This window comes from Pseudomonas vranovensis DSM 16006 (assembly GCF_000425805.1).
Taxonomy (GTDB): domain Bacteria; phylum Pseudomonadota; class Gammaproteobacteria; order Pseudomonadales; family Pseudomonadaceae; genus Aquipseudomonas; species Aquipseudomonas vranovensis.
On record NZ_AUED01000012.1, the window covers coordinates 113,262 to 168,588 of the forward strand.

A 55,327-nucleotide genomic window follows, 5' to 3' on the forward strand; every position below is an offset into this window, starting at 1 on the left:
TGCTCATGCGGCCAATGCCTTCCTGATAGAGGCTGGCATAGGCCTGGTCTTCGAGCAGGTGGAAGTCGCTGCTGGTCTTGAGCGGGCCTTCTTCGATCAACAATACCTTGAAGCCGGCGGCACTGAGCAGCTCGGCGCTGGTGGCGCCGCCGGCACCGCTGCCGATAATGGCGACATCGGCTTCCAGGGTCAGGTCGTGGTCCAGGCGCGAGGCGTCACGGGTTTTCCAGCCGCGGGCAAGGCCTTCGCGAAACAGGTCGAGTACGGGCATCTTCAGCCTCTTGTCGTTATGGGGGGGTCAGACCTTGGGTGGGCCTGGGTAGCCGCAGTGCGCCCAGGATTCAGGCATCTCGTACCAGGCCATCTGCAACAGTTGCAGCAGCGAGGCATGGCCCATGCGCAGCAGGTTCAGCGAGCTGTTTTCCCAGCGCCGCAGGAAGGCCACGATCTGCTCGCTGCTGGCGTTTTCCCAACTGCCCCAGATGCCAGTCAATGGTCCGCGCGTCACTGGCAGGGCCAGCACATCGAGCAACTGCAGGGTCAGCTTGAGCATCGCCGGGGACAGGCTCGCGAGCTTGGTGTCCAGGCGATGCAGCAGCGCTTCGCGAGTGTCGGGGGCCGCGGTGCCAGCGAGGATCACCGGGATCACGGCGTATAAAATGGGCAGGTCGCCCTGGCGCAGGGTGATGAAACCGCTGGCGGGCGCCTGTGCCGAACAACCGCTGAGGCTGGCGCCCAGCCCGGCGGTGGCCAGAAAGGCCGTGGCGCCGAGGCTGAACTTGAGCAGGCCGCGACGGCTCAGGGTGGGTGATGCGGGCAGGCTTGTGGTCATTGTTGTTGTGCCTGTTGGGTGTTGTTAGCGAATGAACAGTTTGTACACCAGCTTGATCAACGACTTGCCGTAGGGCGGGTAGATGAGCCGGGCGGCATTGACGCGCTGCTTGGCGAAGACCGCCTTGGCCTTGCTGAAGGTCAGGAAGCCCTCATGGCCGTGGTAGTGACCCATGCCCGAAGGGCCGACGCCGCCGAAGGGCAGGTCATCCTGGGCCACGTGCAGCAAAGTGTCGTTGAGGCAGGCACCGCCGGAATGGGTGTTATCGAGCACTTTCTGTTGCTCGGCGCGGTCGTAGCCGAAGTAATAGAGCGCCAGCGGGCGCGGGCGCTGGTTGATGTACTGCAGCGCCTCATCGAGGTTGTCGTAGGGCACCAGCGGCAGCAGCGGCCCGAAGATCTCATCTTGCATCACACGCATGTCGTCGCTGACCTGCAGCAACAGGTGAGGTGGCAAACGGCGGCCCTGGCGGGGTTCCTGGGGGTACAGGTCGACGATTTTTGCGCCCTTGTCGCGGGCATCGCTCAGGTAGCTGTCCAGGCGCGCCAGATGGCGTGGGTTGATGATCGCGCTGTAATCCGGGTTGTCGGCCACGGTCGGGTAAAAGCGGTGGACGACACTGCGATAAGCGCTGGCAAAGTCATCCAGGCGTTCGCGTGGCACCAGCACGTAGTCCGGGGCCACACAGGTCTGTCCGGCGTTTAGGGTCTTGCCGAAGGCGATGCGTTCGGCGGCGTCTTTCAGGGGCACGGTAGCCGAAACGATGGCCGGGGATTTACCGCCCAGCTCCAGGGTGACCGGGGTCAGGTTCTGCGCCGCTGCCAGCATCACATGGCGACCGATGCTGGTCGCGCCGGTGAACAAAAGGTGGTCGAAGGGCAGGCGTGAAAAGGCTTCGCCGACTTCCGCCTCGCCCAGCACGACGCTGACCAGGTCCGTGGGGAAGATCGATTCCAGCAGCTGCTTGAGCAGCAGACCGGTCGCTGGCGTGGCTTCGCTGAGCTTGAGCATGACCCGGTTGCCTGCGGCCAGGGCGCCGGTCAGCGGCCCGATGGCGAGGAACAGCGGGTAGTTCCACGGCACGATGATCCCGACCACACCCAGTGGTTGGTACAGCACCTTGGCGCTGGCGGGCTGGAAGGCCAGGCCGACCTTGCGCGGCGAGTCTTTCATCCATTGCTTGGTGTGGCGCTCGGCATGGTGCAGCCCCTGGATGCTCGGCATCAACTCGGCCAGCCGGGTTTCGTCGGCGCTGCGGCCGCTGAAGTCTTCGCTGATGGCCTGGATCAGGGCGTCCTGTTGGCTGAGCAGCAATTGGCGCAAGCTCTTGAGCCATTGTCGGCGCTGGGCCAGTGGCGGCATGGGGTTGCCGGCAAACGCCTGGCGTTGGGCGCTGAACTGCGCGGTGAGTTCTTCAAGGGCGGTCGAAGGCAAAAGACGAGCAGCATTGGCGGTCATGCGAAACTCCACGGCAGCGTTTTTTCTAGAGCTTATACTCTAATCTGATTCTTTTGCGACCCCTTTTTGACGACAGGCAGGTACATCCGCATCGGGATAAACCGTAAGATGGACCCATTCATTCACGCCCGGTATCTGGAACTGATCATGGCCCCGCGCATCAAGACCCGCGAGCGCATCGTGCAAAACAGCCTGGAGCTGTTCAACCAGCAAGGCGAACGCAGTGTCAGTACCAACCACATTGCCGCTCACATGGAGATTTCCCCGGGCAACCTCTACTACCACTTCGCCAACAAGCAGGAAATCATTGCCGTGCTCTTCACCCAGTATGAAGAGCTGGTGGAGAGCTTCCTGCGCCCGCCCCAGGGGCGGCCTTCGACGGTCGATGACAAGCGCTTCTACCTCAAGGAGTTGCTGGCGGCGATGTGGAACTACCGATTTCTGCACCGTGACCTCGAACACTTGCTCGACAGCGACAAGGAGCTGGCAGCCCGCTACCGGCGTTTCTCCCAGCGTTGCCTGATCCAGGGGCAAGCCATCTATCGCGGTTTTGTCGAAGCTGAAATCGTCCAGATGGACGCCGTGCAGATCGAGTCGCTGACCCTCAACGCCTGGATCGTGCTGACCTCCTGGGTGCGGTTTTTGTGTACCACCCGGGAGAATTCGACCCACCTGAGCGAGGACGCCTTCAAGCGCGGGATCTATCAGGTGTTGGTACTCGAGCTCGGTTTTGTCACCGCCAAGGCCCGTCCGGCGGTGGATGCGTTGTGCCAGGAATTCTACGTTTCGCTCAATCAGGCACTGGAGCAATAAAGCCCGGGCCCTACTCGTTCAATCGTTCAGGAGACTGTCATGCCCCTCGCGCAACTGATCACCGCCCAGCAATTGGCCGAACGCCTGGAGGCGCCGGCGCTGGTGATTCTCGATTGTCGTTTTGCTCTGGAGGATATTGATTATGGTCAGCGCAGCTACGCCGAAGGACATATCGCCGGGGCGCATTTTGCCGACCTTGAACGTGACCTCAGCGGACCGATCGTCAAGGGTGTGACCGGGCGACATCCGCTGCCTGACCCCCTGCGCCTGGTCGAGCGCCTGCGCAGCTGGGGCATCGACAACGACAGTGAGATCGTCCTGTATGACGATGGTCCAGGTGCCTTTGCCGCCCGCGCCTGGTGGCTGCTGGCCTGGCTGGGCAAGCGTAGCGGGGTGTCCATTCTCGATGGCGGCTTGAAGGCCTGGCATGCGGCCGGTTTGCCCTTGAGCCTCGATCCGCCGGCCAGGCGTGAGGGCAGTTTCAGCGGTGAACCCGACATGAACCTGGTGATTGCCGCCGATCAGTTGGTCGAGCGCCTGGGGCAACCCGAGATGACCCTGATCGATGCCCGAGGCTTGCCGCGTTTTCGTGGTGAAGTGGAGCCGATCGATCCGGTGGCCGGGCATATTCCCGGGGCGCAGTGCGCGGCGTTTACAGATAACCTCGGCGCCGATGGTCGCTTCTTGCCGGCCGACCAGCTCAAGCAGCGCTTTGCCAAAAAAATCGGCAAGCGCTCACCGGAACAGTTGGTGGCGTATTGCGGCTCGGGCGTAACGGCGTGCCACAACCTGTTCGCCCTGGCGTTGGCGGGGTATCCGCTGGGCAAGCTGTATGCCGGGTCGTGGAGCGAGTGGATCACCAACCCGCAACGGCGGGTGGCTACGGGCGACTGAAAAATGGGGGCAAGCCCGCTCCCACTATAAGTTTCCCGCCAACCACTGCGGAATCCGCCGTTCCAGGTAATACCCGGGATTTCGCAGGCTCCCATCGACAAACCCCACATGACCACCGCGCGCGTGCAGCTCGAAGGTGGTCTGTGGCGGCAATTCATTGGTCGAAGGCAGGCTGTGGCTGAACACGAACGGATCATCGCTGGAATGGATGATCAGCGTCGGCGTACGGTTTTCACCGAGAAAGTAGCGACTCGATGCTCGGCGGTAATAGTCCTTGGCATCGACAAAACCATTGAGGGGCGCCGTCACCCGGCCATCGAAATCCCAGAACGTGCGCAGGTTCTCCAGCGAGCCCAGGCGCTCCAGGGCGGCCAGGCCTTCCTGGTGGTCGTGATGTCGGAAGTGGCGTTGTTTATCTTTCACGTAGGCCAGCATGGCGCGCATGAAATGTGCCTGATATACCTTGGAAAAGCCGAGACCGATGCGGTCGGCACAATGGTCCAGGCGGAAGGGTACCGATACCGCCACCGCCGCCTCCAACTGGCTCGCCGAGCCCACTTCCCCCAGGTGCTTGAGCAACACGTTGCCCCCCAGCGAATACCCCACGGCATACAGCGGTGCTTGCGGGCGGCTGGCGCGGATGTGATCGATGGCCTCGGCAAGATCCTCACTGGCGCCGGAGTGGTAGCTGCGCGCAAGCAGGTTCGGCTCGCCCGAGCAGCCGCGCCAGTTCAGCGCCACGCTGGCCCAGCCACGGCCAGCCAGGGCCTGTTGCAAGCCGATGACATAGGGAGAGCTGGATGAGCCGGTCAGCCCATGCAGCACCAGCACCAGCGGCGTGGAGGTTTCGTGCGGGCCGTGCCAGTCGAGATCAAGAAAGTCGCCATCGGTGAGCCACAGCCGTTCGCGTAGACGGCTCAACGCAGCAGATTTGCGCCACAGCGGCCCCCATAGCGTCTGCATATGCGGGTTACCCAGTCCCAGGGCGGGTTTGAAGGGGCTGGACGGAGAAGGGGACATCGAAGGTATCTCGGCAAAAAAAAGGCGCAACGGTTGGTTACAAGTGTAACGTCCGTTGCGCCTTTCTGCGTTCAATCAGCCGCGTTGCCAGAGCGCGTAGTACACCTGGCCGGCTTTCTTTTCCCGGTGCAGGCGCCAGTTGCCAGGCAGTTGCAGGGTCGAGGGCGGGGTTTCGCTTTCGGTGTAGATCCAGGCATTGGCAGCCAGCCAGTTGCGCTCTTCGAGCAGGGCGCAGGTGGTGGGCAGCAGTTCCTGGTGGAACGGTGGATCCAGGAACACCAGGTCGAAGGCCATTTTCGGCTCGCCCTGGAGGTAACGCTGGGCGTCGCTCTGGATCAACTGGCCACGCGGGCAGCGCAACAGCTCCAGGTTCTGCCGCAGGCTGGCGATGGCAGCCGGGTTGCTGTCCAGTGCTACCGCCTCGGATGCACCACGGGACAGCGCCTCAAGGTACAGGGCGCCGCTGCCGGCAAAGGCATCGAGCACTTTGGCGCCTTCGATATGCGGCGCGAGCCAGTTGAACAGCGTCTCGCGCACCCGGTCCGGCGTTGGGCGCAGGCCGGGGGCGTCGGGGAAGCTCAGGCGACGGCTGCGCCATTCGCCAGCGATGATGCGCAGTTGGCCGGTGCCGTGGTGTGGCTTGGCCGATTTTGCAGATGGACTGGCCATTAATGCTCCGGTACGCCAAGCGGCTGCTCGGCGGGTTTGTCAGTGGGCGGCGGCAAAGGCTTTTGCGGCACGCTTGGGCCAGCGGTGACGATGACCATCTTGTCCGCAGCCAGGTGTTTGTTCAGGGCAGCCTTGACCTGTTCGGTGGTCAGGGCCTGGGATTGTTGCATGTAGTCTTCCAGCCAGGTCAGCGGCAGGTTGTAGAAACCGATGGCGCCCAGTTGACCGACGATGCTGGCGTTGCTGGCATTGGACAGCGGGAAGCTGCCGGCCAGCTCACGCTTGGCGTCGTCCAGCTCCTGCTGGCTCGGGCCGGTCTTGAGGTAATCGCCGAGGATGTCCTGGACCAGCTTGAGCGTGCCTTCGCTGAGTTCGGCACGGGTCTGCAGGTTGATCATGAACGGGCCACGGACCTGCATCGGGCTGAATACCGAGTATACGCCGTAGGTCAGGCCGCGTTTTTCGCGCACTTCGCTCATCAAGCGGGTACCGAAGGTGCCGCCGCCGAGGATCTGGTTGCCCAGCGACAGCGCGGCATAGTCCGGATCGTTGCGGTCGATGCCCAGCTGGGCCAGCATCAGGTGGGTCTGCTTGGACGGGAAGTCGATGTGCGTGGTGCCAGGTTTGGGCTCGGTGGGTTGCGCCAGCTTGGCCAGCGCCGGGCCCTTGGGCAGGGCTGAAGAGACCTGTGCGGCAATGGCTTCGGCTTCGCTGCGGCTCAGGTCGCCGACCAGGGCAATGACCGCGTTGCCTGCGGTGTAGGCCTTGGCGTGGAAGGCGCGCAGTTGCTCCAGGGTGATCGGCGGGATGCTCTTGGCAGTGCCGTCGCTGGGGTGGGCGTAAGGGTGGTTGCCGTACAGGCGCTCGAACAGCGCGATGCTGGCCAGCTTGCCCGGGTTCTGCTTCTGGTACTCGAAGCCTGCCTGCATCTGGTTCTTGATGCGTTCGAGGGCATCCTGCGGGAAGGTCGGTTTGCCGACGACCTCGGCGAACAGCTTCAGCGCCGGTTCGCGTTTGTCTGTCGCGCTCAGGCTGCGCAGGGTGGCCACGGCCATGTCGCGGTATGCGCCGTTGCCAAAGTCTGCGCCCAGGCCCTCGAAGCCTTCGGCAATGGCAGTCACGTCTTTACCGGCAACCCCCTCGTTGAGCATGGCGTTGGTCAGGGTCGCCAGGCCTGGGGCGTCGCCATCCTGGCTGCTGCCGGCGGCGAAGGTCAGGCGCAGGTCGAACATCGGCAGCTCGCGGGCTTCGACGAACAGTACCTTGGCGCCTTCGGTGGTGTTCCAGGTCTGGATGTTCAACTGACGGCGGCTGGGAGCCTTGCCGTCCAGTTCGGCCAGGGTCTGCAGGGTGTTGGCCGGCTTGGCGGCGGTGCTGCCCGCAGGTTGCGCGGCGTTGTCCGACTGGGCGGGCTTGGCCAGGAAGAACGCCACGGCGCCAACCAGCACCAGGACGCCGAGGCCGATCAGGGTGTAGCGGGGTGCGCTGCGATCACTCATGAGCGGTCTCCTCGGGCAGTACGTGTGCAACGCTCAGGCGTTCACGGGTGAAGTAGGTGCGCGCAGCGTTCTGGATGTCGGCCGGGGTCACGCTTTTGAGTTCGTCGAGTTCACTGTCGATCAGCTTCCACGACAGGCCGACGGTTTCCAGCATGCCGATGGCCGTGGCCTGGCTGCTGATGGAGTCGCGGTCGTAGACCAGCCCCGCGATCACTTGGGCGCGCACGCGTTCAAGTTCTTCAGCGGTTGGTGGGGTAGTCTTGAGTTCGTCGAGCAGTTTCCAGATACCGGTTTCAACCTCGGCCAGGGTCTTGTTCTTCTGCTGGTTCGGCGTGGCCGAGATCAGGAACAGGCTGTCGCCGCGGGTGAACGGGTTGTAATTGGACGAGGCGCCGGAGACCAGCTCCTGGCCGCGTTCCAGCCGGCTCGGCAGGCGAGCGCTGTAGCCGCCGTCCAGCAGGGCCGAGATCAGGCGCAGGGCATGCACGGTGCGCGGTTCCTTGGCGGTGGCCAGGCCCGGGACGTTGAAACCGTAGATAAGGCTCGGCAGTTGGGTGCGTACATGCAGGGTGGTTTCGCGCAGACCCGGCTCGGCCAGTTCCAATGGCAGCTTGGCTGGTGGGATCGCACGCTTGGCAATCGGACCGAAGAAGCGCTGGGCAAGGCCCTTGACCTCGTCGGCGGTGACGTCACCAACGACCACCAGCGTAGCGTTGTTCGGTGCATACCAGGATTCGTACCAGTGACGCAGCTCCTCGACCTTCATGCGGTCCAGGTCGGCCATCCAGCCGATGGTCGGGGTGCGGTAGCTGCTGGCGGGGAAGGCCATGGCGCTGAACAGTTCGAACGCCTTGGCGCTGGGCTGGTCATCGGTGCGCAGGCGGCGCTCCTCCTTGATGACCTCGATTTCGCGGCTGAACTCGTCGGCCGGCAGGCGCAGGCTGGCCATGCGGTCTGCTTCTAGCTCGAGGGCGACGGGCAGGCGGTCGCGGGCCAGCACCTGGTAGTAGGCGGTGTAGTCGTCGCTGGTGAATGCGTTCTCTTCAGCGCCCAGGTCACGCAGGATGCGCGAGGCTTCGCCGGGGCCGAGCTTCTCGCTGCCCTTGAACATCATGTGTTCCAGGGCATGGGAAAGACCGGTCTGGCCCGGGGATTCGTAGGTGGAGCCGACCTTGTACCAGATTTGCGAAACCACCACCGGCGCTCGGTGGTCCTCGCGCACGACCACTTTCAGGCCGTTGTCGAGAATGAACTCATGAGTAGGTTGCGGATCGGCGGCAAAGGCGGCGAGCGGCAGAAAAACTGTGCTGAGCAACAGGCCAGCGGCGCGGCGGGCTAGAGCATTCATACGTTGTTTAACCTGTAGGGCTACCCGCGTGGTCTTAGCGTCAGCGGGCTAGGAGGTGCTAGGATACTGATCCGGTTGCCTGACGACCATGCCTGTCGTGGATCTGACCCACAGGCCTCAAGACAAAATGTTGCGCATGAACGAGCCGGAATAAAAGTAGTCTGTTCTGCGTTAAAAGTATTTTCGAGGCGCCGCAGTGGCGCATCGCTACCCTGAGATAGCCGTCTTCCATGTTTGGTTCCAACGACGACAAAAAGACGCCGGCCGCGGCCGGTGAAAAGAAAGGCCTGTTCGGCTGGCTGCGCAGAAAGCCGCAGCAACCCGTTGCCGAGCAGCCACAAGCCCCTGAGCCGACCGAACCGGAGCAGCCTGCAGCGCTGACCGCCGAGGTGCCGGCTGCGGATGTTCCGGCAGCGGTTACGCCGGCACCGGCACCAGCGCCTGTTGCAGCTGCGGAGCCTGCGCCAGAGCCAGCTCCCGCCGTGCCGCCGGTTGTTGCCTTCGAGGCCCCGCCCACGCCGCCCGCCGGCCTGGTTCTGCCGGTGCCTGAAGAGCCGGTTGCATTGGTGGCCGATCTTGAGCCTCACTCGCCTCCGCCCATCCCGGAACGCCCGGCACCTGTCGCGGCTGTTGTAACCGAGCCTGCGCCGGTTGTCGTTGCCCAGGCTGAACCCGTTGCCACTCCGGTCATTACCCCCGAGCCTGTAGCGCCTGTAGCGCCTGTAGCGCCTGTAGCGCCTGTAGCGCCTGTAGCGCCTGTAGCGCCTGTAGCGCCTGTTGTCCCGGTTGCTACCGTTGTGCCGGTGGTAGAGGCCGAGCCGGTCGAGGTGCCTGAGCCTGCCCGCAATGAAGAGAGCAAGGGCGGTTTCTTCGCCCGCCTCAAGCAGGGCCTTTCAAAGACCAGCGCCAGTATCGGCGAGGGCATGGCAAGCCTGTTCCTGGGCAAGAAAGCCATTGATGACGACCTGCTCGACGAAATCGAAACCCGCCTGCTGACCGCCGATGTGGGCGTCGAGGCCACCTCGGTGATCGTCCAGAGCCTGACCCAGAAGGTCGCGCGCAAGCAGCTCGCCGACAGCGATGCCCTGTACAAGTCCTTGCAAGGTGAACTGGCCGATCTGCTCAAGCCGGTCGAGCAGCCCTTGCGCATCCAGGCCCAGGCCAAGCCTTTCGTGATCCTGGTGGTCGGCGTCAACGGCGCCGGCAAGACCACCACCATCGGCAAGCTGGCGAAAAAGCTCCAGCTCGAAGGCAAGAAGGTCATGCTGGCCGCCGGTGACACCTTCCGTGCCGCCGCGGTCGAGCAGTTGCAGGTGTGGGGCGAGCGCAACCAGATCCCGGTGATCGCCCAGCACACCGGTGCCGATTCCGCCTCGGTGATCTTCGACGCCGTCCAGGCGGCCAAGGCCCGCGGTATTGATGTGCTGATCGCCGATACCGCCGGTCGCCTGCACACCAAAGACAACCTGATGGAAGAGCTGAAGAAAGTCCGTCGCGTCATCGGCAAGCTCGATGCCGACGCACCGCACGAAGTCCTGCTGGTGCTGGACGCCGGCACTGGCCAGAACGCCATCAACCAGGCCAAGCACTTCAACCAGAGCGTCGAGCTGACAGGCCTTGCCCTGACCAAGCTCGATGGCACTGCCAAGGGCGGGGTGATCTTCGCCCTGGCCAAGCAGTTCGGCCTGCCGATCCGCTATATTGGCGTGGGCGAAGGCATCGACGATCTGCGCACCTTCGAAGCCGAACCCTTCGTGAAAGCACTGTTTGCCGAGCGGGAGCATCCATGATTCGATTCGAACAGGTCGCCAAGCGCTACCCCAATGGCCACGTAGGCCTGCATGAGTTGAGTTTTCGGGTGCGTCGGGGCGAATTCCTGTTCGTCACCGGCCATTCCGGCGCGGGCAAGAGCACCTTGCTGCGCCTGTTGCTGGCCATGGAGCGACCGACCAGCGGCAAGCTGCTGTTGGCCGGGCAGGACCTGGGGCAGATCAGCACCGCGCAGATCCCCTTCCTGCGCCGCCAGATCGGCGTCGTGTTCCAGAACCACCAGTTGTTATTCGACCGCACCGTATTCAACAACGTCGCCCTGCCACTGCAGATCCTTGGCCTGTCCAAGGTCGAAATTGCCAAGCGGGTCGATTCGGCGCTGGAGCGCGTGGCCTTGTCGGACAAGGCCGAGCTGTTCCCGGGCGACCTGTCCACAGGCCAGCAACAGCGTGTCGGTATCGCCCGCGCCATCGTCCACCGCCCGGCTCTGCTGTTGGCGGACGAACCCACCGGTAACCTCGACCCGCGCCTGGCCGCGGAAATCATGGGTGTATTCGAAGATATCAACCGCCTGGGCACCAGCGTGCTGATCGCCAGTCATGACCTGGCACTGATCGCGCGCATGCGCCATCGCATGCTGACCTTGCAGCGCGGCCGCTTGATCGGCGACGGGGAGGCCGGGCAATGAGTGCAACACGTAGTCCCAAGGTTTCCGAGCGGGTAGCGCCCAAGGCCGCTGATCCACAGCCGGAAAAGAAAAAGCGCGACAGCCATGACGATGATGGTCCTGACTTTCGCACCCTGCTGCACGCCTGGCTGGAAAGCCACCGCTCAAGCCTGATGGACAGCCTGCGCCGCCTGGGCAAGCAGCCCATCGGCAGCTTCTTTACCTGCCTGGTGATGGCCGTGGCCCTGAGCCTGCCCATGGGCTTGTCGCTGCTGTTGAGCAACGTCGAACGGCTGGGCGGTTCCTGGCAGCGCGCGGCGCAGATATCCCTCTATCTCAAGCTTGACGCCAGCACCGCTGATGGCGAGGCCCTGCGTGAGCAGATCAAGGGCCTGCCCGGCGTGGCCGAGGCCGAGTACGTCAGCCGCGAGAAAGCACTGGAAGAGTTCCAGCAGCAGTCCGGCCTGGGCGATGCGCTGCGGGAACTGCCTGAAAACCCGTTGCCCGGTGTGGTCGTGGTGACCCCGGCCGAAGTCGACAAACCTGCCCTTGAAGCCTTGCGCCAGCGCCTTGCGGAACTGCCCAAGGTCGATGTGGCGCAACTGGACCTGCTCTGGGTCGAACGCCTGGCGGCCATCCTCAAACTGGGCGACCGCTTTGTCTTCGGTCTGACGGTCTTGCTGGTTTCGGCACTGCTTTTGGTAATTGGTAACACAATTCGCCTGCACATCGAGAACCGCCGTACCGAGATCGAGGTGATCAAGCTTGTAGGCGGCACAGACAGCTATGTTCGCCGACCTTTCCTGTACATGGGTGCCTTGTATGGCCTGGGTGCGGGGGTATTGGCCTGGGGAGTACTCGCGTTTGGCCTTGACTGGCTCAACGACGCGGTTATCGGGCTTTCCGACCTGTATGGCAGTGATTTTTCCCTGGCCGGTGTGCCATCTGCCGATGGTCTGTCGCTCTTGCTTGGTGCGGTACTGTTAGGGTATATCGGTGCTTGGATTGCGGTCGCCCGCCACCTGAGCGAGCTTGCACCGCGATAGTGTCTTTTTGCTGCTATTGACTCTTTTCATTTTTAGGGAACTTGTTTCGCGGTTTCCGGTCAATGTTGGCAGTGCCTGAGGGCACGAGTTTAGTGAGTCGGAGGTTTTTTCGTATGACCACTTCGTTGCAACCTGCCTATGCCCTGGTTCCCGGCGCAAACCTGGAAGCCTATGTGCACACGGTCAACAGCATTCCATTGCTGACGCCGGAGCAGGAGCGTGAACTGGCCGAGAGTCTCTACTATGAGCAGAATCTTGAGGCGGCTCGGCAAATGGTGCTCGCCCACCTGCGGTTTGTCGTACATATCGCTCGCAGCTATTCCGGCTACGGGCTGGCCCAGGCTGACCTGATCCAGGAAGGCAATGTCGGGCTGATGAAAGCGGTCAAGCGTTTCAACCCTGAGATGGGTGTACGCCTGGTGTCCTTTGCGGTGCACTGGATCAAGGCCGAGATTCACGAGTTCATCCTGCGTAACTGGCGCATCGTCAAAGTGGCCACCACCAAGGCCCAGCGCAAGCTGTTCTTCAACCTGCGCAGCCAGAAAAAACGCCTGGCCTGGCTGAACAACGATGAAGTTCATCGTGTTGCCGAAAGCCTGGGTGTCGAGCCGCGTGAAGTGCGTGAGATGGAGAGCCGCCTGACCGGTCAGGACATGGCCTTCGACCCGGCCAGTGAAGCCGACGACGACAGTGCATTCCAGTCGCCGGCCAACTACCTGGAAGACCACCGTTACGACCCGGCGCGTCAACTGGAGGATGCCGACTGGAGTGACAACTCCACCAGCAACCTGCACGAAGCCCTGCAGGGCCTGGATGATCGCAGCCGTGACATCCTCTACCAGCGCTGGCTAGCCGAGGAAAAGGCCACCTTGCATGACCTGGCCGAGAAATACAGCGTGTCTGCCGAGCGGATTCGCCAGCTGGAAAAGAATGCGATGAACAAGGTCAAAGCCTTGATCGCAGTCTGATTCGCGATACGGCAATAACCAAAAAGCCCCGACGTGTCGGGGCTTTTTCATGATTCTCCGCCACCCCTGTCGAGACTGTTATGACCATTTCCTTGTACGCCGCTTCTGTTCCTGTTTTCAAGCAAATGCTCAACGCCTTGAGTGATGTTCTGAACAAGGCCGAAGCTCACGCCACGGCGAAAAACATTGATCCGAGCGTCTTCCTCCAGGCTCGCCTGTATCCGGATATGTTTCCACTGGTTCGCCAGGTGCAGATCGCTGTTGATTTCGCCAAGGGTGTATCGGCGCGCCTGGCTGAGGTCGAGTTGCCGAAATACGATGACAGCGAAACCACCTTTGCTGAACTGCAAGCGCTGATCAGTAAGGTTCTGGCTTTCCTGGATGGCGTTGCGCCGGCGCAGATCGACGGCAAGGAAGGCATCGAAATCGTGACCCGTCCGGGCACGCCGAAAGAGAAGCGCTTCAGTGGCCAGGCTTATTTGCTGACCTACGGCCTGCCACAGTTCTTCTTCCACGTCACCACCACTTACGCAATCCTGCGTCACAACGGTGTCGAAGTGGGCAAACGTGACTATATGGGCGCGTTCTAAGGCGGTTACCCAGTAATCAGCCAATAAAAAACCCGGCAAAGTGTGCGCTTTGCCGGGTTTTTTATTGGCTCCAGGGCGCCCGGCGCGGGCTGTCCAGTTGCGCCAGATAACCACTACCGCCCAGCTGGCGCATCTGCTGGCGAATCCAGCCGGCACGTCGCGCCACATAAGTGCTTGGCCGGCTGGCACTCCAGTTCAACGGGCTGGGCAGCACCGCAGCCAGCAGGCTGGCCTGTTGGCGCGATAGTTGACGGGCATCGACGCCAAAGTGGTGCCGCGCTGCGGCCTGCGCGCCAAACACGCCTTCACCCCATTCAGCGCTGTTGAGATAGACCTCAAGAATCCGCTCTTTCGACCACAGCAGCTCGATCAACGCGGTGAACCAGGCTTCCAGGCCCTTGCGCAGCCAGCTACGGCCAGCCCAGAGGAACTGGTTCTTGGCCACTTGCTGGCTCAGGGTGCTGGCGCCGCGGATACTGCCACCGCGTTCGTTATGGGCCAGCGCCGCCTGGATGGCATTGAAGTCAAAGCCCCAGTGGTAGGCGAACTTCTGGTCTTCGCCGGCGATCACCGCCAGCTTGAGCTCATCGGAGATGTTCTCCCACGGCTCCCAGTCCCGTTGCAGGTCGATCGGCTGGCCGTTGAACCAGGACTCGACCTTGCGTTCGACCATCAGCGCCGTGCCGGGTGGCGGGACCCAGCGAAATACCAGTACCAGCAGGACACTGCCAGCGGCAAACCAGAGCAGGGCGCGGGTAAGGCGACGGAAAAGGGAAGACAACATAGGTGATGGCTTGGCCGAACCGATGGAGCGGGCCATTATACAGACCCTGTGCTGACTAGGAGTCATCCCATGCTTCGTAGCTTTCTGCTGCTTGCGGCGTTTTTCGGATTCACCGGCGTGGCCCTGGGCGCCTTTGCTGCTCATGGCCTCAAGGGGCGCCTGAGCAGCGAATACCTGGCCATTTTTCACACCGGTGTGACCTATCAGCTGGTCCATGCCCTGGCCCTGCTCGGGGTTGCCGTCCTGGCTACCCAGTTGCCGGGACGCCTGGTGGGGTGGGCCGGTGGTCTGTTCGCCCTGGGGATCGTGCTGTTCTCCGGTAGCCTGTACTTGCTGACCCTGAGCGGCATCGGCAAGTTGGGTATCGTCACACCCATCGGCGGCCTGGCATTCCTCGGTGGCTGGCTGTGCCTGGGCCTGGCTGCCTGGCGCCTGGGTTGACCCAGCGGTCCAAATCGAGACGAATGGCGATGCTTGGCCTTGGTCGCAGCACCTGATCGGGGCTAGAATGCGGGCCCCTAAAAATAATGGTGGCCGTGCGCATGCGCATTCAATTGAACGGTGAACCCTTCGAGTTGCCCGATGGCGAAAGCGTCGAGGCCCTGCTGACCCGCCTGGACCTTGTCGGGCGCCGCGTCGCGGTAGAGCTCAACCTGGATATCGTGCCACGTAGCCAGCACGCCGCCACGGCGTTGCGTGATGGCGACCAGGTCGAAGTCGTGCATGCCATCGGCGGCGGCTAGGACCCCAGGATTACCTTGCAAGTCCCTCAACCTTTCAGAGGATTTCCGATGAGCAACCTCCGCAGCGACAAGCCCTTCACTCTGGCCGGCCGTACCTTCCAGTCGCGCCTGCTGGTCGGCACCGGCAAATACCGTGACCTTGAAGAAACCCGCCTGGCCATCGAGGCCTCGGGAGCCGAGATCGTCACCGTGGCCGTGCGTCGTACCAACATCGGCCAGAACCCGGGCGAGCCGAATCTGCTCGATGTGCTGCCGCCGGACCGCTACACCATCCTGCCGAACACCGCCGGTTGCTACGACGCGGTCGAAGCTGTACGCACCTGCCGCCTGGCCCGTGAGCTGCTCGACGGCCACAACCTGGTCAAGCTGGAAGTACTGGCCGACCAGAAAACCCTGTTCCCCAACGTGATCGAAACCCTCAAGGCCGCCGAAGTGCTGGTCAAGGACGGCTTCGACGTGATGGTCTACACCAGCGACGACCCGATCATTGCCCGTCAACTGGCCGAAGCCGGTTGTATCGCCGTGATGCCGCTGGCCGGCCTGATCGGTACTGGCCTGGGTATCTGCAACCCGTACAACTTGCAGATCATCCTCGAAGAATCGAAAGTGCCTGTGCTGGTCGACGCCGGTGTTGGCACTGCATCCGATGCCACCATCGCCATGGAAATGGGCTGCGAGGCGGTGCTGATGAACTCGGCAATCGCCAATGCCCAACAGCCGATCATGATGGCCGAAGCCATGAAACACGCCATCGTTGCCGGCCGTATGGCCTACCTCGCCGGGCGTATGCCGAAAAAACTCTATGCCAGCGCCTCGTCGCCGCTGGATGGTCTGATCAAGTAAGAGCCCCTGATGACTGAATCGCAAGAAACGCCGATCTCCCCTGAAGGCGAAGAGCGCCAACACCGCCGCATCAAGAGTTTCGTGATGCGCGCCGGGCGCATGACCGAAGGCCAGCAACGTGGCCTGGAGCAGGGTGGGCCGTTGTTCATCCTGCCGCTGGCCGAGAGCCCGGTGGACTACGACCAGGTATTTGGCCGTTCGGCGCCACGTACCCTGGAGATCGGTTTCGGCATGGGCCATTCCCTGCTGGAAATGGCTGCTGCCGCGCCTGAGCAAGACTTCATCGGTGTCGAAGTACACCGTCCGGGTGTGGGGGCGCTGCTCAACGGCGTACTGACCCAGGGCCTGAAGAACCTGCGGGTGTATGACTGCGATGCCATCGAAGTGCTGAACAAGTGCGTAGCCGACAACAGCCTTGATCGCCTGATGCTGTTCTTCCCCGACCCGTGGCACAAGAGCCGTCACCACAAGCGTCGTATCGTACAACCGGAGTTCGCTGAGCTGGTGCGCAGCAAGCTGAAGGTAGGCGGTGTATTCCATATGGCTACCGACTGGGAGCCCTATGCCGAATACATGCTGGAGGTGATGAATGTCGCCCCGGGTTATCGCAACCTGGCCGCCGACGGTAAGTGCGTCGAGCGCCCGGCCGAGCGCCCGATCACCAAGTTCGAGCGCCGTGGCGAGCGACTTGGGCATGGGGTGTGGGATTTGAAGTTCGAAAAACTGGCTTGAAGGATGTTGATCGCGGGGCAAATCGAGACGTCTCGACTTGCCCCGCGGTGCATTCAGCGCCGATCGGCTACAACGCCAATCAACACCAGCACAATCAGCAGCACCGGCGCCAACGCATAGTTGTTGAACTGCGCCAGGCCGCGCACCACCCAGGGCGTGGCATAGATCAACGCGGCGCCACTGCCGATCATCACCAGCACCGCCATGAACGGCACACGCAAGGCGCCTGCCAGGCCGCCCAGGCGCTGTTCTACCCAGCCTTTGATGTCGGTGCCAAACAGCACCAGCAGGCAGCCCACAAGGGCCAGCGAGATCTCCGACAAGTTGCTGCGACTCCAGCGGGAAACGGTCGAGAGCAGGTCGAGTACCAGGTCCATTCGCAATCCTTAGGTCAAGAAATACTGCAGCAGGTCGTTGAGGAACAACTGGCCTTGCGGGGTAGCGACCAGTCGCGTCGTTTCGACCTGCAATAAGCCTTTTTGTTCGGCCTCGCGCCGTGCGGCCGTCAGTTGCTCCAGCGCCAGGCCCGTGCGCTGGCTGAACAGCTCGGCGTCCACGCCCTGGGTCAGGCGCAGGGCATTCATCAGGAACTCGAACGGCAGTTCGTCCACCGGCAACAGCTTCTCGCCAGCCTTGAAGGCCTTGGCCGGGTTGAGATAGTCCTTGGGCAGGCGGGTTTTCCAGGTGCGCAGGATGCGCCCGTCGGGGTGGCTGAGCTTGCCGTGGGCGCCGGCACCGATGCCGATGAAATCACCGAAACTCCAGTAATTGAGGTTGTGCCGAGCCGCCCGGCCTGGCTGGGCGTAGGCCGACACTTCGTACTGGCTGTAGCCGTGGCTGGCCAGCAGGGCCTGGCCGGCTTCCTGGATGTCCCAGAGGATGTCGTCCTCGGGCAGCAATGGTGGTTGGTTCCAGAACACCGTGTTCGGTTCCAGGGTCAGCTGGTACCAGGACAGGTGCGTGGGGGCCAGGGCAATGGCCTGGCGCAGGTCGCCCAGGGCGTCGTCCAGGGTTTGATCGGGCAGGCCGTGCATCAGGTCCAGATTGAAGTTGTCGAACCCGGCGTTGCGCGCCATGTCGGCAGCACGAATGGCCTCGTCACCATTGTGGATGCGCCCCAGTGCTTCGAGCTTGGCCTGCTGGAAGCTCTGGATGCCGATCGACAACCTGTTGATGCCCAGCTGCCGGTAGGCCTTGAACTTCTCCTGCTCGAACGTCCCGGGGTTGGCCTCCAGGGTGATTTCGATATCGCTGGCGAAGGGAATGCGCTGTTCCACGCCTGCCAGCAGGCGGCCCAGGGCACGGGCGCTGAACAGGCTGGGTGTACCGCCACCGAAGAAGATCGAGCTGATCGGCCGGCCATACACTGCGCCCAATTCCTGGTCGAGGTCGGCCAGCAAGGCATCGACGTAGGCCTCTTCAGGTAGTTCGGGCGTCGCGGCGTGGGAGTTGAAGTCGCAGTACGGGCATTTGCGCACGCACCACGGGATATGGATATACAGCGCCAGGGGCGGCAGCTGCGGCAAGGCCGCCCGTGGTGCTTGAGAAGTGAAGCCAGCCTCGCCCAGGTGCAGTGGCTGTGCCGGCGAACGATCGGTCATGCCAGGCCCAGACGTTGACGCAGCAGGCTCATGGCGCGGGCACGGTGGCTGATCTGGTTCTTGTCGGCAGGGCTGAGTTCGGCGCTGGAGCAGTTGCGCTCCGGTACCCAGAACAAGGGATCGTAGCCGAAGCCGTGTTCGCCACTGGCCTGGGTCAGGATACGGCCATGCCACAGCCCTTCGCAGAGAATCGGCAGCGGGTCGTCGGCGTGGCGCACCAGGGCCAGGACGCAGACGAACTGGGCGCCTCGCTCGGACTCGGGCACCTCCTTGAGGGCTTCGAGCAGCTTGGCGTTGTTGGCTGCGTCGCCCTGGCCATCGGCGTAGCGCGCCGAGTAGATACCGGGTGCGCCGCCGAGGAAGTCCACCGCCAGGCCCGAATCGTCGGCCAGCGCCGGCAGGCCGGAGATGCGCGCAGCGTTGCGCGCCTTGAGGATGGCGTTCTCGACGAACGACAGGCCGGTTTCTTCCGGCTCTACGCTGCTGAACTCACCGATGGAGCGCAGTTGCACGGTGTCACCGAGCATGGCCTGCAGTTCCTTGAGTTTGCCAGCGTTGTGGCTGGCCAATACGAGTTGCTGGAAAGTCATCATTCGCCTGGGAAAAGCTCTTGGTTGAAACTGATGGTCTCGGTCTTGCCATCAATGCCAACGTTAATGGTGAAGGTACGGGTTTCCTGTTGTTCGACAGGGAACTGGGCGATGTAATAGATCGCACCTTGCTCGGTGATCTGCTTGAACTTCAGCGGGACCGAAGCGCTGGTCAGGTCCTTGACTGTGCCATTGACCTGGGTGACCACGGGTTTGCCGGCCTTGATCACCGAGACGTTGATCACGCCCTGGTTCTTGCTGCGGATCAGTTCGGCGGCCTTGGCGGTGTCCGGTTGCAGGAAGGTGGAGATGAAGGTGCTGTAGTGCACCGTCGTATCCCCGAAGACTTCCTTGCGTTCACCCTTGATGGCATCGGCAGCGACTGCCGACGCACTCAGGCAGGCAACCAGTAAAAAGCTCAACAAGCGGCGCATGTTCGTTCTCCTCAGCTGATGGTCAGACCGCGACCTTGTGTTCCAGAAGGCCGGGGCTGCTGACACGGTAAATGCCGATCTCCCCTAGAAGATTAGGCCATAGCCTGCTCGCCCACCCGTGGCGGTGCAAGTGGTCGACTGCCAGGCGGTCGAGGACCTGGGCGCGACGCTCGCTGCACAGTGCCTCGAAGTCTTCAAAGGTGCAGAAGTGGATGTTCGGCGTGTTGTACCAGGTATACGGCATGAAGTCGGAAACCGGCATGCGACCCTTGGTCGCCAGGTACCAGCGGCACCGCCAGTGGCCGAAGTTGGGGAAGGTAATGATGCACTGGCGGCCCACGCGCAGCATTTCGTCGAGGATCCGGTCAGGGTACTCCACGGCCTGCAGGGCCTGGGTCATGACCACTACGTCGAAGCTGTTGCTGGCGAAATTGCCCAGCCCCTTGTCCAGGTCCTGCTCGATGACGTTGACGCCCTTGGCCACGCACTGGGCGATATTGTCGGGGTCGATCTCCAGGCCATAGCCCGCGACTTGCTTGTTGTCGCGCAGCGATGCCAGCAGCTCGCCGGTACCGCAACCGAGGTCGAGTACCCGGCTACCGGCGGGGATCCAGTCTTGGATGATTTCCAGGTCGGCTCTCATAGGGTCCTCAGCAGACGATGCGGTTCATGTAGTTCGTGAAACCCGTGATGTAGCGCGGGGTCGGGATCAGGAAGGCATCGTGGCCATAGGGCGAGTCGATATCCAGGTAGCAGACGTTCTTGCGCGCGGCGATCAGGGCGTCGACGATCTCCCGCGAGCGTGCCGGCGAAAAACGCCAGTCGGTGGTGAACGACATCACGCAATAGTCCGCCGTGACGTTGGCCAGGGTTGCGGCCAGGTCGCCACCGTGGGCGGCGGCCGGGTCGAAGTAGTCCAGGGCCTTGGTCATCAGCAGGTAGGTGTTGGCGTCGAAACGCCCGGAGAACTCCTCGCCCTGGTAGCGCAGGTAGCTTTCGACCTGGAATTCGACGCTGTGGAAGTCGTAGTTGAGCTTGTCGCTCTTGAGCTCACGGCCGAATTTCTCGCCCATGGAGTCATCGGACAGATAGGTGATGTGCCCGACCATGCGCGCCAGCATCAGGCCGCGCTTGGGGATCACGCCGCGGTCCTGGAACGAGCCGCCATGAAATTCCGGGTCGGTGAGGATGGCTTGGCGGGCCACCTCGTTGAAGGCGATGTTCTGTGCCGAGAGCTTGGGTGCCGAGGCGATGTCCAGGCAGTGGCGCACGCGATCGGGGTAGGTGATGGTCCACTGCAGCGCCTGCATGCCACCCAGGCTGCCGCCGACCACGGCGGCCCACTGCTGGATCCCCAGGCGATCGGCCAGGCGGGCCTGGCTGTGTACCCAGTCTTCGACCGTCAGCACCGGGAAATCGGCGCCATAGGGCTTGCCGGTGACCGGGTTGACGCTGCTGGGGCCGGTGCTGCCATTGCAGCCGCCGAGATTGTTCAGGCTGACGACGAAGAAGCGATTGGTGTCGATCGGCTTGCCCGGGCCGATGCAGCTGTCCCACCAACCGGGCTTGCGGTCGTTGGGGCTGTGGTAGCCCGCCGCATGGTGGTGGCCCGATAGTGCATGGCAGATCAGCACGGCGTTGCTGGCCGAGCTGTTGAGCGTACCGTAGGTTTCGTAGATCAGTTCATAGGAGGCCAGCGAGCGGCCACAGGCCAGCGCCAGGGGCTCGTTGAACTGCGCCAGTTGCGGTGTTACCAGACCGACCGAATCTTCGGGAAAGACAGTGGACATCGACCCTGCTCACGCTTAAATGAGGCGTAAGTCTAAAGACCGCAGATGAGTGCGGCAAGGAAAGCATCGCGGGGCAAGCCCGCACCTACAAACCCTGTAGGAGCGGGCTTGCCCGCGAAGGATGAACATCAAACCAGTAGGCGCAGTACCTCCGGCATACCGGTCATGGCCGCCAGGTTGTTGATCACCAGCATGTCGATCAGCTTGAGCGCCATGAACGCCAGGATCGGCGAAATATCCAGGCCGCCCAGGTTCGGCAGAATGCGGCGGAACGGGGCCAGGAATGGATCGCAGATCTGGTTGATCAGCTCGGCGCCCGGGTTGTGGCTTCCTGGTGCGACCCAGGACAGGATCACGCTGATGATCAGGGCGAAGAAGAAAATCTTCAGGAACAGCGCGGTTACGCCGATGATCGACCAGATCAGCAACTGCAGCGGGTTGCCGGTGGTGCCGTAGGCCAGCAGCAGCGTCAGGCCCATGATCAGCATCTGCACGATGATCGCCAACAGCAGCGAGGACATGTCCAGGCCGAACAGGCTGGGGATGATCCGGCGCATGGGCTTGAGCAGTGGTTGGGTAGCGCGTACGGCGAACTGGCTGAGCGGGTTGTAGAAGTCGGCGCGTACCAGCTGCAGGATGAAGCGCAGCATGATGATCAGCAGGTAGAGGCTGCCCAGGGTTTGCAGGATATAGATGGCAGCGGTGTTCAATCCGATCATGTTCGGCTCCTTAGTTGCCCAGTTGTTCGGCCATCTCGGCCGAGCGGTGCGCCGCAGCGCCCAGCGCCTTCTCCACCAGCGCTTCGAATCCATCGGCCTGGAACGACCTGATCGCCGCTTCGGTGGTGCCGGCTGGCGAGGTCACGCGGCGACGCAGTTCGGCGGCGTCTACATCGCTGCTGACGGCCATGTGGGCGGCGCCCAGAGCGGTTTGCAGGGTCAGCTTGGCAGCGGTTTCACGTGGCAGGCCGAGTCTTTCACCCGCAGCGGTCATCGCTTCGATCAGCAGGAAGAAGTACGCAGGGCCGCTACCGGAGACGGCGGTGACGGCGTCCAGCTGTTGCTCGGTGTCCAGCCACAGGGCGATGCCCACAGCCGACAGCAATTGCTCTGCTTGCTGGCGCTGGGCGGCCGAGACCTGGGGCGTGGCGTACAGGCCGCTGACGCCCTGGCGCAGCAGTGCCGGGGTATTGGGCATGCAGCGCACGATGGGGTGGGCGCCGAGCCAGTTGTTCATGCTCGCGCAGGTGATGCCGGCAGCGATCGACACCACCAGTTGCTCAGGCTTGAGGCTTGGCTTGAGGGCCTCGCACACGGCTTTCATGGCCTGTGGCTTGACCGCCAGGACGATAACGTCGGCACCGTCGATGGCCTGGGCGTTGTCGGCGAACATTTCAATGCCGTGTTCGGCATGGATCTTGGCCCGTTGCTCGGCACCCGGGTCGCTGGCGCGAATCTGCGAAGCGTCCAGGCCCTGGGCGCGCAGGCCGCCGATCAGGCTGGCGGCCATGTTGCCGGCGCCGATAAAGGCAATACGAGTCTTGCTCATGTCAGGTCCTTGAAGGGAAAGGTTGAAAAAGGCATGGGTCAGGGCTGGCCGTAATCGCGGGCACCGAACAGCGCCGTGCCGATACGGACCCAGGTCGCGCCCTGGGCGATGGCCGCTTCCAGGTCGTGGCTCATGCCCATGGAAAGGGTGTCCAGGGCCAGGTCCAGCTCGGCCTGCAACTGACGAACCTGGGCGAAGGCGGCTTCTTGTGCCGTGCGATCGTCGGTGGGTTCGGGAATCGCCATCAGCCCGCGCAAATGCAGGCGCGGCAGCGCAACGATGGCGCGGGCCAGGGCTGGGAGTTCGTCCGGGGTGCAGCCGGATTTGCTGGACTCGCCACTGACATTTACCTGCAGGCAGATGTTCAGCGGCGCCAGGCCATCGGGGCGTTGCTCGGACAGGCGTTGGGCGATTTTCAGTCGGTCCACGGAATGTACCCAGTCAAAATGCTCGGCGATTGCACGCGTCTTGTTCGACTGAATGGGGCCGATGAAGTGCCAGGTCAAGGGCAGGTCGGTCAATTCGGCCTGTTTGTTCAAGGCTTCCTGCAGGTAGTTTTCACCCACGTCACGCACCCCGGCAGCATAGGCCTCACGCACGGCGGCGGCGGGTTTGGTCTTGCTCACTGCCAGCAGGCGAATGTCGGAAGGCTCGCGCCCGGCGGCCTGAGCGGCAGCACGGATGCGTGCGGCAAGCGTGGAAAGGTTGTCTGCTATGGTGGACATTGATCGATGCCAGCGGCTCTTTGGGTCTGCGGCATTCTACCTGCTTGGCAGCCTTTGGGGAGTCTCATGGATGCGACTGAACTGCTGGGCCTGGCCACCAAGGCCGGCGCCTCGGACCTGCACCTGGCCGCGGCCGAAGTGCCGGCGATCCGTCTGGACGGACGCATTCGTCGCCTTGAGCTGGCAGCGCTCAGTGCCGAACAGCTGCAGGCGTTGCTTGGGCAATTAATGTCCGAATCGCAGAAAAAGGACTTTGAAACACAACTGGATATCGATTTTGCGGTCGCGGTACCAGGGCTTGGACGTTTTCGGGTCAATGCGTTCAATCAGTTGCAAGGCCCGAGTGCAGTCGTGCGGGTGGTGGCAAGCAAGGTGAACAGCCTGGCTGAGTTGGGCCTGGGAGATGTGTTTCGCCAGATTGCCGAGTTGTCGTCGGGGCTGGTGCTGGTCAGTGGGCCAACGGGGTCAGGAAAGTCCACCACCCTGGCGGCCTTGATCGACCACCTGAATCGGGAGCGAGCGTTGCACATTCTGACCCTCGAAGACCCCATCGAATTTATCCACAGCCCGCAACGCAGCCTGATCAGTCAGCGTGAGGTCGGCAGGCATAGTCATGGATTCGCCGAGGCCTTGCGTGCCGCCCTGCGCCAGGATCCGGATGTCATCATGCTGGGCGAGTTGCGTGACCCGCCTACCATCCGCCTGGCCCTGACCGCCGCGGAGACCGGGCACCTGGTACTGGCGACGGTTCACACGGGGTCGGCTGCAAAGACCATCGATCGCCTGGTGGACGTGTTCGCCGCCGAAGAAAAGCAGTTGGTCCGCACCATGCTGGCCGAAGCGCTGCAGGCGGTGGTGTCACAGGTGCTGGTGGAACGGGTGGGGGGTGGCCGGGTGGCGGCCTATGAGGTACTGCTGGCTACACCGGCGGTGCGCAACCTGGTGCGCGAAGGCAAGGTCGCACAACTGTATTCGACGATTCAAACCGGGGGAGCATTGGGGATGCAGACCCTGGACAGTTGCCTGCAGGGCCTGCTCCAGCGTGGGCTGATCAGCCCGGACAGCGCCCGGGAGCGGGCGCATGGCAATTTTTAGTGGTTGGCGGCCAGGGCCAATTGCTGGCTCTTTGGCAGGACACGCTTGGCTACCACGTAGCGGCTGCGCCAGTAGGGTTTGCTCAAGGTGTCGATACTTACCCGCTTGCCCGTGCGAGGGGCATGGATAAAGCGGTCGTTACCCAGGTAGATGGCAACGTGATTCACCCGGCGGCTCTTGATATTGAAGAAGATCAGGTCGCCAGGCTTGAGGTCGTTGCGATCGACTTTGATACCGTGGCCCTGGGCCATGGCATTGGAGGTGCGTGGCAGGTCGACTTCCTCTACTTCGTGGAAGGCATACTTGACCAGGCCGCTGCAGTCGAAGCCCTTGCTCGGGCTGCTGCCGCCCCAGCGGTAGGGCGTACCCAGTACATTGACGGCGCGACTGAGCACATCGCTGCTCTGCTGGGGCGACATCGACGCCACCGGCAGGCTTGGCTTGCTTGCACGCGTGCGGTTCTGGACCTTGGGGCTGGCGTTCTTGGTGGAACGCACAGCCGACGAATTGGTGGTGTATCCGGAAAAGCCGTTGGGTAAACGTTGCTCACGGTTGGTGGCGTGGGCGGCCAGTGGCAATAATAGGCAAAGGGTCAGCCATGTCTTGAAAAAAGGACGCATAGGCAGGGCTCTTGTTGGTTAAGCGCGCAACTTTATAACAGCTTTTTGATCAATTTCTGATCCGTTGGTCGATTGCAACGGCCTTGAAAACCGGCCACATTGCAGCAAAAAAACGTTATCAAGCGGCGCAGCCCAGGCGGGACAAGCCTTTGCACGCAGCAAGCGGGCCAAATGCCATACGTCGGCTCGCCACAAAAAAGTCACATTTTTTCTTAGAAAATTTTCCGATAACCCTCAGAGGCTATGAATGAACAGTTATCAACAGGACGGACAGCTGCATGACACTCACAGCAAGGTGATTGGTTATCTGCTGTGGATTTTTGGCTTCACCGGCGCTCACCGCTTTTATTACGGCAAGCCGGTCACAGGCACGATCTGGTTCTTCACCTTGGGCCTGCTGGGTATCGGCTGGCTGATCGACCTGTTCCTGATCCCGGCGATGGATCGCGAGGCCGACCTGCGCTTTCACCCTGGCCCGCTGGACTACAGCCTGTCGTGGATCCTGCTGACTTTCCTGGGTGTATTTGGCGTGCACCGCATGTACCAGGGCAAATGGATCACCGGGATCCTCTACCTGTTCACGGGCGGGTTGTTCCTGGTGGGGGTCTTGTACGACTTCTGGACGTTGAACACCCAGGTGTCGCTGGCCAACGCTCAGCGGCGTTGAAAACCTGCGGCCTTGTCGATGTCGACAAGGCCGCCAGTTGTTCTACTGGCGAGTCTGGCGCTGCTGCAACAGCAGGTTGCTGAAGCCGCTGCCGGCCAGTTGCTTCTGGGCGACGGTCAACTGTTCACGGTTGCTGAACGGGCCGACCAATACCCGGTACCAGGTTTCATCCTTCACCGTACCGGACTCCACCTTCACCGCCTGGCCCAGCAGAATAATCTGCGCGCGTACCTTGTCGGCATCGGCCTGCTTGCGGAACGAGCCCGCCTGCAGGAAGAACTGGGTGGTCGCCGCCGGTTTGATCACTGGCGGTGCAGGCGGTGGTGTCTGCCCCATCAGCGCGGCCTGGGCGCGGGCGGTGTCGATCTTCGCGGCCTCGGCCGGGGTGACCGGAGGCTGCGCTGGCACCGGCGGAGTTTTCTCCGGCACGGCTTCAGGCGGCACGATCACTTCAGACTCGGGCAGCAAGGTATAGAAGTCGTACTTGGGCTTGACCGGCTGTTGCGGGCTGGGTGCGGTCTTGTTGGCTTCAGCGACCTTCTCGGCTTTGTGCTGCTCGGGCTTGGTACGTTTGACCTCCTCGTTGCCAGGCTCAAGCTTCATCAGGAAAACCACGAAGGCACCGACCGAAAGGCCGATCGCCAGCCACAGCCAGCCCGGGATGGGTTGCTTGGCAGGTGGCTGGTAGCGACTGGCGCCGCGCTTGGGTGCGGGTTTTTTCTTGGCAGCCAACTTACATGCGCTCCAGGGTTTCCAGGCCAAGCAGTTCCAGACCTTGCTTGAGAGTACGACCGGTCAGGGCAGCCAGGCGCAGGCGACTCTGCATTTGTTCCGGGGTTTCGGCGGCCAGGATCGGGCAGTTCTCGTAGAAGCTGGAGAACAGGCCGGCCACGTCGTAGAGGTAGGCGCACAGTACGTGCGGGGTGCCTTTTTCAGCGACGTTGTTCAGGATTTCACCGAACTGGGCCAGGCGTGCGGCCAGGTCCTGCTCTTGCGCTGCTTGCAGAACGATCTGCCCGTCGACTTCGTCGAAGCGCTTGCCCAATTTGCGGAATACGCCGGCAACCCGGGTGTAGGCGTACAGCAGGTACGGGGCAGTGTTGCCCTCGAAGTTGAGCATCAGTTCGAAGTTGAAGCTGTAGTCGCTGGTACGGTGCTTGGACAGGTCGGCGTACTTGACCGCGCCAATGCCCACTACCTCGGCGATGGCACGCAGTTCGTCTTCGGCGAGCTCGGGGTTCTTCTCCTTGACCAGGGCATAGGCACGCTCCTTGGCTTCGGTGAGCAGGTCGATCAGCTTGACGGTGCCGCCGTCACGGGTCTTGAACGGACGGCCATCGGCACCGTTCATGGTGCCGAAGCCCATGTGCTCCATCTGCATCGGGTGGCCGACGAAGCCTGCCAGGCGAGCCACTTCGAACACCTGGTTGAAGTGCAGGGCCTGACGCTGGTCGACGAAATACAGGGCGCGGTCAGCCTTGAGCACGTTGCTGCGGTAGCGCACGGCCGCGAGGTCAGTGGTGGCGTACAGGTAGCCACCGTCGGCCTTCTGCACGATCACAGGCAGGGGTTCGCCCTCGGCGGTCTTGAAGTCGTCGAGGAATACGCACTGGGCGCCCTTGCTTTCGACCAGCATGCCTTTGGCCTTAAGGTCGGCAACCACGTTGGCCAGGTCGTCGTTATAGGCACTCTCGCCCATGACGTCGGCCATGGTCAGCTTGACGTTGAGCAGCTCGTAGGTCTTCTGGCAGTGGGACAGGGAGATGTCCTTGAAGCGGGTCCACAGCTTCAGGCATTCCTCGTCACCGGCTTGCAGCTTGACCACCAGGCCACGGGCGCGGTCGGCGAATTCTTCGGACTCGTCGAAGCGTTTCTTCGCGGCGCGGTAGAAGTTTTCAAGGTCCGACAGCTCGTCGCTGGTGATCGGGTTTTCCTGAAGGTAGGCCATCAGCATGCCGAACTGGGTACCCCAGTCGCCCACGTGGTTCTGGCGGATCACGGTGTCGCCGAGAAACTCCAGTACGCGCGAGACGGCATCACCGATGATGGTCGAGCGCAGGTGGCCGACGTGCATCTCTTTGGCCAGGTTCGGCGCCGAGAGATCGACCACGACCTTCTGCTGCGGGCCGGCCTTGTGTACACCCAGCTTGGCATCGGCCAGGGCGGCGTCGAGGCGGGCAGCCAGGGCCTGGGTGTTCTGGAAGAAGTTCAAGAAACCTGGGCCGGCGATCTCGACCTTGCTGACCTGCGGGTCGGCAGGCAGGGCGTTGATGATTTTTTCGGCCAGGTCACGAGGTTTCATGCCTGCAGGCTTGGCCAGCATCATCGCGACGTTGCTGGCGAAATCGCCGTGGGTCTTGTCCCGGGCGTTTTCTACCTGGATCGCCGGCGTCAGCCCTTCAGGCAGCACACCGTCGGTGACGAGTTGGGTGAGGGCTTGCTGGATCAGCTGGCGAATGGTGTCTTTCATGGGCTTCTCTTTCGACCGCAAGCGCGGCGGCGCTTCGATGCGCAGGTGGAAAAACTGAACATTATCCGTTGCCGGGGCGGGGTTGCCAACCTTTGGGGGATTTGCGGTGTCGGGACCGCGGGCCGAGCCCGCTCCCGCAGATCAATAGAGGTCTACAGGGTCCACATCCAACGACCAGCGCACCTGTCGCCCGGACGGCATCTGTTCCAACAGTAGCAACCAGGCACTGATCAGTCGATGCAAAGGCGCCCGGGCATTGGCCTGGAGCAATAGTTGTGCACGAAAACGTCCTGCGCGTCGTTCCATCGGCGCTGGCACCGGCCCGAGCAGCTCGATGCCATGCAGGTTGTGCTCGGCCAGCAACTGTTCGGCAGCGCTGCAGGCTTCGTCGAGAAAACCTTCGGCCTGCCCGGGCTTGTGCGCTTCGGCGCGCAGCAGGGCCAGGTGGGCAAAGGGCGGCAGGCCGGCGGCACGGCGCTCGCTCAGGGCCTGTTCGGCGAAGGCGAAATAACCCTGTTCGGTCAGTTGCACCAGCAGTGGATGGTCGGCCAGGTGGGTCTGGATGATCACCTTGCCCGGCTCTTCGGCGCGTCCGGCGCGGCCGGCCACCTGGACGATCATCTGGGCCATGCGCTCACTGGCGCGGAAATCGCCAGAGAACAGGCCGCCGTCCGCATCCAGGATCGACACCAGGGTCACCCGCGGGAAGTGGTGCCCTTTGGCGAGCATCTGAGTGCCGACCAGGATGCACGGCTGGCCGCGCTGGATGGTGGCGAACAGCTGGTTCATGGCGTCCTTGCGCGAGGTGCTGTCGCGATCCACGCGTAATACGGGGTAGTCCGGAAACAGAATGCTCAGGCGCTCTTCGGCGCGCTCGGTGCCCGCACCCACCGGCCGCAGGTCGACCTTGTTGCACTGCGGGCACTGGCGCGGCACGCGCTCGTCGTAACCGCAATGGTGGCAGCGCAGCTCGTTGGAGCGCTGATGGACGGTCATGCGTGCATCGCAGCGTGGGCATTCGGACATCCAGCCGCAGTCGTGGCACAGCAAGGTCGGGGCGAAACCGCGTCGGTTGAGGAACACCAGCACTTGCTGGCCTGCGGTGAGGGTCTGGCCGATGGCCTGTTGCATGGGCCCGCTGATGCCGCTGTCCAGGGGCCTGCTCTTGACGTCCAGGCGCAGGAAGCGCGGCTGCTTGGCACCACCGGCGCGGTGGTTGAGGCGCAGCAGGCCATAGCGGCCGGTATAGGCGTTGTGCAGGCTTTCCAGTGAAGGCGTCGCCGACCCGAGCAGGATCGGAATGTTTTCCTGGCGGGCGCGCACCAGGGCCAGGTCGCGGGCGTGGTAGCGCAGGCCTTCCTGCTGTTTGTAGGAGCCGTCGTGCTCCTCGTCGATGATGATCAGCCCCGGGTGCTTCATTGGCGTGAACAGTGCCGAGCGGGTGCCGATGATGATATCGGCTTCGCCGTCGCGGGCTGCAAGCCAGGCGTCCAGGCGTTCGCGATCGTTGACAGCCGAATGCAGCAGGGCGATGCGTGCATTGAAACGCTGTTCAAAGCGCGCCAGGGTCTGGGGGCCGAGGTTGATCTCCGGGATCAGGATCAGCGCCTGCTTGCCGGCCTCCAGGGTCTCACGGATCAGTTGCAGGTAGACCTCGGTCTTGCCGCTGCCGGTGACCCCGGCCAGCAGGAACGCATGGAAGCTGTCAAAGCCCGAGCGCACGGCATTGAAAGCGGCGCGCTGCTCCTCGTTCAGAGGCAATTCCGGTTGGGCCAGCCAATGTTCGTGACGTTCCTGGGGCAGGTGCCGGCGTACGTCGACCTGAACCAGTTCCTTGGCCAGCAGCAGGTCGAGGCTGTCCTTGCTCAACATCAGTTTGCTCAGCAAGGTATGGGCGACGCCGTGGGGGTGTTGTGCCAGGGTCGCCAATGCCTCGCGCTGGCGTGGCGCGCGGGCGATGCGCGGGTCGTCGAGGCGCGCTCCGGGGGCAGTCTGCCAGAAGCGCTCCTGGCGCGCCTCGGCCGGCTCGCCCTGGCGCAGCAGCACCGGCAGGGCCCAGCTCAAGGTGTCACCGAGGCTGTGTTGGTAGTACTGGGCCGTCCACAGGCAGAGTTTGAACAGGGAGGCAGGTAGCGGCGAAACCGGGTCGAGCAGGGCGATCGCCGGTTTGAGTTTGTCGGCCGGGACCTCGCTCTTGTCGGCAACCTCGATCAGGATGCCGATCATTTCCCGGCGCCCGAACGGCACGCGTATGCGCATGCCCGGGGTCAGTGCCTGGCGTGCCATGCTCGTCGGGGCCCTGTAGTCGAACAGTCGCCGCAAGGGCGAGGGCAGGGCGAGGCGCAGAATGACGTCGGACACGCGAAGAGTTCTCTGAAGGGGTTTTCCAAGGTCCGGCGAGCCTAGCAGACGACAGCCGGTGCAAGCGACAACTTGCGTTGAGAGCATGCTCTGGTATTATTCGCCGCCTAATTACGTGCGGTATTCAACAATGGTGTTGGGTGGCGGCACGCAGTCGAGGAAGTGACCATGAAGCCAGAAATTCACCCGAATTATGAAGTAGTCGCAGTCACCTGCAGCTGCGGTAACAAGTTTGAAACTCGTTCGACCCTGTGCGCCCCGCTGGGTACCGACGTATGCAACGAGTGCCACCCGTTCTACACCGGTAAGCAGAAGACTCTGGACACCGGCGGCCGCGTCAAGCGCTTCGAAGACCGCTTCGCGGCGTTCGGCAGCAAGAAGTAAGATTGCGCGTCGCGGGCCCCATGGGCTTTGCAATGCTGCTGAAAAAGGCGTCCCTTGTGGGCGCCTTTTTTATGGGCGTCATTTGGCAGTTGCCGGCGCAAGCCTTCTGCCCGACCCCGGTCGATCCCCAGCGCGTGAGCGTGCGCCAGGTGGTCGATGGCGACACCGTGCGTCTGGTAGATGGGCGCAGTGTGCGCCTGATTGGTATCAATGCACCGGAAATCGGCCGCAAGGGTCGAGCCAGTGAGCCCTTCGCCGAAGCCGCCCGTCAGCGCTTGCAGGCCCTGGTCAAGGCCAGCGGGGGTGAAGTCGGGCTGGTGCCTGGGGTCGAGTCCAGAGACAAGTACGGCCGCACCCTGGCCCATATCTATGGGCGCTCTGGCGACAATTTCGAAGCACAACTGCTCAGTGAAGGGCTTGGTTACCACGTGGCGGTGGCGCCGAACGTCAGCCTCACGGGCTGTCAGCAGCAGGCCGAACGCGCCGCTCGTCAGCTGAAGGTCGGGCTGTGGCGACAAACCCCGGTGATACCGGCAGTACAGCTGCAAAACTCAGGTTTTGCGCTGATCGGCGGCGAAGTCAAAGATATCGAGCGCAATCGTGGCGGCATCTGGGTTGAAATCGACAGTGCGCTGGTGGTGCAGGTGCCTGCCCGGCTGCAGCGTAATTTTCCGCCTTCCTTCTTCGATGGCTTGAAAGGCAGCAGCGTCGAAGTACGTGGTTGGGTGCTGGATCGTTCCCGCAAAGGTGGCCTGAAAGCCGGGCAAAAGCGCTGGTTGCTGCCACTGACCGATCCAGCGATGCTGGAACGGGTCGAAAGATAAAAAATTGTGGACATTTTTTTGTACGATTGTACACATTGAAACCCTTGCGGGCTGCGGGTCTTGGCGGAAAGTCGTAGGTTAAAGGCCTTGACACAAGTGACCGGGCAGTCTTGTCGGCCCATTGCTCTTTGCGTATCCTCGGCGGTCCGTCAGAACAGTAAATAGCGGAATGCCCACCATGTCAGATTTGAAAACTGCCGCTCTCGAATATCATGCTCAGCCTCGTCCGGGGAAACTGAGCGTCGAGCTCACCAAACCTACCGCGACTGCTCGCGACCTGGCGCTGGCCTACAGCCCAGGCGTGGCCGAGCCGGTACGTGAAATTGGTCGCGATCCGGAGCTGGCCTACAAGTACACCGGCAAGGGCAATCTGGTAGCAGTCATTTCCGACGGCACCGCCATTCTCGGCCTGGGTAACCTCGGCCCACTGGCCTCCAAGCCAGTAATGGAAGGCAAGGGTGTTCTGTTCAAGCGTTTCGCCGGTATTGACGTGTTCGACATCGAAGTCGACTCCGAGAGCCCGCAAGCCTTCATCGACACCGTCAAGCGTATCTCCATCACTTTCGGTGGCATCAACCTGGAAGATATCAAGGCACCTGAGTGCTTCGAGATCGAGCGCGCCCTGATCGAACAGTGCGACATCCCGGTATTCCACGATGACCAGCATGGCACCGCGATCGTGACCGCTGCCGGCATGATCAACGCCCTGGAAATCGCGGGCAAGACCTTGGCCGACGCCAAGATCGTCTGCCTGGGCGCCGGCGCTGCCGCCATCTCCTGCATGAAGCTGCTAGTAAGCATGGGTGCGCAGATCGAGAACATCTTCATGGTTGACCGTACTGGCGTGATCCACGCTGGCCGTGACGACCTGAACCAGTACAAGGCGGTCTTCGCCCACGCTACCGACAAGCGCACCCTGGCTGATGCCCTGGAAGGCGCTGACGTGTTCGTCGGCCTGTCCGGTCCGAACCTGCTGAGCCCGGAAGGCCTGAAGTCGATGGCGCCGAACCCTATCGTCTTCGCCTGCTCCAACCCGGATCCGGAGATCTCCCCGGAACTGGCTCACGCTACCCGTAGCGACGTGATCATGGCCACCGGTCGTTCCGACTACCCGAACCAGGTCAACAACGTATTGGGCTTCCCATTCATCTTCCGTGGTGCCCTGGACGTTCGCGCCAAGCGCATCAACGAAGAGATGAAGATTGCTGCAGCCAACGCCCTGAAAGACCTGGCCAAGCTGCCAGTGCCGAAGGAAGTCTGTGCAGCCTACGGCGTGGACGCGCTGGAATTCGGTCGTGAGTACATCATTCCGAAGCCAATGGATGCCCGCCTGATCACCGTCGTCTCCGACGCCGTGGCCAAGGCTGCGATCGAGACTGGCGTTGCAACCCTGCCGTATCCGAAGAACTACCCGCTCAAGAGCGTGGATGACGTGTTCAACGGCTGAGTCGTTGTAGCGTTGTAATAAAAAGCCCCGGCTCGCGAGAGTCGGGGCTTTTTTATTGGTCGCTGGTTGTCTTGTACGGTGCCAGGAGCGCTAGGCCTTGTAGCCGCTGGCGGCAGCCTGCGATCGGCCGCCCAGCGGCCGTATTCCAGGCGATAACTGACTCGCTGTGTGCCGGCCTCTTCGCGGGGCTGGTTCTGTCAGAACAGGTCGATCGGCGCTGCTTCATCCGCTGGCAATGGGCTGCCCGGCACCGCACCGTTACCCAGCTCGTTCACCGACGGTGGCGTGTCTTCGGCCTTGAACAGTTCGAAGTAGGCGTTGGGCGTACCCGGCGAGGCGGCGCGGCCACTGACCGGGTCGACTCGCAGGCTGAGAATGCCTTCCGGCTCGGCCGGAGCATGGTTGGGCTTGTCTTTGAGTGCCGCGCCCATGAAGTTCATCCAGATCGGCAGCGCCACGGTGCCGCCGTATTCGCGGCGCCCCAGGGTTTCCGGCTGGTCGAAGCCGCTCCACACGGTGGTCACCAGGTCGGCGTTGTAGCCGGAGAACCAGGCGTCCTTGGACTCGTTGGTGGTGCCTGTCTTGCCCGCCAGGTCGGTGCGGCCAAGGGCCAGGGCACGGCGCCCTGTACCGCGCTTGATAACGTCCTGGAGCATGCTGGTCAGGATGTAGCTGGTGCGGCCGTCGATGATGCGCTCGGCCACCGCCGGAGGTTGTGCGATGACGGGGTCGCTGCCGGTGGTTGCCGCAGGTTCGCCCGGGAACTGAACGTTGATCGGCGCTTCCGGTGCGGCCAGGCCTGCCTCGACCGGCTCCGATTGCGGCACCCGTGGCGGATTGGCAGTAAACAGCGTTTCGCCGTTGCGGCTCTCGATGCGTTCGATCAGGTATGGGGTGATTTTGTAGCCGCCGTTGGCAAAGGTGCTCCAGCCGGTGGCGATTTCCATTGGCGTCAGCGTGGCGGTGCCCAGCGCAAGGGACAGGTTCGGCGGCAGGTCCTGCTTGTTGAAGCCGAACTTGCTGATGTAGTCGATGGTCGAGCCTACGCCCATGGCCTGCAGCAGGCGGATCGACACCAGGTTGCGCGACTTGTACAGCGCTTCACGCATGCGAATCGGGCCCAGGAAGGTGTTGGTGTCGTTCTTGGGGCGCCAGACCTTGTCGAGGTACTCGTCGACGAACACGATCGGGGCGTCGTTGACCAGGCTGGCAGCGGTGTAGCCGTTGTCCAGCGCTGCGGCATAGACGAACGGCTTGAAGCTCGAACCTGGCTGGCGCTTGGCCTGCATGGCACGGTTGTAGTTGCTCTGCTCGAAGGAGAAACCGCCGACCAGGGCACGGATGGCGCCGGTATTCGGGTCCAGCGAGACCAGGGCGCTTTGGGCGCCTGGCACCTGGCTGAACTTGAGGGTGCCGTCATCCAGGCGCTGGACGCGGATCAGGTCGCCGACCTGGGCGACATCCGAAGGCTGTTGTGGGGCGCGGCCCTGGCTGTTGGTGTTGAGGAACGGACGGGCCCATTTCATGGTTTCCCAGGCCACGCTCTCCTGCTGGCCGGCACGGGTCAGCACCTGCAGGCCGGTCTTGTCGACGTGGGTAACGATGACGGGCTCCAGGCCGCCCAGTGGACGCTGTTTGCTCAGCTCCTGCAGCCAGGCGGCTTGGGTCTTGCCTGGGAATCGCGCTTCCGGGCCACGGTAGCCGTGACGTTCGTCATAAGCGCTCAAGCCGTCGAGCACAGCCTTGTTGGCGATTTCCTGCAGGTCGCTCGGCACCGTGGTGGTGACGCGGAAGCCTTCGGTATAGGCGTCGCTGCCGTAGCGGCCGACCATCTCGGCACGGGCCATTTCGGCAATGTACGGCGCGCTGACTTCAGGTGTCGGTACGTGGTAGCTGGCGTTGATCGGCTCGGCCAGGGCGGCCTGGTAGCTGGCTTCGTCGATCTTGCCCAGCTTGTACATGCGTCCCAGGATCCAGTCGCGGCGTTCCTTGGCGCGTACCGGGTTGGCCAGCGGGTTGAAGCGCGATGGTGCCTTGGGCAGGCCGGCGATCATGGCCATCTGCGCCAGGCTGATGTCGCGGATCGACTTGCCGTAGTAGACCTGCGCCGCTGCCTCGATGCCGTAGGCGCGGTTACCCAGGTAGATCTTGTTGACGTACAGCTCGAGGATTTCGTCCTTGGTCAGTTCGCGTTCGATCTGCAGGGCCAGGAGAATTTCGTTGGTTTTGCGCGAGAAGCTGCGTTCGCTGCTCAGAAAGAAGTTCTTCGCCACCTGCATGGTGATGGTGCTGCCGCCGGTCTGGATGTGCCCGGACTTCAGCAATTGTGTTGCAGCACGCATCAGGCTGCTGGGGTCGACCCCATAGTGATTGGCGAAATTGTCGTCTTCGGCCGAGAGCAAAGCCTGGATGAAATGGGGGGGAATGTCGGCGAAACGGATGGGAGAGCGGCGCATTTCGCCGAACTCTGCAATCAGCTTTCCGTCGCTGCTGTAGACCCGCAAAGGGATCTGCAACTGGATACTTCTGAGGGCCTCTACCGAGGGCAAGCTGGGGCTAAGATACAGAAACGCGCCGCTCAGGCCGAGCACGAGAGCGCAAATGACTGCGACGAAAGACCACCAGAAAAACTTCAGCAGGCGTATCAAGGCTTTTGGGCGTCCAGTTAAAAGAATGGGTTGCGCGCGGGGCCAGCGGACAAGGAAAAACGCTGGGCATTATAAGCATTTTTCGCACGGCCGCGTTATCGGCGCGGGTGCCATGGAATCTGTCAGGTCTCATCGGGAAAACCCCATTGACCTGCCTTCATCAAGGAAAAACCGATGCTTGGACGCTTTGGCAGGGATGCCGGTTCACTGCTGGGGGTGGAAATTACCCCTCCATTCATCAGGCTGGTGCATGCACACCGTCGTCAGGGGCGCTGCCAGGTCGGCGCCTGGGCCATCGAACCATTGCCGGCGGCGGCCCTGCACAACGGCTGGATCGTTGACCCCGAGCTTGTGGGGACGGCCCTGCTCAGGGCGGTTAGCCGCAGTGCCATGCCGGGACGGCGTGTAGCCGTCGCGCTGCCGGGTGCCCTGGTGGTGGAGAAGCAGCTCGCAATGCCCATCGGGTTGGACGACGACGCCCTGGTCGAGCAACTGCCTGAGGAGGCCAGTGCATTCATTCCCTTCGCCCTGGAAGATGCGGCGCTCGACTTCCAGCAGATGGGCCCTGATCCCGACAACCCCCAGTGCCAGCGGGTTGTGGTTGCCGCCTGTCATCTGGCGTTGCTGGAGGTGCTGCATGCCAGCCTGGAGTGCGCCGGGCTGCGCGCTTGCGTCGTGGAGGCCGATCATCATGCCTTGCGCCGTGCCTTGCCGGTATCTTCGGTGCGCGAGGCGTTATGGCTTCAGGTCGAGGATCAGTCTGTGGTTTTCCATGAAGTGGGGGGCGAGGCAGCAGGGCTACGCCGCCAGATTCCTCTTGGCAGCCAACCTGTCGATGCGCAAGCGCTGGCCGCCGCAGTGGATACCTACCTGTTGTCCAGCCCGGGGAGGGCACTGCCTGATCAATTGCAGCTTCTGGGTGGCGGGGTGCTGGCGGCCAATTTGCCAGGGCAGTTGCAGCAACGTCTAGGTATCGAGGTGCTGCATGCCGACCCCTTTGGCGCGACAGTGTTGGCGCCGGGCCTGAAGTCGGACGCGCTGGCCGCGCAGGCACCCTGCCTTGCGGTTGCCTGTGGCCTGGCAATGCGAGTGGCTGACCCATGCCTGGATTGAATCTTCTGCCGTGGCGGGTGCGCCGACATCAAGCGGCCGTTCGGCGACTACAGGGCATGTTGGTCGCTGTCGGGTTGCTGGCCGTCGTGGTTGTGTGGCTGCTGGACACTCAGGGGCGGCAGGCGCTGCAGCGTCAGTTGCTTGGCAGTGTCGTCGCGCACCAGGCCATCGAGCAGGAGGATGCCCGGTTGGCAACGTTTGCGCAGTATCAGGTCGAGCATGAACAGATCCGGCAGCAGCACCTGGCACTCGAGGCGCTACACGCCCGACGGTTTGCGCTTGTCGACCTTCTCGAGCAGATCGAACGTGCGGTGCCTGAGGGGGTTCACCTCGCTACAGTGACCCGGCAAGGGCAGCGCCTGAACATCAGTGGGGTGGCGCACTCAGGGGGGCTGGTGGCGCAATTGCTTCGCACCCTGGCCGACGCTTTTGGCGAGGTGGACAGGCAGCAGATGAAAGCCGTGGCTGAGGGCGAGGCATTCGAATTGGGCGTAGCCCTGCGGGGGATGCCTTGAGCGCGGTGTGGTGGCATGCCGTGCAGCGCTGGGCAAGTGGCTCGCGCATCAGGACGGTGCTGCTGCTGGCGGGCTGGTTGTCACTGTTGTTGGGGGTGGCCTACGTCGTTCATCTTCAGGCACTGTTCGTGGAAGTCGACAGAGTGGCCGGGCATGCGCAGCAATTGCGCGCAGAGCAGACCGCAAAGGTCGAGCGTGCCGAGGCGCTGTCAGTCAGCGATGCACAGCGTGCTGCGGCCTCCCGGGCACTTGAGGCGTCGCGTTGGCGATTGGCGGCCGGGGGTGACTCCGCCAGCCTGCTGGAGGGCATCGCCTATCAGGGCCAGCAGCACGGGGTGTTCATCGAGCATCTGGAACTGTTGCCGCAGATCCTTCAGGGCGAATATGTGGAGCTGCCGATGCAGCTGCAGGTAGAAGGCAGCTACCCGGCCTTGGCGGCTTTTGCCCAAGGCCTGGCCCAGTTGCCTCGCCTGATTGCGCTGCAGGACTTCTCCCTTGCGCCGGTCCAGGCGCAACACCCGGCGCAGTTGCGCATGCAATTGCGCGCCAGTGCCTACCGAGGCGAGCGGCCAGGCATCGAGCCCTTGGCCCTGAGCGCCGAGCCGGTTGCCGAGCGCCCCTTTCTGGAATTTACGCGCAATCCCTTCGAGCGGCCGCCGTTGCAACAATACCGGCAACACCTGGAAGCCCTGCCTATAGAGCAATTCGAGCTGGTGGGCAGTCTTGCGCGTCAGCACACGCGCTTTGCCCTGCTGCGTGCTGCCGGTGCGGTGCATCGTCTGCAGCTGGGCGACCGGCTGGGCCGGGACAGGGGACGGATCGTCGCTATCGAAGAGCACCAGGTGGAGATCATCGAAGAGGTATTCGTGGTGGGCAAGGGGTGGCTGGAGCGGCGGCGCACGCTGACCCTCAAGGCCACAACCGGTACGGGGTAGCATCGCAGGCCAGGGAGGTCGCTGATGGGCATGAAACGATACATGGCGGTAGTGGGGGTGTTGTTGGGTGCCCAGGTGCTGTACGGGGTTCCAGTTAGCAGTGCGCTGGAGCGCGAGCCGCTGTCACTGAATTTCCAGGATGTAGAGGTGCGCACGGTGCTGCAGGTGCTGGCCGATTTTTCCGGCGTGAACCTGGTCGCCAGCGATGCGGTGCAAGGCAAGGTAACCCTGCGTCTGCATGAGGTGCCATGGCAGCAGGCGCTGGATCTGGTGCTGCGTAGCAAGGGCCTGGAAAAACGCATGGAAGGCAATGTGCTGTTGGTGGTGCCGGCGGGTGAGCTGGCGGGCCAGGACCGGCGGGCGCTGGAGGATCGCCAGTACGTGGCGGCGCTGCAGCCCACCCATCAGGCGCTCCTGCCTGTGCATTACGCCCAGGCCGCCGATATCGCGTCCGTATTCCAGTCGCTTGCCGCCGATGATCCCTTCGAGCCCACTCAGGGCATGATCAGTGTCGATGAGAGAACCAACACCTTGATCGTCCGCCAGACACCGGAGCGCCTGGAGCAGTTGCGTCAATTGATCGCTAGCCTGGATGTGCCAGTGCGCCAGGTGATGATCGAGGCGCGAATTGTTGAGGCCAATGTCGATTACGAGAAAAATCTCGGCGTGCGCTGGGGAGGTGAATTCCAGTTGGGTGGCGGCCTGACCGTGGGGGGGGGGGCGATACCTTCGTTGATCTGGGGGCATCACGGGCGACATCGGTCCTCGGCCTGGGCCTGGTGCGTGACAATGCCTTGCTCGACCTTGAACTCAGCGCCATGGAGAAGTCCGGCAATGGCGAGATCATCTCCCAGCCCAAAGTGGTCACCGCCGACAAGGAAACCGCGCGGATCCTCAAGGGCACCGAGGTGCCCTATCAGGAAACCAGTGGCAGTGGCGCCACCTCGGTGACCTTCCGTGAGGCTTCGTTGTCTCTGGAGGTGACGCCGCAGATCACCCCGGACAACCGGGTGATCATGGCTGTACGGGTTACCAAGGACGAGCCGGACTACCTCAACGCCCTGAACAGCGTACCGCCGATAAAGAAAAACGAGGTCAACGCCAAGGTCCGGATCAATGATGGCGAAACCATCGTGATCGGCGGTGTGTACTCCACGGTGCAAAGTAAAGTTGTCGACAAGGTGCCATTTTTCGGCGATGTGCCGTATGTTGGGCGGCTGTTTCGTCGCGATGCAATACAAGAGAAAAAATCCGAGCTGCTGGTCTTCCTGACTCCGCGTATCATGAGTGACCAGGCGATTGCTGTGAGTCGTTGATTCTGTGCGAAATTTGATACTTGTGGGGCCCATGGGTGCTGGTAAAAGCACCATCGGCCGCCTGCTGGCCAAAGAGCTGCGCCTGCCGTTCAAGGATTCCGACAAGGAAATTGAACTGCGTACAGGCGCCAATATCCCGTGGATCTTCGACAAGGAAGGCGAGCCGGGCTTTCGTGATCGCGAGCAGGCGATGATCGCCGAACTGTGCGCGTTCGATGGTGTGGTCCTGGCCACCGGCGGGGGCGCGGTGATGCGCGATGCCAATCGCCAGGCCCTGCATGCCGGAGGGCGGGTGGTGTACCTGCACGCCTCGGTCGAGCAGCAGGTCGGACGTACCGCGCGTGACCGCAATCGTCCGCTGTTGCGCACGGCCAATCCGGAAGCCACCTTGCGTGCGCTGCTGGAGGTCCGTGACCCGCTGTATCGCGAGATTGCCGACCTGGTCGTCGAAACCGACGAACGGCCACCGCGAATGGTGGTGCAGGACATTCTCGAGCGCTTGCAGAAGTTGCCGCCCCGTTAAGCCGGGCTTATCCTCGGCGACCAGTCATGCCGTGACAGGGCACACCGTTATCGCGCGGGTCGAGCCATCGATGCCGCGCCTCGTTCATTGTGGGGACACATGCAGACACTTAAGGTCGAACTGGGCGAACGTAGCTACCCGATCTACATTGGCGAAGGCCTGCTGGATCAATCCGAACTGCTGGCGCCGCACATTGCCGGCCGGCAGGTCGCCATCGTTTCCAACGAAACGGTTGCCCCCCTCTACCTCGAGCGTCTGAGCCGTACCCTGGGTGCCTATTCGGTGCTGCCGGTGGTACTGCCCGATGGCGAAGCCCACAAGAACTGGGAAACCCTGCAGCTGATTTTCGATGCCCTGCTGACGGCGCGTCATGACCGTCGAACCACCGTGGTCGCGCTCGGCGGCGGTGTGATCGGTGACATGGCTGGTTTTGCTGCCGCCTGTTACCAGCGTGGCGTGGACTTTATCCAGGTGCCGACCACCTTGTTGTCCCAGGTCGACTCGTCGGTGGGCGGCAAGACCGGCATCAACCACCCGCTGGGCAAGAACATGGTGGGCGCTTTCTATCAGCCCAACGCCGTGCTGATCGATACCACCAGCCTCACCACCTTGCCTGCGCGCGAGCTGTCGGCCGGTCTTGCCGAAGTGATCAAATACGGTCTGATTTGTGACGAGCCGTTCCTGGGATGGCTCGAAGCCAATATGGATGCCCTGCGTGGCCTGGACCAGGCCGCGCTGACCGAAGCCATTCGCCGCTCTTGCGCCGCCAAGGCCGCCGTCGTCGGCGCCGACGAGCGTGAATCCGGTGTTCGGGCCACCCTCAACCTCGGTCATACGTTCGGCCACGCCATCGAAACCCACATGGGCTATGGTGTGTGGCTGCATGGCGAGGCGGTGGCGGCAGGTACGGTGATGGCGCTGGAGATGTCGATGCGCCTGGGTTGGATCAGCCAGCAGGAACGTGACCGCGGCATTCGTCTGTTCCAGCGCGCCGGTCTGCCGCTGGTGCCGCCCGAAGAAATGACTCCTGCCCAGTTCATGGAGCACATGGCAGTGGATAAAAAGGTACTCGACGGTCGTCTGCGTCTGGTACTGCTCAGCCGGATGGGCGAGGCAGTGATCACCGACGACTACCCGAAAGAGATTCTTCAGGCCACGCTGGCCGCGGATTACCGCGCGATCGTGGCCCAGCTTTGAGGTTGATGAGAGTTCGATGACTAGTCTGCACGCCGACGAGGCCTTTCTCGGCCATTACCAGTTGAACCATGACCCCTTCGCTGCGCGGGTGCCTGGTTTCAAATTCTTCCCGGCCCAGCGCAAGCCGGTGCTGGGCCAGTTGCATCACTTGGCCCGCTATAGCCAGCTGCTGCTGGTGGTAACCGGCCCTAACGGCAGCGGCAAGACCCTGCTGCGCCAGGCCCTGGTTGCCAGCACCAACAAGCAGTCGGTGCAGAGCGTGGTGGTATCTGCCCGAGGCGCCAGTGATGCTGCCAGCGTGCTGGGCCAGGTCGCCCAGTCCCTGGGCGTGGCGCAACCGGAAGTCCCCGAGCTGCTCGCCCAGGTGGTGCAACTGGCCTTGACCGGTCAGGAAGTCTATCTGCTGGTGGACGATGCGGAACAACTTGACGAGTCGGCACTCCAAGCCTTGCTGGAACTGGCGGCGGGCACTCCTGAAGGGCGTCCGCACGTGTTCCTGTTCGGCGAGCCGTCACTGATCGCCGGGCTGGAAGAGCTCAATGCCGATCAGGAACGTTTTCACGTGATCGAGCTTGCGCCCTACAGTGAGGAAGAGACCCGGGAATACCTCGAGCAGCGCCTGGAAGGTGCAGGGCGGGGCATCGAAGTGTTCACCAGTGAACAGATTGTCGATATTCACCAAAACTCGGACGGCTGGCCTGGGGCAATCAACCAGGTTGCCCGCGATACCTTGATCGAAGCCATGATCGCCAGCCGGAACACGGCGAAGCGACCATCAATGGGGTTTATGGGGTTCAATATGCCTAAGAAACACGTGCTGGCGCTGTCTGCAGTCGTAGTGGTCGCCGTAGCTGCGGCCGTACTGATGCCCAAGAAGGGCGACCAGGCACCGACCGCGCCTGCAGAGCAGGCTCAATTACCGCTGGGCCAGGGGCAGCCGGGCAATGCGCAGTCGAACAATGGCGGCCCAGCCATCGAGTTCGCCGGTAACTCGCAGCCCATGCCCTTGCCGCTGGTCGGCCAGTCGCAGCCCGTGATGCGCGGCCCCCTGGCCGAGGCTGCCGGCATGGGTGAAGGTGAAGAGGGCGGACCTGCCGGTGATACCGCGCTGCAGCCGCCTACCGTGACCACCATTGCACCGCCTGCGGGTGTTGCGGCTGGTCCTGCGCCAACCCCTGCCCAGCCGATTGCTCAAGCACAGCCGTCACATCCGGTTGCGCCTGCTGCAAGCAAGCCGGTTGCACCAGCTTCGAAGCCAGCGCCGGTCCAGGTTGCAACGGCCAAGCCTGCCCCTAAACCTGCCGAAAAGCCGGCCGCCAAACCCGCTGCCGGTGGTAGCTGGTACGCCGGGCAGAAGCCGGGCAATTACGTCGTGCAAATTCTCGGCACCAGCTCGGAAGCGTCTGCACAGGCCTACGTCAAAGCCCAGGGTGGCGACTATCGCTACTTCAAGAAAACCCTGCAGGGCAAGCCGCTGTACGTGATCACTTACGGCAACTTTGCCAGCCGCGATGCAGCCCTGGCTGCAATCAAAGCCTTGCCAGCCAAGGTCCAGGCTGGTAAACCTTGGCCACGTACCGTCGCCAGCGTCCAACAAGAACTGGCCGCGACCCGCTGATATAGCCTGGTGGCACTACCCCGCCACCTGCTGAGCGACTCCTGAACTTCGGTCAAGCCTGCTGCGTAATGCGCGGCAGGCTTTTCTGTCCCAGACTGCCGGCCACAAGCCCATCTTGCAGTCCAGGCTGAAACGCTTCAGACTCAAGCCATGCCGTTACCACGGTCCGCGATTTAAAACATTCAAAAATGCGACATGGATTTATGGCTATTCGTCATAAATTTGTGGGCTTCCCTGTCGCTGTGCAACAATGGCTCCCCTATTGCCCCCGCAAAGCTGGCATTCGTTCGGCGTGGATGGTAAGTGGTTGTACTAAAAAGAGATTTGCCTTGGTGAGAGGCGAACCTGGTGAGAAAGTGTCTATGAAAACAGGTCTGTACCATCCCGAAGAATTCAAGGATAACTGTGGTTTCGGCCTGATCGCCCATATGACGGGCGAACCCAGCCACCACCTTCTGCAAACAGCCATGCAGGCTCTGACTTGCATGACCCACCGCGGTGGGATCAACGCTGATGGCAAGACCGGCGACGGTTGCGGCCTGTTGATGCAAAAGCCCGATCAGTTCTTGCGTGCCGTCGCCCATGAGCAGTTCGGCGTCGAACTGCCCAAGCAGTACGCGGTCGGCATGGTGTTCTTCAATCAGGACAACGCCCGCGCTGAAGCTGCACGCGAAAACATGAACCGCGAGATCCTCGCTGCTGGCCTGCAACTGGTGGGCTGGCGCAAGGTCCCGATCGACACCAGCGTTCTGGGCCGCCTGGCGCTGGAGCGCCTGCCGCAGATCGAACAGGTGTTCGTCGGCGGCGAAGGCCTGAGCGATCAGGAATTCGCCATCAAGCTGTTCAGCGCCCGTCGTCGCTCCTCGGTGGCCAACGCCGCGGATACCGACCACTACATCTGCAGCTTTTCCCACAAGACCATTATCTATAAAGGCCTGATGATGCCGGCGGACCTCGCCGCCTTCTTCCCAGACCTGGGTGACGAGCGCCTGCAGACCGCCATTTGCGTGTTCCACCAGCGCTTCTCCACCAACACCCTGCCGAAATGGCCGCTGGCGCAGCCGTTCCGCTTCCTCGCCCACAACGGCGAGATCAACACCATCACCGGTAACCGCAACTGGGCCCAGGCCCGCCGCACCAAGTTCGCGAACGAACTGATCCCGGACCTCGAAGAGCTCGGCCCGCTGGTCAACCGCGTAGGTTCCGACTCATCGAGCATGGACAACATGCTGGAGCTGATGGTCACCGGTGGTATCGACCTGTTCCGCGGCGTGCGCATGATCATTCCGCCAGCGTGGCAGAATGTCGAGACCATGGACGCCGACCTGCGCGCGTTCTACGAGTACAACTCCATGCACATGGAGCCATGGGACGGCCCGGCCGGCGTGGTCATGACCGAAGGTCGCCACGCAGTCTGCCTGCTCGACCGCAACGGCCTGCGCCCGGCCCGCTGGGTGACCACCAAGAACGGCTACATCACCCTGGCCTCGGAAATCGGCGTCTGGGACTACAAGCCTGAAGACGTGATCGCCAAGGGCCGTGTAGGCCCGGGCCAGATTTTCGCCGTGGACACCGAGACCGGCCAGATCCTCGACACCGACGCCATCGACAACCGCCTCAAGTCACGCCACCCGTACAAGCGCTGGCTGCGACAGAATGCTCTGCGCATCCAGGCCGACCTGAGCGACGACCAGGGCGTGGCCAGCTACGACGCCGACCAGCTCAAGCAGTACATGAAGATGTTCCAGGTCACCTTCGAAGAGCGTGACCAGGTGCTGCGTCCACTCGGCGAACAAGGCCAGGAAGCGGTCGGTTCGATGGGCGACGACACGCCGATGGCGATCCTGTCCCAGCGCGTGCGTTCGACCTACGACTATTTCCGCCAGCAATTCGCCCAGGTCACGAACCCGCCGATCGACCCGCTGCGCGAAGCGATCGTGATGTCGCTGGAGATCTGCCTGGGTGCCGAGCGCAACATCTTCCAGGAGTCGCCCGAGCACGCCTCGCGGGTGATCCTCAGCTCGCCGGTGATCTCGCCAGCCAAGTGGCGCTCACTGATGAACCTCGACCGTCCAGGCTTCGAGCGTCAGCTGATCGACCTCAACTATGAAGAAGGCGTGGGGCTTGAAGCTGCGGTGCGCAATATCGCCGACCAGGCTGAAGAGGCTGTGCGTAGCGGCAAGACCCAGCTGGTGCTGAGCGATCGTCATATCGCTCCGGGTAAACTGCCGGTCCACGCTTCGTTGGCCGTGGGGGCAGTCCATCACCGTCTGACCGAGCTGGGCCTGCGTTGCGACAGTAACATCCTGGTAGAAACCGCTACCGCCCGTGACCCGCATCACTATGCCGTATTGATCGGTTTCGGCGCTTCGGCCGTTTATCCGTATCTGGCCTACGAAGTACTGGCTGACCTGATCCGCACCGGTGAAGTGCTCGGTGACCTGGACGAAGTCTTCAAGTACTACCGCAAAGGCATCTCCAAGGGGCTGTTGAAGATCCTGTCGAAGATGGGCATCTCCACCATTGGTTCGTACCGTGGCGCACAGCTGTTCGAAGCCGTGGGCCTGTCGGAAGAAGTGGTCGGCCTGAGCTTCCGTGGCGTTGCCAGCCGCCTCAAGGGCGCACGCTTCGTCGACATCGAGAACGAGCAGAAGCTGCTGGCCGCTGAAGCCTGGAGCGCGCGCAAGCCGATCCAGCAAGGCGGCCTGCTCAAGTTCGTCCACGGTGGCGAGTACCACGCCTACAACCCGGATGTGGTCAACACCCTGCAGGCTGCTGTGCAGCAGGGCGACTACGCCAAGTTCAAGGAATACACCGCGCTGGTCGACAAGCGCCCGGTGTCGATGATCCGCGACCTGCTTCAGGTCAAGGTTGCCGACCAGCCGCTGGCGCTGGAAGAAATCGAGCCGCTGGATGCCATCCTCAAGCGCTTCGACTCCGCCGGTATCTCCCTGGGCGCTCTGTCGCCGGAAGCCCATGAAGCCCTGGCCGAGGCGATGAACCGCCTGGGTGCGCGCTCCAACTCCGGTGAGGGTGGTGAAGACCCGGCCCGCTACGGCACCATCAAGAGCTCGAAGATCAAGCAAGTGGCGACCGGCCGCTTTGGCGTGACCCCCGAATACCTGGTCAACGCCGAAGTGCTGCAGATCAAGGTAGCCCAGGGCGCCAAGCCCGGCGAAGGCGGCCAGTTGCCGGGCGGCAAGGTCAACGGCCTGATTGCCCGCCTGCGCTATGCGGTGCCAGGCGTGACCCTGATCTCGCCTCCGCCACACCACGACATCTACTCGATCGAAGACTTGTCGCAGCTGATTTTCGACCTCAAGCAGGTCAATCCGCAGGCGCTGGTATCGGTCAAGCTGGTGGCAGAAGCTGGCGTAGGTACCATTGCTGCCGGCGTGGCCAAGGCCTATGCCGACCTGATCACCATCTCCGGCTACGACGGTGGCACCGGCGCTTCGCCGCTTACCTCGATCAAGTACGCTGGCGCCCCGTGGGAACTGGGCCTCGCTGAAACCCACCAGACCCTGCGCGGCAACGACTTGCGCGGCAAGGTCCGGGTACAGACCGACGGCGGCTTGAAAACCGGCCTGGACGTCATCAAGGCGGCCATCCTCGGCGCTGAAAGCTTTGGCTTCGGCACCGCGCCAATGATCGCCCTGGGCTGCAAATACCTGCGTATCTGTCACCTGAACAACTGCGCCACCGGCGTTGCCACCCAGAACGACAAGCTGCGCAAGGATCATTACATCGGTACCGTCGACATGGTGGTGAACTTCTTCACCTACGTGGCCGAAGAAACCCGTGAGTGGCTGGCCAAGCTGGGTGTGCGCAGCCTCGGCGAGCTGATCGGTCGTACCGACCTGCTGGAAATGCTCCCCGGCGAAACCGAGAAGCAGAAGCACCTGGACCTCAGCCCGCTGCTGGGCAGCCCGCACGTGCCGGCCGACAAGCCGCAGTTCTGCGAAGTCGACCGCAACCCACCGTTCGACAAGGGCGTACTGGCCGAGAAGATGGTCGACATGGCCCTGCCGGCCATTCGCGACCTCAGCGGTGGCGAGTTCAGCCTCGACATCTGCAACTGCGACCGTTCGATCGGTGCGCGGATCTCTGGCGAAGTGGCCCGCCTGCACGGCAACCAGGGCATGGCCAAGGCGCCGATCACCTTCCGCTTCAAGGGCACCGCTGGTCAGAGCTTCGGCGTGTGGAACGCCGGTGGCCTGAACATGTACCTCGAAGGCGATGCCAACGACTACGTCGGTAAAGGTATGACCGGTGGCAAGCTGGTGATCGTGCCGCCTGCGGGCAGCCCGTTCGCGACCCAGCACAGCGCCATCATTGGCAACACCTGCCTGTACGGCGCCACGGGAGGCAAGCTGTTCGCTGCCGGTACCGCGGGCGAGCGCTTTGCGGTGCGTAACTCTGGTGCCCACGCGATTGTCGAGGGCACGGGCGATCACTGCTGTGAATACATGACGGGTGGTTTCGTCTGCGTGTTGGGCAAGACTGGCTACAACTTCGGCTCGGGCATGACCGGTGGTTTTGCCTACGTGCTGGACATGGACAACAGCTTCGTCGACAAACTCAACCACGAACTGGTCGAGATCCAGCGTATCAGCGGCGAGGCGATGGAGGCTTATCGCAGCCACCTGTCACGCGTGCTGGCTGAGTACGTCGAAGAAACCAACAGCGAATGGGGTCGTGAGCTCTGGGAAAACCTGGACGACTACGTGCGTCGCTTCTGGCTGGTCAAGCCGAAGGCGGCAAACCTGAAGAACTTGCTGTCCAGCACCCGTGCCAACCCGCAGTGATATGCGCCTGAAGAGTTTGATGAGGTTTTGAACATGGCTGAACGTCTGAGTAATGACTTCCAGTTCATCGAGGTCGGGCGCAAGGATCCGAAGAAGAAACTGTTGCGTCAACGCAAGAAAGAGTTCGTGGAGATCTACGAACCCTTCAAACCCCAGCAGTCGGCCGAACAGGCCCACCGCTGCCTGGGCTGTGGCAACCCGTACTGCGAGTGGAAGTGCCCGGTACACAACTTCATCCCCAACTGGTTGAAGCTGGTGTCCGAAGGCAACATCCTCGCCGCTGCGGAGCTGTCGCACCAGACCAACACCCTGCCGGAAGTGTGCGGCCGGGTCTGCCCGCAGGATCGTTTGTGCGAGGGTGCCTGCACCCTCAATGACGGCTTCGGCGCGGTGACCATCGGTTCGGTGGAGAAGTACATCACCGATACCGCCTTCGCCATGGGCTGGCGCCCGGACATGTCCAAGGTCAAACCGACCGGAAAACGCGTCGCGATCATCGGTGCGGGCCCGGCGGGCCTGGGCTGTGCCGATGTGCTGGTGCGCGGCGGGGTTACGCCGGTGGTGTTCGATCGCAACCCGGAAATCGGCGGCCTGCTGACCTTCGGTATCCCGGAGTTCAAGTTGGAAAAGACCGTGCTGAGCAACCGTCGCGAAGTCTTCACCGGCATGGGGATCGAGTTTCGCCTCAACACCGAGGTGGGCAAGGACATCACCATGGAGCAACTGCTCGAAGAGTACGATGCCGTGTTCATGGGCATGGGCACCTACACCTACATGAAGGGCGGGTTCCCGGGTGAAGACCTACCGGGCGTACACGACGCCCTGGATTTCCTGGTGGCCAACGTCAACCGCAACCTGGGCTTTGAAAAGTCGCCGGAAGATTTCGTCGACATGAAGGGCAAGAAGGTCGTGGTACTGGGCGGCGGCGACACGGCGATGGACTGCAACCGGACCTCCATCCGCCAGGGTGCCAAAGCGGTGACGTGTGCCTACCGCCGTGACGAGGCGAACATGCCCGGCTCGCGCAAAGAGGTGAAGAACGCCAAGGAAGAAGGCGTGAAATTCCTCTACAACCGCCAGCCGATTGCCATCGTCGGCGAGGACAAGGTCGAAGGCGTGAAAGTGGTCGAGACCCGTCTCGGCGAGCCGGATGCCCGCGGCCGTCGCAGCCCCGAACCGATCCCGGGTTCCGAAGAGATCATCCCGGCCGACGCCGTGGTCATCGCCTTCGGTTTCCGCCCAAGCCCGGCGCCGTGGTTCGAGCAGTTCAGCATCCAGACCGACAGCCAGGGCCGCGTCGTGGCACCGGAGAAGGGCCCGTTCAAGCACCAGACCAGCAACCCGAAGATCTTCGCCGGTGGCGACATGGTCCGTGGTTCCGACTTGGTGGTGACGGCGATCTTCGAAGGGCGCAATGCGGCTGAAGGGATCCTGGATTACCTGGAAGTGTGAGAGGGATCGCGGGGCAAGCGCGCGCCTACAGCCAGTGGGGGCGGGCTGGCCCCGCGATGGATACATCAAAATCTATTGACCCATCTCAGGTCGATAGACAAAAGGCACGGTACTTACCGTGCCTTTTCCGTTGGTGTCTGAGAAAATGCCCGCACTTTTTTTCCGGATGCCGACATGACTGCCTTGAAGAACGATCGTTTTCTGCGCGCCCTGCTCAAGCAACCCGTAGACGTCACCCCGGTGTGGATGATGCGCCAGGCCGGCCGCTATCTGCCGGAGTACCGCGCCAGCCGTGCCAAGGCCGGTGATTTCATGAGCCTGTGCATGAACCCGCAGTTTGCCTGCGAGGTCACTATGCAGCCGCTGGACCGCTACCCGCTGGACGCCGCGATCCTGTTCTCCGACATCCTGACTATCCCCGACGCCATGGGCCAGGGCCTGTACTTTGAAACCGGCGAAGGCCCGCGTTTCAAGAAAGTCATCAGCACCCTGGCCGATATCGAGGCGCTGCCGATCCCTGACCCCCAGAAAGACCTGGGCTACGTGATGGATGCGGTCAGCACCATTCGACGCGAGCTCAACGGCCGCGTCCCGCTGATCGGCTTCTCCGGAAGCCCGTGGACGCTGGCCACCTACATGGTCGAAGGCGGCTCGTCGAAAGACTTCCGCAAGACCAAGGCGATGCTCTACGACAACCCGCAGGCCATGCACCTGCTGCTCGACAAGCTGTCCCAGTCGGTCATCAGCTACCTCAATGGCCAGATCCTGGCCGGTGCCCAGGCTGTGCAGATCTTCGACACCTGGGGTGGCAACCTGTCGGCAGCGGCGTACCAGGAATTCTCCCTGGCCTACATGCGCAAGATCGTCAGCGGCCTGATCCGCGAGCACGAAGGGCGCAAGGTACCGGTGATCCTGTTTACCAAGAATGGCGGCCTGTGGCTGGAAAGCATCGCCGAGGCCGGCGCTGATGCCCTCGGCCTGGACTGGACTTGCGACATCGGCGAAGCCCGCCAGCGTGTCGGCAGCAAGGTCGCCCTGCAGGGCAACATGGACCCGACCGTGCTGTACGCCAAGCCTGAAGCCATTCGTGCTGAAGTGGGGCGCATCCTGGCCAGTTACGGCCAGGGCACTGGCCATGTGTTCAACCTGGGCCACGGCATTACCCCGGAAGTCGACCCGGAGCATGCTGGCGCGTTCATCAACGCCGTGCACGAGTTGTCGGCGCAGTACCACCAGTAAGCATTGCTGCAACAAAAAGCGCCCGGCCAATGCCGGGCGTTTTGCTGGTTAAGGTTCAATTCAGCCTGCCTGGGTAATCTATCCTCATCGAAACCCAAACAGGATCTGGACCATGAAAACCCGTTACCTTGCTCTGCTGCTTGCCCCTCTGTTCAGCACCGCCGCCCTGGCCGCCGGCTACACCGGCCCTGGTGCCCAACCGGTAACCACCGTGGCTGCTGCCAACGACGCTTCCGACGACACTCCGGTGGTGCTGCAGGGCTTCGTGGTCAAGCAGTTGAACAACGATGACAAGTTCGAATTCAAGGACAACACGGGCACCATCACCGTCGAAATCGACAAGGAAGACATGCCGGCAGTGCCTTTCAACGACAAGACCAAGGTCAAGCTGACCGGTGAAGTCGAGAAGAAGCTGATGAGCCGTGAGATCGATGTCGATCTGGTTGAAGTGATCAACTGAGAATCATCGCGGAACAAGCCCGCTCCCATTCCGTGGGAGAGGGCTTGTTCCGCGATTTGCATGTCACGCCTTGGCCGGCAACCGGCTCAAATGCAACGCCACCAGCAGCGCCACCACCAACAGGCTGCTGATGAACAGGCCTATGCCATTCCACCCCGCCTGATGCCAGAACACCCCACCGGCCGTCCCGGCCACACTTGATCCCGCGTAGTAACTGAACAGGTAAAGCGACGAAGCCTGGCCCTTGGCTTTGGTCGCACGCCGGCCGATCCAACTGCTGGCCACCGAGTGCGCGCCGAAGAAGCCGAAGGTGAACACCAGCATGCCTGCGATCACCAACAGCAACGGTGTGAACAAGGTCATCAGCAGGCCGCTGAACATTAGCACGATGGTTGCCCAGAACACCTTGCGCCGCCCCAGTTTGTCGGCCAGGGCGCCGATTTGCGCCGAGCTGTAGATGCCCGACAGGTAGACCACCGACAGCAGGCCCACCAGGGCCTGGCTCATGTGATACGGCTCGGCCAGCAAGCGGTAGCCGATGTAGTTGAACAGGGTGACGAAGGCGCCCATGAGCAGGAAGGCTTCAAGGAACAGCCAGGGCAGGCCGGCATCGCGAAAGTGCAAGGTGAAGCCTTCGAGCAGGCTGCGCGGGTGCAGGGAGCGCGGGCGGAAGTTGCGCGATTCGGGGAGGATCTTCCAGAACACCACGGCGGCAATCAGCGCCAGGCTGCCGATCACCAGCAACGCCGTGTGCCAGCTGACGAAGTCGATCAGAACCCCGGTGATCAAGCGGCCGCTCATGCCGCCGATGGCGTTGCCGCCAATGTACAGGCCCATGGCCAGACCGATGTGTTGCGGGTGAATCTCTTCGCTCAGGTACGTCATGGCTACGGCAGCCAGTCCGCTAAGCGACAGGCCCAATAAGGCGCGGGTCAGCAGCACCGCCTGCCAGCTCGGCATCAATGCGCTGACGATCGTGCACAGGGCCGCGCAGAACAGCGCGGCGACCATCACCGGCTTGCGCCCGATGCGATCGGAGATGGGCCCGGTGATCAAAAGTCCGATCGCCAGCATGGCGGTGGACACCGAGAGAATCAGGCTGCTTTGCGCCGCATTGATGGAAAACTCCTGGGACAGCATCGGCATCATCGGCTGCACGCAGTAGAGCAGGGCGAAGGTGGCAAAGCCGCCGCAGAACAGTGCCAGTACCGTGCGCAAGAAGGCCGGGGTGCCTTTCTCGATCCAGCTTTCGGTAACAGTGACGCGAGCGTCGACAGCGGCAGGGGGAATTTCGTGGGCGTGTGGAGCAACAGCAGTTTTCACGGGTGACCTCGGGCGTCACGACCTGGCAGGCAGTGAAAAAAGCATATAGCTGGCTAATGATCATTTCCAATATATTGTTCGACCTGTTTAAGAGGTTTTACGACCTATTGGAGGCCTTCATGGAATTGCGCCATCTGCGCTACTTTATCGCCGTGGCCGAAGAGCTGCACTTTGGCCGCGCCGCGCAGCAATTGGGGATTTCCCAGCCGCCCTTGAGCCAGCAGATCCAGGCGCTGGAACAGGAGCTTGGCGCGCGCCTGTTCGAGCGTACCAATCGTCGGGTTGCACTCAGCGAGGCGGGGCGACTGTTCCTCGAAGAGGCGCGGCAGGTGCTGGCGCAGGTCGACAAGGCTGCTGATGTGGCCCGCCGTGCGCAGCTAGGCGAGCTGGGCGAAATGAAAATCGGCTTCACCTCGTCGGCACCGTTCAACTCCAGCATCTCTGCGGCAATCTATGCGTTTCGCCAGCGCTTCCCGGCTGTTCACTTGAACCTCAACGAAATGAGCAGCCAGGCAGTAGCCGACGCCCTGCTCGATGAAAGCATCGAAGTCGGCCTGATGCGGCCGCTGGCGCTGCCGGAAACCCTGGTCGCTACGGAGCTGCTGCGCGAGCCGCTGGTCGCAATCATCAACGCCACACACCCGCTGGCCCACGGCAGTGAAGGCGGGCTGTACATGGCAGCGCTGGCCAATGAGCCGTTCGTGTTCTTCCCCCGTAGCTACGGCAGCGGCCTGTATGCGCAGCTGCTGAGCCTGGCTCGTCAGGCAGGCTTCAGCCCGCATTTTGCCCAGGAGGCCAGTGAGGCCATGACCATCATCGGCCTGGTGTCGGCGGGCTTGGGAGTTTCGGTGCTGCCGGCGTCCTTCCAGCGCATGCGTATGGAGGGTGTGGTCTACCGGACCTTGCTCGACAGCGATGCGATGACAGCCGTGTGGGTGGTACAACGCCGCCAATCGACCTCGGCGATGGCCCGTGCATTCGTATCGTTGCTCAGCGGACACGAAGCGCACCCGCCCAAGCCCTGAAGCCTCAGTGCCAGCGGCGGAAAATCAATGAGGTGTTGACCCCGCCAAAGGCGAAATTGTTGTTCATCACGTATTCGTTGCTCATCGCCCGCCAGTCGCCGCACAGGTAATCCAGCTCGCCGCACTGCGGGTCGATGTTGACCAGGTTGAGGGTGTGTACGTAACGGTCGCTGTTCAACATCTCGATGCTGAACCACGACTCCAGCGCGCCGCAGGCACCCAGGGTGTGACCGAGAAAACTCTTTTGCGAGCTGATCGCCATGCGTGGGCCGAACAGGCTGCTGGTAGCCAGGGTTTCGGCGATGTCGCCCTGCTCGGTGGCAGTGCCATGACCATTCACATAGCCGATGGCCTCGGGCGCCAGGTTGGCGTCTTCCAGGGCCAGCTCCATGGCGCGGCGCATGGTCAGCTGTTCTGGACGGGTAGTGTGCTGGCCGTCGGCATTGGTGCCGAAACCGACGATTTCGGCGTAGATGTGCGCGCCACGAGCCAGGGCATGTTCGAGTTCTTCAAGCACCAGCATGCCACCGCCTTCTCCAATCACCAGGCCGTCGCGGCTGCTGTCGTAGGGGCTGGGGGTACTCTGCGGTGCATCGTTTTTCAGGCTGGTGGCATACAGCGCATCGAACACCATGGCCTCGGTGGGGCAGAGCTCTTCGGCGCCACCGGCGAGCATCAGTGGCAGGCGCCCGAACTTGATCGCCTCGTAGGCATAGCCGATGCCCTGGCTGCCGCTGGTGCAGGCGCTGGAGGTGGGGATCAGGCGCCCGGTCAGGCCGAAGAAAATGCTGATATTGGCCGCCGTGGTGTGCGGCATCATGCGTACATAGGAGTTGGCGTTCAGGCCTTCGGCCACCGAATTGAGCAACATGTTGCCGAAGGTTTTCATTTCGTCGGTACTGCCGGTGGACGAGCCACAGGCCACGCCCATGCGCCCGTCGCGAATCATCGGGTCGTCAAGCAGGCCGGCATCACGCAGGGCCTTTTCGGCTGCCGCCACCGCCAGGCGCGACACCCGGCCCATGCTGCGCAACTGCTTGCGGGTCCAGGCGCCGGGCACCACGAAATCATCGACCGGGCCCGCCAGGCGCGTGTTGAGCTCCTCGAAGCGATCCCACTCGTGCATCCGGCGAATGCCGCTGCGATGGCTGGAGAAGTGCCCGGCGATGGTCGCCCAGTCGTTGCCCAGGGAGGTGATACCGGCCATGCCGGTGACCACTACGCGCTTCATCAGCACAACCCTCCGTTGACCGCCAACACTTGGCGGGTGATGTAGGCGGCTTCTGCCGACATCAGGAAATTGACCGCACCTGCGACTTCTTCCGGGGTGCCCATGCGCTGGGCCGGGATCATTTTCAGCAGTTCGTCGACCGGTACGTGCTCATCGAGCATGGCCGTGTCGATCAGCCCGGGGGCGACGCAGTTGACGGTGATCTTGCGCTTGGCCAGCTCAATTGCCAGGGCCTTGGCGGCGCCGATCACGCCGGCCTTGGAGGCGCTGTAGTTGACCTGGCCGCGGTTGCCGATCATGCCCGACACCGAGGTGATGCACACGATGCGCCCCGCGGCACGACGGCGGATCATCGGCATCATCAACGGGTGCAGCACGTTGTAGAAGCCGTCGAGGTTGGTGCGCAGCACCTGGTCCCAGTCCTCTTCGCTCAACGCCGGGAAGGCGCCGTCGCGGGTCAGGCCGGCGTTGCACACCACACCGTAATAAGCGCCATGGGTGTCGACATCGTCAGTGAGGATGGCGGCGCAGGCGGCGCGGTCAGCCACGTCGACCTGCAGCACCCGTGCCTGCTGGCCCAACGCCCGGACCTCATCCGCGACGGCCTCGGCCTCGCTGCGGCCACTGCGGCAATGCAGGACCAGGTCGAAACCGGCTCGCGCCAGGCGCAGGGCAATGGCCCGGCCAATACC

At 62.6% G+C, this 55,327-nt stretch carries 53 protein-coding genes and 1 pseudogene (2 of these 54 only partly in view); 28 read left to right on the plus strand and 26 right to left on the minus strand.

Annotation, left to right across the window (positions count from 1 at the left end; translation table 11 throughout):
- The 3 genes in view from H621_RS0113385 to H621_RS0113395 are tightly spaced (at most 27 nt apart) and all read right to left on the minus strand, a layout consistent with a single transcriptional unit that may run on beyond the window.
- Positions 1-271: the 5' portion of a GMC family oxidoreductase gene (locus H621_RS0113385; RefSeq protein WP_028943889.1), read on the minus strand. It extends 1,328 nt beyond the left edge of the window; only the first 271 of its 1,599 coding nucleotides appear in the window; it begins with the start codon at positions 269-271; the stop codon falls past the left edge of the window.
- A 27-nt stretch (positions 272-298) separates the two neighbouring features.
- Positions 299-832, minus strand: a complete 534-nt coding sequence (locus H621_RS0113390; protein WP_028943890.1) for a hypothetical protein — start codon at positions 830-832, stop codon at positions 299-301.
- A 24-nt stretch (positions 833-856) separates the two neighbouring features.
- On the minus strand, positions 857-2,290 hold the full coding sequence (locus H621_RS0113395) for a coniferyl aldehyde dehydrogenase (protein WP_036989813.1): 1,434 nt from the start codon (positions 2,288-2,290) through the stop codon (positions 857-859).
- 147 nt (positions 2,291-2,437) lie between these two features.
- Here H621_RS0113395 and H621_RS0113400 point away from each other — a divergent pair, with 147 nt between their 5' ends.
- Both H621_RS0113400 and H621_RS0113405 read left to right on the plus strand, forming a co-directional pair.
- Positions 2,438-3,103, plus strand: coding sequence for a TetR/AcrR family transcriptional regulator (locus tag H621_RS0113400; RefSeq protein WP_028943892.1), 666 nt, complete (start codon positions 2,438-2,440; stop codon positions 3,101-3,103).
- 39 nt (positions 3,104-3,142) lie between these two features.
- Positions 3,143-3,997, plus strand: coding sequence for a sulfurtransferase (locus H621_RS0113405; protein ID WP_028943893.1), 855 nt, complete (start codon positions 3,143-3,145; stop codon positions 3,995-3,997).
- Between the two features lie 24 nt (positions 3,998-4,021).
- Here H621_RS0113405 and H621_RS0113410 read toward each other — a convergent pair whose 3' ends face one another.
- The 4 genes from H621_RS0113410 to H621_RS0113425 all read right to left on the minus strand — a co-directional run bounded on the left by H621_RS0113410 (position 4,022) and on the right by H621_RS0113425 (position 8,533).
- Positions 4,022-5,017: a hydrolase gene (locus H621_RS0113410; protein WP_028943894.1), complete on the minus strand. Its 996-nt coding sequence runs from the start codon at positions 5,015-5,017 to the stop codon at positions 4,022-4,024.
- A gap of 75 nt (positions 5,018-5,092) precedes the next feature.
- Positions 5,093-5,686: a 16S rRNA (guanine(966)-N(2))-methyltransferase RsmD gene (gene rsmD, locus H621_RS0113415; RefSeq protein WP_028943895.1), complete on the minus strand. Its 594-nt coding sequence runs from the start codon at positions 5,684-5,686 to the stop codon at positions 5,093-5,095.
- Entirely contained in the window at positions 5,686-7,185 is a 1,500-nt protein-coding gene (locus H621_RS0113420; RefSeq protein ID WP_028943896.1) for a M16 family metallopeptidase, read from the minus strand. The genes rsmD and H621_RS0113420 overlap by 1 nt, the downstream gene beginning before the upstream one ends.
- Complete coding sequence (locus tag H621_RS0113425) at positions 7,178-8,533, minus strand: M16 family metallopeptidase (RefSeq protein WP_028943897.1); 1,356 nt, start codon at positions 8,531-8,533, stop codon at positions 7,178-7,180. The genes H621_RS0113420 and H621_RS0113425 overlap by 8 nt, the downstream gene beginning before the upstream one ends.
- Before the next feature lie 230 nt (positions 8,534-8,763).
- On the opposite strand from H621_RS0113425, the gene ftsY reads away from it, so the two are divergent.
- The 5 genes from ftsY to H621_RS0113450 all read left to right on the plus strand — a co-directional run bounded on the left by ftsY (position 8,764) and on the right by H621_RS0113450 (position 13,574).
- Entirely contained in the window at positions 8,764-10,323 is a 1,560-nt protein-coding gene (gene ftsY / locus H621_RS0113430; RefSeq protein WP_028943898.1) for a signal recognition particle-docking protein FtsY, read from the plus strand.
- Positions 10,320-10,991: a cell division ATP-binding protein FtsE gene (ftsE, locus tag H621_RS0113435; RefSeq protein ID WP_009396779.1), complete on the plus strand. Its 672-nt coding sequence runs from the start codon at positions 10,320-10,322 to the stop codon at positions 10,989-10,991. Before ftsY ends, ftsE begins: the two co-directional genes overlap by 4 nt.
- Complete coding sequence (gene ftsX / locus H621_RS0113440; protein ID WP_028943899.1) at positions 10,988-12,016, plus strand: permease-like cell division protein FtsX; 1,029 nt, start codon at positions 10,988-10,990, stop codon at positions 12,014-12,016. The genes ftsE and ftsX overlap by 4 nt, the downstream gene beginning before the upstream one ends.
- A 113-nt stretch (positions 12,017-12,129) precedes the next feature.
- Positions 12,130-12,984, plus strand: a complete 855-nt coding sequence (gene rpoH, locus H621_RS0113445; RefSeq protein WP_028943900.1) for an RNA polymerase sigma factor RpoH — start codon at positions 12,130-12,132, stop codon at positions 12,982-12,984.
- Between the two features lie 80 nt (positions 12,985-13,064).
- The gene (locus tag H621_RS0113450; protein WP_028943901.1) at positions 13,065-13,574 is read left to right on the plus strand and encodes a DUF1993 domain-containing protein; all 510 of its coding nucleotides are present in this window, start codon (positions 13,065-13,067) and stop codon (positions 13,572-13,574) included.
- 61 nt (positions 13,575-13,635) lie between these two features.
- Here H621_RS0113450 and mtgA read toward each other — a convergent pair whose 3' ends face one another.
- Positions 13,636-14,394 carry a monofunctional biosynthetic peptidoglycan transglycosylase gene (mtgA, locus tag H621_RS0113455; RefSeq protein ID WP_167332114.1) on the minus strand — a complete coding sequence of 253 codons (759 nt, stop codon included), beginning with the start codon at positions 14,392-14,394 and terminating at the stop codon, positions 13,636-13,638.
- 33 nt (positions 14,395-14,427) lie between these two features.
- Between mtgA and H621_RS0113460 the strand changes: the two genes are divergently transcribed.
- From H621_RS0113460 to trmB, 4 genes are all read left to right on the plus strand, one after another.
- Positions 14,428-14,799, plus strand: a complete 372-nt coding sequence (locus H621_RS0113460) for a DUF423 domain-containing protein (protein WP_028943903.1) — start codon at positions 14,428-14,430, stop codon at positions 14,797-14,799.
- A 101-nt stretch (positions 14,800-14,900) separates the two neighbouring features.
- On the plus strand, positions 14,901-15,101 hold the full coding sequence (gene thiS / locus H621_RS0113465; RefSeq protein ID WP_028943904.1) for a sulfur carrier protein ThiS: 201 nt from the start codon (positions 14,901-14,903) through the stop codon (positions 15,099-15,101).
- 48 nt (positions 15,102-15,149) lie between these two features.
- Positions 15,150-15,944, plus strand: a complete 795-nt coding sequence (locus H621_RS0113470; RefSeq protein ID WP_028943905.1) for a thiazole synthase — start codon at positions 15,150-15,152, stop codon at positions 15,942-15,944.
- Positions 15,945-15,953: 9 nt separating this feature from the next.
- A complete protein-coding gene (gene trmB / locus H621_RS0113475) occupies positions 15,954-16,676 on the plus strand; it encodes a tRNA (guanosine(46)-N7)-methyltransferase TrmB (protein ID WP_028943906.1) in 723 nt (240 codons plus the stop codon).
- A gap of 53 nt (positions 16,677-16,729) precedes the next feature.
- On the opposite strand, the gene H621_RS0113480 is transcribed toward trmB, so the two are convergent.
- The 9 genes from H621_RS0113480 to H621_RS0113520 all read right to left on the minus strand — a co-directional run bounded on the left by H621_RS0113480 (position 16,730) and on the right by H621_RS0113520 (position 23,364).
- Positions 16,730-17,053: a DUF3392 domain-containing protein gene (locus H621_RS0113480; RefSeq protein ID WP_028943907.1), complete on the minus strand. Its 324-nt coding sequence runs from the start codon at positions 17,051-17,053 to the stop codon at positions 16,730-16,732.
- 9 nt (positions 17,054-17,062) lie between these two features.
- Complete coding sequence (hemW, locus tag H621_RS0113485; RefSeq protein WP_028943908.1) at positions 17,063-18,277, minus strand: radical SAM family heme chaperone HemW; 1,215 nt, start codon at positions 18,275-18,277, stop codon at positions 17,063-17,065.
- Complete coding sequence (gene rdgB / locus H621_RS0113490) at positions 18,274-18,870, minus strand: RdgB/HAM1 family non-canonical purine NTP pyrophosphatase (RefSeq protein WP_028943909.1); 597 nt, start codon at positions 18,868-18,870, stop codon at positions 18,274-18,276. The genes hemW and rdgB overlap by 4 nt, the downstream gene beginning before the upstream one ends.
- Entirely contained in the window at positions 18,867-19,301 is a 435-nt protein-coding gene (locus H621_RS0113495; protein WP_028943910.1) for a DUF4426 domain-containing protein, read from the minus strand. The genes rdgB and H621_RS0113495 overlap by 4 nt, the downstream gene beginning before the upstream one ends.
- Positions 19,302-19,323: 22 nt before the next feature.
- Entirely contained in the window at positions 19,324-19,944 is a 621-nt protein-coding gene (gene metW / locus H621_RS0113500; protein ID WP_028943911.1) for a methionine biosynthesis protein MetW, read from the minus strand.
- A 7-nt stretch (positions 19,945-19,951) separates the two neighbouring features.
- Positions 19,952-21,091, minus strand: coding sequence for a homoserine O-succinyltransferase MetX (gene metX / locus H621_RS0113505; protein WP_028943912.1), 1,140 nt, complete (start codon positions 21,089-21,091; stop codon positions 19,952-19,954).
- Positions 21,092-21,219: 128 nt separating this feature from the next.
- Complete coding sequence (locus H621_RS0113510) at positions 21,220-21,810, minus strand: YggT family protein (RefSeq protein WP_028943913.1); 591 nt, start codon at positions 21,808-21,810, stop codon at positions 21,220-21,222.
- 10 nt (positions 21,811-21,820) lie between these two features.
- A complete protein-coding gene (gene proC / locus H621_RS0113515; RefSeq protein ID WP_028943914.1) occupies positions 21,821-22,639 on the minus strand; it encodes a pyrroline-5-carboxylate reductase in 819 nt (272 codons plus the stop codon).
- Positions 22,640-22,677: 38 nt separating this feature from the next.
- Positions 22,678-23,364: a YggS family pyridoxal phosphate-dependent enzyme gene (locus H621_RS0113520; protein WP_028943915.1), complete on the minus strand. Its 687-nt coding sequence runs from the start codon at positions 23,362-23,364 to the stop codon at positions 22,678-22,680.
- A 66-nt stretch (positions 23,365-23,430) separates the two neighbouring features.
- Here H621_RS0113520 and H621_RS0113525 point away from each other — a divergent pair, with 66 nt between their 5' ends.
- Positions 23,431-24,459, plus strand: a complete 1,029-nt coding sequence (locus H621_RS0113525; protein ID WP_028943916.1) for a type IV pilus twitching motility protein PilT — start codon at positions 23,431-23,433, stop codon at positions 24,457-24,459.
- Here H621_RS0113525 and H621_RS0113530 read toward each other — a convergent pair.
- Positions 24,456-25,079, minus strand: coding sequence for a C40 family peptidase (locus H621_RS0113530; protein WP_028943917.1), 624 nt, complete (start codon positions 25,077-25,079; stop codon positions 24,456-24,458). The two genes, H621_RS0113525 and H621_RS0113530, sit on opposite strands and share 4 nt — an antisense overlap.
- A 247-nt stretch (positions 25,080-25,326) precedes the next feature.
- Here H621_RS0113530 and H621_RS0113535 point away from each other — a divergent pair, with 247 nt between their 5' ends.
- Positions 25,327-25,746: a TM2 domain-containing protein gene (locus tag H621_RS0113535; RefSeq protein ID WP_028943918.1), complete on the plus strand. Its 420-nt coding sequence runs from the start codon at positions 25,327-25,329 to the stop codon at positions 25,744-25,746.
- A 42-nt stretch (positions 25,747-25,788) separates the two neighbouring features.
- On the opposite strand, the gene H621_RS0113540 is transcribed toward H621_RS0113535, so the two are convergent.
- The 3 genes from H621_RS0113540 to H621_RS0113550 form a co-directional block, all read right to left on the minus strand.
- The gene (locus H621_RS0113540) at positions 25,789-26,478 is read right to left on the minus strand and encodes an SPOR domain-containing protein (protein WP_028943919.1); all 690 of its coding nucleotides are present in this window, start codon (positions 26,476-26,478) and stop codon (positions 25,789-25,791) included.
- A gap of 1 nt (position 26,479) precedes the next feature.
- Positions 26,480-28,216 (minus strand): arginine--tRNA ligase, encoded by a 1,737-nt coding sequence (argS, locus tag H621_RS0113545; RefSeq protein WP_028943920.1) that lies wholly within the window; start codon positions 28,214-28,216, stop codon positions 26,480-26,482.
- Positions 28,217-28,357: 141 nt separating this feature from the next.
- Positions 28,358-30,577 carry a primosomal protein N' gene (locus H621_RS0113550; RefSeq protein WP_028943921.1) on the minus strand — a complete coding sequence of 740 codons (2,220 nt, stop codon included), beginning with the start codon at positions 30,575-30,577 and terminating at the stop codon, positions 28,358-28,360.
- 168 nt (positions 30,578-30,745) lie between these two features.
- Here H621_RS0113550 and rpmE point away from each other — a divergent pair, with 168 nt between their 5' ends.
- The 3 genes from rpmE to H621_RS0113565 all read left to right on the plus strand — a co-directional run bounded on the left by rpmE (position 30,746) and on the right by H621_RS0113565 (position 33,232).
- Positions 30,746-30,961 (plus strand): 50S ribosomal protein L31, encoded by a 216-nt coding sequence (gene rpmE / locus H621_RS0113555; RefSeq protein WP_028943922.1) that lies wholly within the window; start codon positions 30,746-30,748, stop codon positions 30,959-30,961.
- Between the two features lie 2 nt (positions 30,962-30,963).
- Complete coding sequence (locus tag H621_RS0113560) at positions 30,964-31,785, plus strand: thermonuclease family protein (protein ID WP_028943923.1); 822 nt, start codon at positions 30,964-30,966, stop codon at positions 31,783-31,785.
- Positions 31,786-31,963: 178 nt separating this feature from the next.
- The gene (locus tag H621_RS0113565) at positions 31,964-33,232 is read left to right on the plus strand and encodes a malic enzyme-like NAD(P)-binding protein (protein ID WP_028943924.1); all 1,269 of its coding nucleotides are present in this window, start codon (positions 31,964-31,966) and stop codon (positions 33,230-33,232) included.
- A gap of 197 nt (positions 33,233-33,429) precedes the next feature.
- Here the strand turns inward: H621_RS0113565 and H621_RS0113570 are convergent, their stop codons facing one another.
- A complete protein-coding gene (locus tag H621_RS0113570) occupies positions 33,430-35,877 on the minus strand; it encodes a penicillin-binding protein 1A (protein ID WP_425337420.1) in 2,448 nt (815 codons plus the stop codon).
- A 177-nt stretch (positions 35,878-36,054) separates the two neighbouring features.
- Here H621_RS0113570 and pilM point away from each other — a divergent pair, with 177 nt between their 5' ends.
- Positions 36,055-36,993 (plus strand): type IV pilus biogenesis protein PilM, encoded by a 939-nt coding sequence (gene pilM, locus H621_RS27095; RefSeq protein WP_051270531.1) that lies wholly within the window; start codon positions 36,055-36,057, stop codon positions 36,991-36,993.
- 47 nt (positions 36,994-37,040) lie between these two features.
- Here pilM and H621_RS28735 read toward each other — a convergent pair whose 3' ends face one another.
- The gene (locus H621_RS28735) at positions 37,041-37,214 is read right to left on the minus strand and encodes a hypothetical protein (protein WP_167332115.1); all 174 of its coding nucleotides are present in this window, start codon (positions 37,212-37,214) and stop codon (positions 37,041-37,043) included.
- Between H621_RS28735 and H621_RS28740 the strand changes: the two genes are divergently transcribed.
- The 10 genes and pseudogenes from H621_RS28740 (at position 37,182) to H621_RS0113625 (ending at position 51,056) form a co-directional block, all read left to right on the plus strand.
- The gene (locus H621_RS28740) at positions 37,182-37,508 is read left to right on the plus strand and encodes a PilN domain-containing protein (protein WP_167332116.1); all 327 of its coding nucleotides are present in this window, start codon (positions 37,182-37,184) and stop codon (positions 37,506-37,508) included. The two genes, H621_RS28735 and H621_RS28740, sit on opposite strands and share 33 nt — an antisense overlap.
- 5 nt (positions 37,509-37,513) lie before the next feature.
- On the plus strand, positions 37,514-38,443 hold the full coding sequence (locus H621_RS0113585; RefSeq protein WP_028943927.1) for a pilus assembly protein PilP: 930 nt from the start codon (positions 37,514-37,516) through the stop codon (positions 38,441-38,443).
- Between the two features lie 114 nt (positions 38,444-38,557).
- Positions 38,558-39,759 (plus strand): annotated as a pseudogene (locus H621_RS27100) (type IV pilus secretin PilQ); the annotation flags it as partial.
- 4 nt (positions 39,760-39,763) lie between these two features.
- On the plus strand, positions 39,764-40,282 hold the full coding sequence (gene aroK, locus H621_RS0113595; protein WP_028943928.1) for a shikimate kinase AroK: 519 nt from the start codon (positions 39,764-39,766) through the stop codon (positions 40,280-40,282).
- Positions 40,283-40,381: 99 nt separating this feature from the next.
- Positions 40,382-41,479 (plus strand): 3-dehydroquinate synthase, encoded by a 1,098-nt coding sequence (gene aroB / locus H621_RS0113600; RefSeq protein ID WP_028943929.1) that lies wholly within the window; start codon positions 40,382-40,384, stop codon positions 41,477-41,479.
- Between the two features lie 16 nt (positions 41,480-41,495).
- Positions 41,496-43,097, plus strand: a complete 1,602-nt coding sequence (locus H621_RS0113605) for an SPOR domain-containing protein (RefSeq protein ID WP_028943930.1) — start codon at positions 41,496-41,498, stop codon at positions 43,095-43,097.
- 362 nt (positions 43,098-43,459) lie between these two features.
- Positions 43,460-47,905, plus strand: coding sequence for a glutamate synthase large subunit (gltB, locus tag H621_RS0113610; protein WP_028943931.1), 4,446 nt, complete (start codon positions 43,460-43,462; stop codon positions 47,903-47,905).
- A gap of 33 nt (positions 47,906-47,938) precedes the next feature.
- Entirely contained in the window at positions 47,939-49,357 is a 1,419-nt protein-coding gene (locus tag H621_RS0113615; protein WP_028943932.1) for an FAD-dependent oxidoreductase, read from the plus strand.
- 174 nt (positions 49,358-49,531) lie between these two features.
- Positions 49,532-50,596 (plus strand): uroporphyrinogen decarboxylase, encoded by a 1,065-nt coding sequence (gene hemE / locus H621_RS0113620; RefSeq protein WP_028943933.1) that lies wholly within the window; start codon positions 49,532-49,534, stop codon positions 50,594-50,596.
- Positions 50,597-50,708: 112 nt separating this feature from the next.
- Positions 50,709-51,056 carry a YgiW/YdeI family stress tolerance OB fold protein gene (locus H621_RS0113625; protein ID WP_028943934.1) on the plus strand — a complete coding sequence of 116 codons (348 nt, stop codon included), beginning with the start codon at positions 50,709-50,711 and terminating at the stop codon, positions 51,054-51,056.
- 63 nt (positions 51,057-51,119) lie between these two features.
- Here H621_RS0113625 and H621_RS0113630 read toward each other — a convergent pair whose 3' ends face one another.
- On the minus strand, positions 51,120-52,346 hold the full coding sequence (locus tag H621_RS0113630; protein ID WP_371919727.1) for an MFS transporter: 1,227 nt from the start codon (positions 52,344-52,346) through the stop codon (positions 51,120-51,122).
- Positions 52,347-52,498: 152 nt separating this feature from the next.
- Here H621_RS0113630 and H621_RS0113635 point away from each other — a divergent pair, with 152 nt between their 5' ends.
- Positions 52,499-53,404 carry a LysR family transcriptional regulator gene (locus H621_RS0113635; protein ID WP_028943936.1) on the plus strand — a complete coding sequence of 302 codons (906 nt, stop codon included), beginning with the start codon at positions 52,499-52,501 and terminating at the stop codon, positions 53,402-53,404.
- Between the two features lie 4 nt (positions 53,405-53,408).
- Here H621_RS0113635 and H621_RS0113640 read toward each other — a convergent pair whose 3' ends face one another.
- Positions 53,409-54,635, minus strand: coding sequence for a beta-ketoacyl-ACP synthase (locus H621_RS0113640; RefSeq protein WP_028943937.1), 1,227 nt, complete (start codon positions 54,633-54,635; stop codon positions 53,409-53,411).
- Positions 54,635-55,327, minus strand: the 3' portion of a protein-coding gene (gene fabG, locus H621_RS0113645) for a 3-oxoacyl-ACP reductase FabG (RefSeq protein ID WP_028943938.1). Its footprint extends 36 nt past the window's final position; only the last 693 of its 729 coding nucleotides appear in the window; its start codon lies beyond the right edge, outside the window; it ends in the stop codon at positions 54,635-54,637. The genes H621_RS0113640 and fabG overlap by 1 nt, the downstream gene beginning before the upstream one ends.

Coding starts and splice junctions, on each gene's coding strand:
- H621_RS0113390 (WP_028943890.1), bottom strand. CDS start 832: ATGACCACAAGCCTGCCCGCATCACCCACCCTGAGCCGTCGCGGCCTG.
- H621_RS0113395 (WP_036989813.1), bottom strand. CDS start 2,290: ATGACCGCCAATGCTGCTCGTCTTTTGCCTTCGACCGCCCTTGAAGAA.
- H621_RS0113400 (WP_028943892.1), top strand. CDS start 2,438: ATGGCCCCGCGCATCAAGACCCGCGAGCGCATCGTGCAAAACAGCCTG.
- H621_RS0113405 (WP_028943893.1), top strand. CDS start 3,143: ATGCCCCTCGCGCAACTGATCACCGCCCAGCAATTGGCCGAACGCCTG.
- H621_RS0113410 (WP_028943894.1), bottom strand. CDS start 5,017: ATGTCCCCTTCTCCGTCCAGCCCCTTCAAACCCGCCCTGGGACTGGGT.
- rsmD (WP_028943895.1), bottom strand. CDS start 5,686: ATGGCCAGTCCATCTGCAAAATCGGCCAAGCCACACCACGGCACCGGC.
- H621_RS0113420 (WP_028943896.1), bottom strand. CDS start 7,185: ATGAGTGATCGCAGCGCACCCCGCTACACCCTGATCGGCCTCGGCGTC.
- H621_RS0113425 (WP_028943897.1), bottom strand. CDS start 8,533: ATGAATGCTCTAGCCCGCCGCGCCGCTGGCCTGTTGCTCAGCACAGTT.
- ftsY (WP_028943898.1), top strand. CDS start 8,764: ATGTTTGGTTCCAACGACGACAAAAAGACGCCGGCCGCGGCCGGTGAA.
- ftsE (WP_009396779.1), top strand. CDS start 10,320: ATGATTCGATTCGAACAGGTCGCCAAGCGCTACCCCAATGGCCACGTA.
- ftsX (WP_028943899.1), top strand. CDS start 10,988: ATGAGTGCAACACGTAGTCCCAAGGTTTCCGAGCGGGTAGCGCCCAAG.
- rpoH (WP_028943900.1), top strand. CDS start 12,130: ATGACCACTTCGTTGCAACCTGCCTATGCCCTGGTTCCCGGCGCAAAC.
- H621_RS0113450 (WP_028943901.1), top strand. CDS start 13,065: ATGACCATTTCCTTGTACGCCGCTTCTGTTCCTGTTTTCAAGCAAATG.
- mtgA (WP_167332114.1), bottom strand. CDS start 14,394: ATGGCCCGCTCCATCGGTTCGGCCAAGCCATCACCTATGTTGTCTTCC.
- H621_RS0113460 (WP_028943903.1), top strand. CDS start 14,428: ATGCTTCGTAGCTTTCTGCTGCTTGCGGCGTTTTTCGGATTCACCGGC.
- thiS (WP_028943904.1), top strand. CDS start 14,901: ATGCGCATTCAATTGAACGGTGAACCCTTCGAGTTGCCCGATGGCGAA.
- H621_RS0113470 (WP_028943905.1), top strand. CDS start 15,150: ATGAGCAACCTCCGCAGCGACAAGCCCTTCACTCTGGCCGGCCGTACC.
- trmB (WP_028943906.1), top strand. CDS start 15,954: ATGACTGAATCGCAAGAAACGCCGATCTCCCCTGAAGGCGAAGAGCGC.
- H621_RS0113480 (WP_028943907.1), bottom strand. CDS start 17,053: ATGGACCTGGTACTCGACCTGCTCTCGACCGTTTCCCGCTGGAGTCGC.
- hemW (WP_028943908.1), bottom strand. CDS start 18,277: ATGACCGATCGTTCGCCGGCACAGCCACTGCACCTGGGCGAGGCTGGC.
- rdgB (WP_028943909.1), bottom strand. CDS start 18,870: ATGATGACTTTCCAGCAACTCGTATTGGCCAGCCACAACGCTGGCAAA.
- H621_RS0113495 (WP_028943910.1), bottom strand. CDS start 19,301: ATGCGCCGCTTGTTGAGCTTTTTACTGGTTGCCTGCCTGAGTGCGTCG.
- metW (WP_028943911.1), bottom strand. CDS start 19,944: ATGAGAGCCGACCTGGAAATCATCCAAGACTGGATCCCCGCCGGTAGC.
- metX (WP_028943912.1), bottom strand. CDS start 21,091: ATGTCCACTGTCTTTCCCGAAGATTCGGTCGGTCTGGTAACACCGCAA.
- H621_RS0113510 (WP_028943913.1), bottom strand. CDS start 21,810: ATGATCGGATTGAACACCGCTGCCATCTATATCCTGCAAACCCTGGGC.
- proC (WP_028943914.1), bottom strand. CDS start 22,639: ATGAGCAAGACTCGTATTGCCTTTATCGGCGCCGGCAACATGGCCGCC.
- H621_RS0113520 (WP_028943915.1), bottom strand. CDS start 23,364: ATGTCCACCATAGCAGACAACCTTTCCACGCTTGCCGCACGCATCCGT.
- H621_RS0113525 (WP_028943916.1), top strand. CDS start 23,431: ATGGATGCGACTGAACTGCTGGGCCTGGCCACCAAGGCCGGCGCCTCG.
- H621_RS0113530 (WP_028943917.1), bottom strand. CDS start 25,079: ATGCGTCCTTTTTTCAAGACATGGCTGACCCTTTGCCTATTATTGCCA.
- H621_RS0113535 (WP_028943918.1), top strand. CDS start 25,327: ATGAACAGTTATCAACAGGACGGACAGCTGCATGACACTCACAGCAAG.
- argS (WP_028943920.1), bottom strand. CDS start 28,216: ATGAAAGACACCATTCGCCAGCTGATCCAGCAAGCCCTCACCCAACTC.
- rpmE (WP_028943922.1), top strand. CDS start 30,746: ATGAAGCCAGAAATTCACCCGAATTATGAAGTAGTCGCAGTCACCTGC.
- H621_RS0113565 (WP_028943924.1), top strand. CDS start 31,964: ATGTCAGATTTGAAAACTGCCGCTCTCGAATATCATGCTCAGCCTCGT.
- pilM (WP_051270531.1), top strand. CDS start 36,055: ATGCTTGGACGCTTTGGCAGGGATGCCGGTTCACTGCTGGGGGTGGAA.
- H621_RS28735 (WP_167332115.1), bottom strand. CDS start 37,214: ATGCTCGACCTGATACTGCGCAAACGTTGCCAACCGGGCATCCTCCTG.
- aroB (WP_028943929.1), top strand. CDS start 40,382: ATGCAGACACTTAAGGTCGAACTGGGCGAACGTAGCTACCCGATCTAC.
- H621_RS0113605 (WP_028943930.1), top strand. CDS start 41,496: ATGACTAGTCTGCACGCCGACGAGGCCTTTCTCGGCCATTACCAGTTG.
- gltB (WP_028943931.1), top strand. CDS start 43,460: ATGAAAACAGGTCTGTACCATCCCGAAGAATTCAAGGATAACTGTGGT.
- H621_RS0113615 (WP_028943932.1), top strand. CDS start 47,939: ATGGCTGAACGTCTGAGTAATGACTTCCAGTTCATCGAGGTCGGGCGC.
- hemE (WP_028943933.1), top strand. CDS start 49,532: ATGACTGCCTTGAAGAACGATCGTTTTCTGCGCGCCCTGCTCAAGCAA.
- H621_RS0113625 (WP_028943934.1), top strand. CDS start 50,709: ATGAAAACCCGTTACCTTGCTCTGCTGCTTGCCCCTCTGTTCAGCACC.
- H621_RS0113635 (WP_028943936.1), top strand. CDS start 52,499: ATGGAATTGCGCCATCTGCGCTACTTTATCGCCGTGGCCGAAGAGCTG.
- H621_RS0113640 (WP_028943937.1), bottom strand. CDS start 54,635: ATGAAGCGCGTAGTGGTCACCGGCATGGCCGGTATCACCTCCCTGGGC.